38 protein-coding genes and 1 pseudogene are annotated in these 42,171 nt (G+C 44.4%); 22 read left to right on the top strand and 17 right to left on the bottom strand.

Annotated features, from left to right (window positions below):
- The 4 genes from napA to A136_RS03420 all read left to right on the top strand — a co-directional run.
- A partial coding sequence (gene napA / locus A136_RS03435) for a periplasmic nitrate reductase subunit alpha (protein WP_017064496.1) occupies nt 1-2,456 on the top strand: 2,456 nt, incomplete at its 5' end.
- A gap of 125 nt (nt 2,457-2,581) precedes the next feature.
- Nucleotides 2,582-3,043, top strand: coding sequence for a nitrate reductase cytochrome c-type subunit (locus A136_RS03430; protein WP_017062614.1), 462 nt, complete (start codon nt 2,582-2,584; stop codon nt 3,041-3,043).
- A gap of 29 nt (nt 3,044-3,072) precedes the next feature.
- Nucleotides 3,073-3,654: a NapC/NirT family cytochrome c gene (locus tag A136_RS03425; RefSeq protein ID WP_017064495.1), complete on the top strand. Its 582-nt coding sequence runs from the start codon at nt 3,073-3,075 to the stop codon at nt 3,652-3,654.
- Nucleotides 3,655-3,665: 11 nt separating this feature from the next.
- The gene (locus A136_RS03420) at nt 3,666-3,803 is read left to right on the top strand and encodes a TIGR02808 family protein (protein ID WP_010430103.1); all 138 of its coding nucleotides are present in this window, start codon (nt 3,666-3,668) and stop codon (nt 3,801-3,803) included.
- Nucleotides 3,804-3,930: 127 nt separating this feature from the next.
- On the opposite strand, the gene phaC is transcribed toward A136_RS03420, so the two are convergent.
- The 5 genes from phaC to A136_RS03395 all read right to left on the bottom strand — a co-directional run bounded on the left by phaC (nt 3,931) and on the right by A136_RS03395 (nt 9,502).
- Nucleotides 3,931-5,757, bottom strand: a complete 1,827-nt coding sequence (phaC, locus tag A136_RS03415; RefSeq protein WP_017064494.1) for a class I poly(R)-hydroxyalkanoic acid synthase — start codon at nt 5,755-5,757, stop codon at nt 3,931-3,933.
- A gap of 75 nt (nt 5,758-5,832) precedes the next feature.
- Nucleotides 5,833-6,180: a phasin family protein gene (locus A136_RS03410; RefSeq protein WP_017062616.1), complete on the bottom strand. Its 348-nt coding sequence runs from the start codon at nt 6,178-6,180 to the stop codon at nt 5,833-5,835.
- Between the two features lie 130 nt (nt 6,181-6,310).
- Nucleotides 6,311-7,522 (bottom strand): acetyl-CoA C-acetyltransferase, encoded by a 1,212-nt coding sequence (locus A136_RS03405; protein WP_017064493.1) that lies wholly within the window; start codon nt 7,520-7,522, stop codon nt 6,311-6,313.
- 26 nt (nt 7,523-7,548) lie between these two features.
- Nucleotides 7,549-8,289 (bottom strand): SDR family oxidoreductase, encoded by a 741-nt coding sequence (locus tag A136_RS03400; RefSeq protein ID WP_017062618.1) that lies wholly within the window; start codon nt 8,287-8,289, stop codon nt 7,549-7,551.
- A 529-nt stretch (nt 8,290-8,818) separates the two neighbouring features.
- Nucleotides 8,819-9,502, bottom strand: a complete 684-nt coding sequence (locus A136_RS03395; protein WP_017064492.1) for an SH3 domain-containing protein — start codon at nt 9,500-9,502, stop codon at nt 8,819-8,821.
- A 96-nt stretch (nt 9,503-9,598) separates the two neighbouring features.
- Between A136_RS03395 and A136_RS03390 the strand changes: the two genes are divergently transcribed.
- Nucleotides 9,599-10,174, top strand: a complete 576-nt coding sequence (locus tag A136_RS03390; RefSeq protein WP_017064491.1) for a hypothetical protein — start codon at nt 9,599-9,601, stop codon at nt 10,172-10,174.
- 269 nt (nt 10,175-10,443) lie between these two features.
- A complete protein-coding gene (locus A136_RS03385; RefSeq protein ID WP_017062621.1) occupies nt 10,444-10,686 on the top strand; it encodes a hypothetical protein in 243 nt (80 codons plus the stop codon).
- Nucleotides 10,687-10,855: 169 nt separating this feature from the next.
- Here A136_RS03385 and A136_RS03380 read toward each other — a convergent pair whose 3' ends face one another.
- Entirely contained in the window at nt 10,856-11,314 is a 459-nt protein-coding gene (locus A136_RS03380; RefSeq protein WP_017062622.1) for an Lrp/AsnC family transcriptional regulator, read from the bottom strand.
- Nucleotides 11,315-11,463: 149 nt separating this feature from the next.
- Here A136_RS03380 and A136_RS03375 point away from each other — a divergent pair, with 149 nt between their 5' ends.
- Together A136_RS03375 and A136_RS03370 are read left to right on the top strand one after the other, a co-directional pair.
- Nucleotides 11,464-12,393 (top strand): DMT family transporter, encoded by a 930-nt coding sequence (locus A136_RS03375; protein WP_017064490.1) that lies wholly within the window; start codon nt 11,464-11,466, stop codon nt 12,391-12,393.
- A 158-nt stretch (nt 12,394-12,551) separates the two neighbouring features.
- Nucleotides 12,552-13,016 (top strand): hypothetical protein, encoded by a 465-nt coding sequence (locus A136_RS03370; protein ID WP_017064489.1) that lies wholly within the window; start codon nt 12,552-12,554, stop codon nt 13,014-13,016.
- A gap of 49 nt (nt 13,017-13,065) precedes the next feature.
- Here A136_RS03370 and A136_RS03365 read toward each other — a convergent pair.
- Nucleotides 13,066-13,821: pseudogene (locus tag A136_RS03365) on the bottom strand (sensor histidine kinase); the annotation flags it as partial.
- Nucleotides 13,822-13,911: 90 nt separating this feature from the next.
- Here A136_RS03365 and A136_RS03360 point away from each other — a divergent pair.
- Nucleotides 13,912-14,673, top strand: coding sequence for an IS5 family transposase (locus tag A136_RS03360; RefSeq protein WP_026028612.1), 762 nt, complete (start codon nt 13,912-13,914; stop codon nt 14,671-14,673).
- Between the two features lie 229 nt (nt 14,674-14,902).
- On the opposite strand, the gene A136_RS03355 is transcribed toward A136_RS03360, so the two are convergent.
- Nucleotides 14,903-15,244 (bottom strand): YggL family protein, encoded by a 342-nt coding sequence (locus tag A136_RS03355; RefSeq protein WP_017062629.1) that lies wholly within the window; start codon nt 15,242-15,244, stop codon nt 14,903-14,905.
- Nucleotides 15,245-15,498: 254 nt separating this feature from the next.
- On the opposite strand from A136_RS03355, the gene A136_RS03350 reads away from it, so the two are divergent.
- The gene (locus A136_RS03350) at nt 15,499-17,526 is read left to right on the top strand and encodes a PhoX family protein (RefSeq protein ID WP_017064487.1); all 2,028 of its coding nucleotides are present in this window, start codon (nt 15,499-15,501) and stop codon (nt 17,524-17,526) included.
- 256 nt (nt 17,527-17,782) lie between these two features.
- On the opposite strand, the gene A136_RS03345 is transcribed toward A136_RS03350, so the two are convergent.
- From A136_RS03345 to A136_RS03335, 3 genes are all read right to left on the bottom strand, one after another.
- Complete coding sequence (locus A136_RS03345) at nt 17,783-18,403, bottom strand: LysE family translocator (protein WP_017064486.1); 621 nt, start codon at nt 18,401-18,403, stop codon at nt 17,783-17,785.
- Between the two features lie 164 nt (nt 18,404-18,567).
- On the bottom strand, nt 18,568-19,854 hold the full coding sequence (locus tag A136_RS03340) for a DEAD/DEAH box helicase (RefSeq protein ID WP_017062632.1): 1,287 nt from the start codon (nt 19,852-19,854) through the stop codon (nt 18,568-18,570).
- Nucleotides 19,855-20,036: 182 nt separating this feature from the next.
- Nucleotides 20,037-21,020 carry a CobW family GTP-binding protein gene (locus A136_RS03335; RefSeq protein WP_017064485.1) on the bottom strand — a complete coding sequence of 328 codons (984 nt, stop codon included), beginning with the start codon at nt 21,018-21,020 and terminating at the stop codon, nt 20,037-20,039.
- 542 nt (nt 21,021-21,562) lie between these two features.
- Here A136_RS03335 and clcA point away from each other — a divergent pair.
- Both clcA and A136_RS03325 read left to right on the top strand, forming a co-directional pair.
- Nucleotides 21,563-22,969 carry a H(+)/Cl(-) exchange transporter ClcA gene (gene clcA / locus A136_RS03330; RefSeq protein WP_017064484.1) on the top strand — a complete coding sequence of 469 codons (1,407 nt, stop codon included), beginning with the start codon at nt 21,563-21,565 and terminating at the stop codon, nt 22,967-22,969.
- 206 nt (nt 22,970-23,175) lie between these two features.
- On the top strand, nt 23,176-24,156 hold the full coding sequence (locus tag A136_RS03325) for a TDT family transporter (protein WP_017064483.1): 981 nt from the start codon (nt 23,176-23,178) through the stop codon (nt 24,154-24,156).
- 158 nt (nt 24,157-24,314) lie between these two features.
- Here the strand turns inward: A136_RS03325 and hmpA are convergent, their stop codons facing one another.
- Nucleotides 24,315-25,511 carry an NO-inducible flavohemoprotein gene (gene hmpA, locus A136_RS03320; RefSeq protein ID WP_017062636.1) on the bottom strand — a complete coding sequence of 399 codons (1,197 nt, stop codon included), beginning with the start codon at nt 25,509-25,511 and terminating at the stop codon, nt 24,315-24,317.
- Nucleotides 25,512-25,879: 368 nt separating this feature from the next.
- Here hmpA and norR point away from each other — a divergent pair, with 368 nt between their 5' ends.
- A complete protein-coding gene (norR, locus tag A136_RS03315; protein ID WP_017064482.1) occupies nt 25,880-27,472 on the top strand; it encodes a nitric oxide reductase transcriptional regulator NorR in 1,593 nt (530 codons plus the stop codon).
- A gap of 89 nt (nt 27,473-27,561) precedes the next feature.
- Nucleotides 27,562-27,921, top strand: coding sequence for a glutaredoxin family protein (locus A136_RS03310; RefSeq protein ID WP_017062638.1), 360 nt, complete (start codon nt 27,562-27,564; stop codon nt 27,919-27,921).
- 109 nt (nt 27,922-28,030) lie between these two features.
- On the opposite strand, the gene A136_RS03305 is transcribed toward A136_RS03310, so the two are convergent.
- A complete protein-coding gene (locus tag A136_RS03305) occupies nt 28,031-28,666 on the bottom strand; it encodes an OmpA family protein (protein WP_029235219.1) in 636 nt (211 codons plus the stop codon).
- A 258-nt stretch (nt 28,667-28,924) separates the two neighbouring features.
- Here A136_RS03305 and A136_RS03295 point away from each other — a divergent pair, with 258 nt between their 5' ends.
- From A136_RS03295 to A136_RS03270, 6 genes are all read left to right on the top strand, one after another.
- Nucleotides 28,925-29,551: a thioredoxin domain-containing protein gene (locus A136_RS03295; protein WP_017062641.1), complete on the top strand. Its 627-nt coding sequence runs from the start codon at nt 28,925-28,927 to the stop codon at nt 29,549-29,551.
- Nucleotides 29,552-29,627: 76 nt separating this feature from the next.
- On the top strand, nt 29,628-30,101 hold the full coding sequence (locus tag A136_RS03290; protein ID WP_017062642.1) for an FKBP-type peptidyl-prolyl cis-trans isomerase: 474 nt from the start codon (nt 29,628-29,630) through the stop codon (nt 30,099-30,101).
- A gap of 172 nt (nt 30,102-30,273) precedes the next feature.
- Complete coding sequence (locus tag A136_RS03285; RefSeq protein ID WP_017062643.1) at nt 30,274-30,864, top strand: TetR/AcrR family transcriptional regulator; 591 nt, start codon at nt 30,274-30,276, stop codon at nt 30,862-30,864.
- Between the two features lie 143 nt (nt 30,865-31,007).
- On the top strand, nt 31,008-32,039 hold the full coding sequence (locus A136_RS03280; RefSeq protein ID WP_017064480.1) for an NADP-dependent oxidoreductase: 1,032 nt from the start codon (nt 31,008-31,010) through the stop codon (nt 32,037-32,039).
- A gap of 35 nt (nt 32,040-32,074) precedes the next feature.
- Nucleotides 32,075-32,695 (top strand): glutathione S-transferase family protein, encoded by a 621-nt coding sequence (locus A136_RS03275; RefSeq protein WP_017064479.1) that lies wholly within the window; start codon nt 32,075-32,077, stop codon nt 32,693-32,695.
- Nucleotides 32,696-32,845: 150 nt separating this feature from the next.
- Nucleotides 32,846-34,522: an RluA family pseudouridine synthase gene (locus A136_RS03270; RefSeq protein ID WP_017064477.1), complete on the top strand. Its 1,677-nt coding sequence runs from the start codon at nt 32,846-32,848 to the stop codon at nt 34,520-34,522.
- 166 nt (nt 34,523-34,688) lie between these two features.
- Here the strand turns inward: A136_RS03270 and A136_RS03265 are convergent, their stop codons facing one another.
- The 3 genes from A136_RS03265 to A136_RS03255 all read right to left on the bottom strand — a co-directional run bounded on the left by A136_RS03265 (nt 34,689) and on the right by A136_RS03255 (nt 37,108).
- Nucleotides 34,689-34,982, bottom strand: coding sequence for a YkgJ family cysteine cluster protein (locus tag A136_RS03265; protein WP_080582263.1), 294 nt, complete (start codon nt 34,980-34,982; stop codon nt 34,689-34,691).
- Between the two features lie 175 nt (nt 34,983-35,157).
- Nucleotides 35,158-36,342 carry a D-alanyl-D-alanine carboxypeptidase family protein gene (locus tag A136_RS03260; protein WP_017064476.1) on the bottom strand — a complete coding sequence of 395 codons (1,185 nt, stop codon included), beginning with the start codon at nt 36,340-36,342 and terminating at the stop codon, nt 35,158-35,160.
- Between the two features lie 178 nt (nt 36,343-36,520).
- Nucleotides 36,521-37,108 carry a DUF4136 domain-containing protein gene (locus A136_RS03255; RefSeq protein ID WP_017064475.1) on the bottom strand — a complete coding sequence of 196 codons (588 nt, stop codon included), beginning with the start codon at nt 37,106-37,108 and terminating at the stop codon, nt 36,521-36,523.
- A 268-nt stretch (nt 37,109-37,376) separates the two neighbouring features.
- On the opposite strand from A136_RS03255, the gene A136_RS03250 reads away from it, so the two are divergent.
- Nucleotides 37,377-37,631 carry a YgjV family protein gene (locus A136_RS03250; RefSeq protein WP_017068159.1) on the top strand — a complete coding sequence of 85 codons (255 nt, stop codon included), beginning with the start codon at nt 37,377-37,379 and terminating at the stop codon, nt 37,629-37,631.
- 256 nt (nt 37,632-37,887) lie between these two features.
- Here A136_RS03250 and A136_RS03245 read toward each other — a convergent pair whose 3' ends face one another.
- Complete coding sequence (locus tag A136_RS03245) at nt 37,888-41,046, bottom strand: chitinase C-terminal domain-containing protein (protein ID WP_029235218.1); 3,159 nt, start codon at nt 41,044-41,046, stop codon at nt 37,888-37,890.
- Nucleotides 41,047-41,522: 476 nt separating this feature from the next.
- Between A136_RS03245 and A136_RS03240 the strand changes: the two genes are divergently transcribed.
- Nucleotides 41,523-42,171 (top strand): BCCT family transporter (locus tag A136_RS03240; RefSeq protein WP_017064473.1); only part of this gene is annotated, 649 nt, incomplete at its 3' end.

Raw genomic sequence — 42,171 nt, 5'->3', positions numbered from 1 at the left:
ACGCAGCTGCATCAGCGGCAGCCGTTGCAGGTGTAACTCTACCGGCAACAGCAACCAACCTGATTGCTAGCTCTGATCAAACAAAAATCACGTGGGATAAAGCGCCTTGTCGTTTTTGTGGTACGGGCTGTTCAGTACTAGTAGGTACTCAAAACGGTAAAGTGGTTGCGACTCAAGGCGATCCAGAAGCTCCTGTAAACAAAGGCCTTAACTGTATTAAAGGCTACTTCCTTTCAAAAATCATGTACGGTAAAGACCGTCTTGAGACTCCTCTACTTCGCATGAAAGACGGTGAGTTCCATAAAGATGGTGATTTCGCACCCGTATCTTGGGACAAAGCGTTCGACGTGATGGCTGAGAAATGGAAAGCTTCACTGAAGAAGAACGGTCCAACAGGTGTTGGTATGTTCGGTTCAGGCCAATGGACAGTAATGGAAGGCTACGCAGCCGTTAAGATGATGAAAGCGGGTTTCCGTTCAAACAACATAGATCCAAACGCTCGTCACTGTATGGCTTCTGCTGTAGTAGGCTTCATGCGCACTTTCGGTATTGATGAGCCAATGGGTTGTTACGATGACTTTGAACACGCAGACGCATTCGTACTGTGGGGGTCAAACATGGCAGAAATGCACCCAGTACTATGGACTCGTATTACAGACCGTCGTCTAAGCCATCCACACGTTAAAGTAAACGTACTGTCTACTTACTACCACCGTTCTTTCGAGCTTGCAGACACGGGTTACATCTTCGAACCTCAATCAGATCTAGCAATTGCTAACTTCATTGCTAACTACATCATTCAAAACGATGCCGTTAACTGGGACTTCGTGAACAAGCACACGAACTTCAAGCAAGCAACGACAGACATCGGTTACGGTCTGCGTGACGATGATCCACTACAGAAAGCAGCCGCAAACCCTAACTCAGGCGAAATGACTGCTATCTCTTTCGAAGACTACAAAGCGTCTGTTGCTGAATACACAGTTGAGAAAGCGTCTGAAATGTCAGGTGTATCTCAAGAAGACCTTATCAAGCTGGCTAAGCAATATGCCGATCCAAACATCAAAGTAATGTCACTTTGGACTATGGGTATGAACCAACATACTCGTGGCGTATGGATGAACAGCCTTGTATACAATATCCACCTTCTTACAGGTAAGATTTCTACTCCAGGTAACAGCCCATTCTCACTAACTGGCCAACCGTCAGCGTGTGGTACAGCGCGTGAAGTTGGTACATTCGCTCACCGTTTACCTGCCGATATGGTGGTTGCTAACCCTAAACACCGTAAAATTGCAGAAGATATCTGGAAACTTCCAGAAGGCACCATTCCACCGGTACCCGGCGCTCACGCTGTTCTTCAAGACCGTATGTTGAAAGACGGTAAAATCAACGCTTACTGGGTAATGTGTAACAACAACATGCAAGCGGGTCCAAACATCAACACTGAACGTCTGCCAGGTTACCGTAACCCAGATAACTTCATTGTATGTTCTGACCCGTACCCAACGGCAACAGCTCAAGCGGCTGACCTCATCCTTCCAACAGCAATGTGGATTGAGAAAGAAGGCGCTTACGGTAACGCAGAGCGTCGTACACAAGCATGGTACCAACAAGTGAAAACTGTAGGTGAAGCTAAGTCTGACCTATGGCAAATCATGGAATTCTCTAAGCGCTTCACTATTGAAGAAGTTTGGGGTGAAGAACTGGTTGCGAAAATGCCTGAGTACCGTGGCAAAACCATGTACGACGTGCTTTACAAAAACGGCAACGTTGATGCATTCCCACTGTCTGAAGCTCAAGAGCTTAACGACGATGCACAAGCTCAAGGTTTCTACGTTCAAAAAGGTCTATTCGAAGAATACGCAGCCTTTGGTCGCGGCCACGGTCACGATTTAGCACCATACGATCGCTACCACCAAGTTCGTGGTCTACGTTGGCCTGTTGTTGACGGTAAAGAGACACTATGGCGCTTTAAAGAAGGTTCAGATCCATATGCTAAGAAAGGTTCTGATTGGGACTTCTACGGCAAACCAGATGGTAAAGCACTGATCATCAATGCACCATACGAAGCGCCACCTGAAGTACCAAACGATGAATACGATATGTGGCTATGTACAGGTCGTGTTCTTGAGCACTGGCACACAGGTACTATGACTCGTCGTGTACCAGAACTTTACAAAGCAGTACCGGATGCACTTTGTTACATCCACCCTGCTGATGCTAAAGCTCGTGGTCTTCGCCGTGGTGATGAAGTTCTTATCGAAAACAAACGTGGTGAAGTACGCGTTCGTGTTGAAACTCGTGGTCGTAACCGTCCACCACAAGGCTTGGTATTCGTACCATTCTTTGATGCAAGAATTCTGATCAACAAGTTGATCTTGGATGCAACGGATCCTCTGTCTAAACAGACGGATTACAAGAAGTGTCCAGTTAAGATCACTAAGGTCGCTTAAGGACAATATGTTCTTACCACTTAGCTCGTAGATCTGACGTTTTTAATATTGCGACTGCTTTTTTCGTTACTTTTTGAAAGAAGTAGTCCACTCAAAGAATTAGCCTTTAGGCGGAGAAATTAACCATGAAAAAACTGATTACTGCCCTACTATCAGCTGGTCTTTTGCTAGCTGGTGCAGTTCAAGCTGAAGCTGAACTGGATAACCCAGGCGGCATTGGTGGCGTAGAATCTCTACGTGGTGCAAGTGAACTTGAAGCAACTCGCGCAGCAGATGACTTCAAAAAGTTCCCTCGTGACCAAGTACTTGAGAGTGACTACGTATACCAACCACCTCTAGTGCCTCATACTATTCGTAGCTATGAAGTTTCTCTTAACGCTAACAAGTGTCTTTCTTGCCACAGCTGGAAAAACGCAAAAGAAATGGGTGCTACTAAAGTGAGTGTAACTCACTACATGAACCGTGAAGATGCGGTACTTGCAGACGTATCACCTCGTCGTTACTTCTGTCTACAGTGTCACGTACCTCAAGCTAATGCTAAGCCACTAGTTGAGAACGAGTTCAAACCTGTAGATTCACTGCGTTAATCGTAGCCGGACTGTAAGAGAGGCTATATATGATAAAATTACTTAAAGCGTTTTGGAAAAGACTTGCGACACCAAGCAAAGCAGCCGTAGGCGTTGTTTTGTTCTTGGGTTTCTCGGGTGGTCTTTTGTTCTGGGGTGCATTCAACACGGGTATGGAGGCAACCAACACGGAAGAATTCTGTTCTGGCTGTCACGCACCTATCGTTGCTGAAATCCAAGAGACAATTCACTACTCTAACCGTTCTGGTGTTCGTGCTATCTGTTCAGACTGTCACGTTCCTCATGAATGGACAGATAAAATTGTTCGTAAGGTTCAAGCATCTAAAGAGCTATACGCACACTTTATTGCGAAAACCATCAATACTGAAGAAAAGTTCAAAGCACGTCGTGCTCACCTAGCGGAACGCGAATGGGCTCGATTGAAGAAGAACGATTCACTTGAGTGTCGTAACTGTCACCAGTTCGATTACATGGACTTCTCAGAGCAGAGCCCCCGTAGTGCGAAACAACACTCGACTGCGCTAGCTTCTGGTGATAAAACGTGTGTAGACTGTCACAAAGGTATTGCACACAAACTACCAGACATGCACGGCGTTGAAGGCTGGCAATAAGGAGCGATTGAATGAGTACTTTAGAAAGCGTAATTTGGCACATCCTAGGTTACAGCGCTATGCCAGTTATCATTCTTGGTGGCTTTGCAGGTGTTGCAGCCGTATCTCTTTGGATTTTATCTATGGGTAAAGACAAAGAAATCGATTAACAATCGAGATTCCATCAACTTCTACCAGATAATTCTGATATGAGTTGATACGAAAAAGCCACTGATTTCAGTGGCTTTTTTATTATCTGACGTTGTGTATCTTTATAATTGAATGTGACTTAACGCCCTAAGCTTCGTTTTCTGGCGCTTCTTTCTCTGCGGTCTCTTTATCAACCTGCTCTTGATCGACAATCGGCAGCACCTGTTTTACATAGTTGCCTGGCGCTTTGCCAATCACAGGATTAAGCTCTGAGCCTTGATTGAAAGGTTCGATTTTTTCGTCAGTTTCAAAACCTTGTAGCCACTGATTCCAGTGTGTCCACCAAGACCCCTCATTATGAGTCGCATTAGTTAGCCACTCATCCGCCGAGTCGTCTAGGTTGTTATTCAGCCAGAACCCGTACTTCTTCTTATCTGGATGGTTAACAATACCCGCGATATGACCAGATTCACCAAGCACGAACGTCTTGTTGCCACCGGTATTCAAGGCACCACGGTAAGTCCCCTGCCAAAGCGCGATATGATCTTCTTTCGCTGAAATGAAGTAGCTTGGTATTTTTATCTTATTGAGATCAATCCAGACACCGCCTACTTTCACGCCTTTGTCTTGAACAAGTTTATTCTCAAGGTAAAGCTCACGCAGCAAGAAATTATGGCATTTAGCTGCAACGTTAGTGCTGTCACTGTTCCAGTACAACAGATCAAACTCCATTGGGCTGCTGCCTTTTAGGTAGTTATCAATGTAGTAGTTCCAGTACAGGCTGTTTTCACGAAGCAAACTGAATGTCACGCTTAATGAACGACCATCCATGAATCCTTTAGCATCGTTCTGTTTCTCAATGGCGTTAATGATCGTTTCATTGATATATGCGCCAACCTCTCCCGGCTGAGAGAAGTCTAATAGAGTCGTAAAAAAGGTCGCAGTTTTAATGCGTTTCTTCATTCTTTTAGCAGCATAGTAAGCGACCGTTGAAGCGAGAACAGTACCACCAATGCAGTAACCTGCAGCATTGATTTGCTCTTTACCCGTGATATCTTCAATTGCCGTCACGGCTTTCGCTGCGCCTTCCGTGACATAGTCACCGAACTCTAAGTCTTTTTGCGCTTCACCTGGGTTGCGCCAAGACATCATGAAGACGCTGTGCCCTTGCTCAAGCAACCAACGAACCATTGAGTTCTTTTCACGAAGGTCGAGAATGTAGTACTTATTGATGAATGGAGGAACGATCAACAAAGGCGTGGCGTTCACCTGAGGTGTTTTTGGGTAGTATTGAATAAGCTCGAACAGATCATTTTGAAAAACGACATCACCTTCCGTGTTCGCAACATCAACACCTAATCGGAAGGCATTATTGTTGGTCATACGGATCTTGAGGATATCCGCGCTCGCTTCAACGTCAGCTTGTAGCTGCTCTAGCCCATCTAGCAAGTTCTCACCATTGCGCTCAAGCGTTAGCTTCATCAACTCTGGGTTAGTCGCAATGAAGTTACTAGGAGAAAGAGCATTGATAGCCTGACGTGAAAAGAACGCCACACGTTCCTTGGTTTTCTCGTCTATGCCTTCGATTGAATTAATGGTGTCTATATAGCTTTTGCTGAATAACAAATAAGACTGCTTGATAAAGCTGTAAAACGGGTCATTTTTCCACGCTTCATCAATAAAGCGTTTATCACTGCGCTCTTCAGTAATGACGCTTTCGGTATTACCCATCAGTGCGGCATTTTGCCAAATCTTAAGTTGCTGTTCCCACCACTGGGATTGTAACTGAAGGAGAACGGCGGGTTGGTTAGCGGCTTGCTCGAAGATTTTTGACGCATCATCAAAATTCAACTCTTGCATCGCTTGATTTAGGGGAGATTGCGCGGCTTCCTTGTTTTGTTCAAAGTTTTCCCACCATTGCTGGTTTGTTTGTTGAAGTTTAACAAGGTAGTCCGAAAAGAAGTGTTGAAACATAACATGACTCCAATAATCGGAAAATCGCCACCGAGCCTCACAGTAAACACTGTGCTGACTCGATGGCGATTTTATTTATGCAGGTGTAACTGTTTTCAAGTTTTCAGTTGTTAGTGTTTCAACATCTTCTTTGAACTCTTTTGCAGCAGCTTGCATTTTTGAGCTATCACTCATCATCTGTTGAGACAATTGAGTTAGCGCTGCTAGTTGCTGGCTGTTGAACGCCGTTAGGCTAGTCACGTCTTTGATTTCAGTCACTGCTTTCATTTGCGCAAGACCCATGTTCGTGTAAGTCTGCATTGCATTCATTTGCAGTTCTGTCATCGTTTGGACGTTCTTTGCAACCAACTTGTTGAACTTTAAGTACGGTTCAAATTGCTTTTCAGTTTGGTCAGTAATTGTTTTGAAAATATCCGTGTACATAAGTAACTCCTGATGAATACATAGTTTAATAAATTTGTGTCACTATCGTTTCAGCCAACGCTCATCGATTAACTCGCGATGCTTTGAAAAGCTGATCCGATATTTAAGCTTGCTACCGATATATCAGGCTCTAACCTTCAATACCTTTTAGCAAAACAGCGGTTCCCATTCCCCCACCCACACAGAGTGAAGCAACGCCATAAGTCGTTTTCTGTTCAAGCATTTCATGGATGAGTGAAACAATAATTCGATTGCCTGAAGCACCTAAAGGATGGCCAAGCGCGATTGCACCACCATTCACATTGACCTTTGGCTTGAACTCATCAAGCGGTAAGTCATGCTGCTCTGACAATTGGTACATTACGCCAAGAGCTTGTGCTGCAAACGCTTCATTCAATTCAAACAAATCTACTTCTTCTAGAGTGAGATTCGCCTTATCAAGCGTTTTAGAAACGGCTTCTACTGGGCCTAAACCCATAATCTTTGGATCTAATCCAGACTGTGCGTAGCTCGTTAGCTCTACCAGTGGTGTCAGTCCGTATTTCGCTACTGCACTCTCTGAGGCTAAGATGATTGCACTCGCGCCATCATTGATGCCCGAAGCGTTACCTGCCGTAACAGACCCTTCACGGTCAAAAGCTGGACGAAGCTTTTGCAGACCTTCGAATGTCGCGTCTGACTTCGGATACTCATCGGTATCAAAAGTGACGGTTTGTCTGCGCTGCTTAACTTCTACAGGCACGATTTGCTCGTTAAACTTACCCGCCTCAATCGCAGCAACGGCTTTTTGTTGGCTTTCTAAGGCATAGTTATCTTGAGCTAGGCGCGAAATATTCAACGTGTTCGCGATATTTTCAGCGGTCATGCCCATGTGGTAGTGATTAAACGCATCGGTTAAGCCATCACCAACCAGTAAGTCTTTCATTGAGATGTCACCCATTTTGTGACCATTACGAACGCTCGCTGGTACCACAAAAGGAATTTGTGACATCACTTCAACGCCAGCAGCAATAACCACTTCAGCATCTTGTGCTTTGATGTGCGCCGCTGCGTCCATCACTGATTTCATTCCGCTGCCGCAAATCATGTTCACGCCGTATGCTGGTGTTTCCTCAGGAAGCCCTGCATAGATGGAAGCCTGACGAGCAACCCCCATGCCTTGACATGCCGAAATCACGTTGCCGACGATTACTTCATCAATCGCATCTAACGAAAGATCGACAGACTCAAGTGCACCTTTGATCGCAACGCCAGCCAGTTCACCCGCAGATACGTTTTTTAGCGACCCGGTAAATGCACCAATAGGAGTGCGCTTAGCCGCAACAATAAATACTTTTTCCATCATTCCAACCCCTTCAGTTTCGCCAATTACTGCATGTACAAACCGCCATTCACAGACAATGTTTCGCCTGTAATGTACGCGCCAGATTCACTCGCTAAAAAGCCCACTGCGTCTGCAATTTCAACAGGTGTTGCTAAGCGTTTCATCGGAATTTGGTTCTTGATTGAATCCAGTACTTCAGGCTTCATTTGCTCAACCATAGGAGTTGCTGTGTAGCCAGGGGCAATCACGTTCACGGTTACGCCGCTACGAGCGCCTTCTGCAGCCAAAGCTTTAGAAAAACCAATCATTCCAGCTTTCGCTGCTGAGTAGTTAGTCTGTCCAAATTGACCTTTAAGACCATTGACGGAAGAGATGTTGATGACACGGCAGTTACCTTTCTCACACATAGGAGCGAACAAAGGTTGAGTCACGTTGAACAGACTGTTTAGGTTTGTTTCAATCACGTCTTTCCACGCTTCGGCATCCATCTTTTTAAAGACGCTATCACGTGTAATACCTGCGTTATTGACTAGTACATCCACCGTGCCTTCTTCTTCTAACAACTTGCTTAAGCTCAGCGCACATTCCGCAGTATTGGTAACATCTAATTCAAACAATCTCACTTGATCTTCGGTGAATTGTTTTTCGTTAAACCAATCCAAGGCACATTGGTAATTTCCAGTAAAATAAGTCGCGATAACACGATAGCCGTCTGCAACTAATTTAGAGGAAATTGCTGAGCCGATACCGCCTTTTGACCCTGTAATTAAAGCAAGCTTTTTCATTAATGGTTCCATCCCTTACAAGCAATTAAATAACAATGATGTTAATAAGATAATGTCTTAGCTGATAATTAAACTTTACGTTTTGCTTTAATTAAACCCTACAACTCAAAATCAAAAAGTATTATTACAAATATAAAATATTTTCGTATTATGATTAAAAACTAGACTTGCATCCCAAAATTAATGAAATGTTACGAACATGTAAATTAACGCAAAGCTCTGATATTAATAAGGTTTATTTAATCTTACTTTTATCAACAAGCAGATAAGCCTTTGTTAATACGAGATAAATCTATATCTCCCAGCTTGTTTCAAGAATAATGCAATGTGGGAATTTGAAATGATTGATCACGAGAATAATAATAAAACTATTATTAGAAATTAATAAATGGTTCCTAATAATTCTATATGAGCTTCAATATAATTAACGTTCTAAATGGGGACGATGAGCATTATGAATAGACAAAAAAGCCCACTCAATCTATGAGTGGGCTTAAGTAAATAGCATTAATAAATTGAGCGTGGGATCTTACTTCGTAAATATTTCATTTGTATTTACATCAAGATAAATTTTGTTTTCAAGGGACAACCCACCACAATAAATAAAATAGACATCTCGATTGCTGTACTTAACAGATTTCACCCATCCGCCTAATTCTTCAAAATCACTTGGGGCACACTCCCCCTCAGAGATCAGTTTAGCCACCGAATTACGGAATTTTTCTTGATGGATCTTGAGGTCATCAGACTTAACCAAATAGGAATCCAATATCTCTTTGCTTTCTTTTTCCGAAATAATGACTTCATCATTCGATAAGCCTGACATAGAGACCCATTCCGCCGTCTGTGGGCCGCCTTCTTTAAGGACTATATAGTCTGAGATACGTGCCCATTCGCCTTGTTTCTCGAGTACCACCACCTTTTCCCCTTTATAGAGGTAATCTGTTATCAAGCCATCAATTTCAGGTTGCTCGACCACTTCAAGCTTTCTCTCCAAAACGTAAAATTCCGTCTGCTCGGGTTCAGGCTGAAGATCCATGATGGGTACAAGCTCAGATTCAGATTGCTCGGTAGCTTCTAACGCCGGCTCTTCCGTTTTCTCTTGTGGGATTGGGTCTTTATTCATGACCAAGAAGTAGTATGCCGCTCCTCCCCCTCCGCCCAATATCAACAACACAAGTAAAGCGATCAGCGCTTTTTTCATCAAATCCACCAGCTCTTCCGTTATAGGTATGTCTCAAGTGTACATCAACTCATGCTGCTGCTCATCTATACTCTCAATAGAGCGCACGGTAAGTAGAGGAAAGTCATGAGTTTTTGGGGGAAGGTTATCATTGTAAGCATGACTTTGAGTGCCAATGTCGCTCTAGCGAATCATTGTGACCGTGAAAACTGGCAAACACTGTTGGATCGGCAGCTCTCTTTTGAAGGTCGCTATAATCAGTACACCAAAGAGTTCAACCAAGTTCTCTCAACCTATGAGTCACAGACATTGTTATCTAAACACTTTAATGAAAAGCAGATCATTGAGCTTTGGGCAAAGTACGAAGAAAGGTTTAATGTGCAGCTCAATAGTCATATGAATACTGCGTATGACGTCTCTGAGGTTTTGTTGCAACAGGCGTATGTTGTGTCTAGTGAACTTGAAGGCGCTGACTCTCTAGTGTATTCATGGCAAGCCGTCGCCAAACACTGCACCAAAGCAAAACTCCCGCGCCAGGCAGAAAGCGCAAAGGTGCACGTACAAAGCTCACAATCACTCTCCCGAGATCTCCATACACTCAGTGAAAAATTCCGTCAGCTGTCTTCAAAATACCGCAGAGAAGCGACGATGATTGATGAAGCGCGCCACATAAACCAACCAGTAAACGATGCGTCAAACTGAAATCACCATTAGATTCTCTCACTCGTTCGACTGGACTTTTCCGATAAATATGCTCAATCCCATTCATAATATTCTAAGAACTCGTTAATCAAAGCTTTATCAATAGGTTGTAAAAGTAATGTGCTATCTATCAACAATGAAGTTCAATTTCCGACCAATGCAAGCGAGTATGTGAGATATCCATCACAAAATAGATTTACAAACGCCAGAAAATTGTTATCATGAATCTTCATATAACTTAATAACAAGAAACATTTTGGCTAGGTAATATGCAAAAGACTATGGCTTTCAACTGCTTGAGTAACACGGAATGGACTGCAGAGATAAGAGGTAAACTTTTATCTGTAGCTAAACACATGGAAGAGTTCGGTTCAGTAAGTGAGCTAGAGCTATGTAAGATATTTGGAGAGACAATTTGGAATGACGGCGTGGATTATCATTCACATGCTTTTTCATTCAGAATTAATGCACAAACTGGGGATTGTTCAATCTCTAACTTTAAGTATCACTAAGTTTTGCACCTATCATATACGGAGTACCTTTCACGAGGTGCTCCGTTTTTTATTGCCTGAAGCCTGACACTTAATGGATGATTTTTGATATTGACCGCGCTTCTACTTCAGGAGTAAACCATTTCGTTTTCAGCTCATTCTGCCTTCGTGTTACTGCTCAGAGTTTGGCTTAATCGGTATAAATTGGCAGTGGTGCATTGCCTTTTACTTGTCTTATCGCAAGGTGGGTATGAATATCTTTCACGTTAGAGAGCCTTTGAAGTTTTCTTGTAAATGCCTCGTAGGCCATCAAGTTCGGGCTAACCACTTCTAGCAAATAGTCATAAGCCCCAGATACAACGTGGCAACTGATCACCTCTTCCATCTCTACAACAGCCGCCTCAAACTTATCTATCGACACTTCTTGGTGGTTGTTTAGGCTCACCTCAACAAACACACTCATTGCGATGCCGACTTGTTCTCGTGACAAGCTCACACGATAACCGTCAATAATGCCCTTTTCTTCTAGCCTTTTGACTCGTCTTGCACAAGGCGAAGGTGATAAACCCACTTCATCAGCAAGTTCAGCCGTGGTTAACCTGCCATCTTTTTGTAGCAGTTCGAGAAGATGTCTATCAATTCTATCCATAGTAAATGCCAAACATTAGTTAAATCCGTTAATTATTTGGTGAATATTAGCAGAAATCATCAACGATAGTTCAAGTTAGGCCAAAACTTGCCAACCTGTGGCACAACAACTGTTCCATAATGAGTCATCACCCACTCTCCTTCAATATTATGAATCTTGGCTACTTATCTATTACTGTCACCCTACTCATTTGGGCGAGCTTTTTCCTGTCTCTTAAAGGCGGCGCAAATTCAGATTTAACACCTGCAGATATCGCCCTCACAAGATTTCTCATACCGGCTTTGGTGTTATTGCCTTTGATGTGGAAAGCACGCAGCGCAATTGCCGTCGTCCCTAAACGGTATCTAACGGGTATGTTCGTAGGTAGCGGATTACCTTATCTGCTTGTTGCCGGAACGGCCATGCAGTTTGTTCCGGTATCTCATGGCAGTGCTCTTGTTCCGGGCACGCTTCCTCTGTTCGTTACAGGAATTGCGGTACTCTTTTTTAAGCAGCCACTCAGCCGACATCGTGTTGTTGGTTTAGGTTTGGTTTTGCTCGGCATACTGTTGTTTTTAGGGAGTAGCTTAAGCAGCTTCAACTTCGAATACACCAAAGGTCATTTGTTGTTTTTATGCGGAAGCTTAATGTGGGCGATGTTCACCATCTCAGCCCGTGTCGCTAATCTTAATGCGTTAGTCAGTGCCGGTTTTATTTCTCTCTGTTCTACTTTGCTTTTACTCGTCCTAATCCTGACTGGAACCCTCCCAAGCCACCTAATGGACACACCAATCGCTAATTGGCCCTTCACGGAGCTTGCCGTTCATTCAACAGTGCAAGGCGTTGGGGCGGGTTTAATCGCTGCGTTCACTTACCTTTATGCGGTTAATACCTTAGGGGCTGAACGCTCTGCCGCTTTTGGCAGTGCAACACCCGCAGTGGCGACCTTGTTGGCGATCCCACTATTCAACGAGATTCCTGATGCGATGACTTGGCTCGCCCTTGGTTCTATTTGCATCGGCAGTTTGGTCGCGAGCAACATATTCATGAGAAACGACCAGTCGATGCAGTACCAACCGCCAAGCCATAGCAAAGCCTGATACTGCGTTCAAACCTAAATACAGTTCCCCTAAGCATCGATTTTAGGGCTTGTAGTACACTGATAAGCCTGCCAACGCAGGCTTATCTAAAATCTGCTTTTTCTAAACTCGCTTCTCCATTAAACTGTCCGACCTTTTTGCAGATCCAAGAGAACACCATGCAACGCGACTACACCTTAAATTGCTTAATCACCATGCCTCGCCATGAACTAGAAGAATTTAGTTTAAGAATGATTCATCGCCTTGTTCCTGAAGATGCAATGACAGAATTGTTTACGTTCGAGCAAGAAGAAGTCACCAGCGAAGAGCGCATGCAATCAGCAAAATTTGACGCAATGCTTCGAATGACCGCTATCGCGCTTGGTGAAGTGAACCTCGCCTTCTCAGAGTCGGATAACTCGCAACAGAACATCGAGCGAATGACTCGCCTACTGCTTTGGCACTTCTACTCAATTTCTTTCAACCTTGAAGAAGCAATCGCAATCGAAGTGCACTGTGAGAAAGTAGAAAAGATCTTAAAGAACGCACCTAAAGATGCGTTTGGCTGGGTTAAAGAATTAACCGAGCTGCTTCACTTCTACGCGAAAGTGAACGAAGGTAACGAAGACAGAAAAGACGCTTAACGTTACTTCTACGTAAGTACACATCAAGCTAAATCGAAGGCAGATAGAGCTATACCGAAGGCAAGTAAAAGCTTTGCTGAAAGGAGTTCTCTGCCTTTGTTGTTTCTAGCACACTGTGATGCAACATCAGTATCGACTGCGCGATCTTGGTTCCTATTCCCAAAGAACCATTCGGCGCTTCCAGTTCAACCTCATTATGAATCACCACCTTCACCCGTTTGGAATCCGCTTCAAAACCAACATCTAACGACACCACAGTGCCACTTGGGCTATGCCTCAATGCATTATCTAACAGATTCAAAATCAACCTCTCAAGCAGATCACTGTCACCCACAGCCTTGATTCCAATAGGCATATTAATGTTCAACTCAACATTTTTATGGCGATATTGGCTTTGTATCGTTTCTAAGCATTCGCTCATCAGCCCATTGAAATCGATTGAAGCGTATTGATATGTGGGTACCGGGTTATCATTCTTGGCGCTATCTAACAGCGAATGGAGCTGTTCAGATAACTTGTTGCCATTGCGATATGCCACATCTATGAGTGGTTCCGAATGTGGGTTTTGAATCCTCCAAGTTTCTAGATACCCCAATACACTCGACAATGGCGTTTTCAAATCATGACTGAGCTGTAATAAGCTTTGTCTTCGATGTGACGACTGATATTCAAGTTGCAAAAATTGCTGTTGAATGTGCTTCGCCATCAACTGATACGAGCGTGCAATCGGCACCAATTCTGGTACTTGATGAATGAAGTTCGGGTCCAATCGAAAATCTTGCTCTGCTTGTTGTTGCAACTTGTTAGGGCGTGTTGATCTTTCGTGAGTGTTTTTTGAACAGCATGGTAAAGAGTTATAATTTGCTTCGCCAAAAGTAAAACCATAACCAATACCATGCCAAGAACAATGCTAACTGATATTCGCTGGGAACTGCTACTCCAAGTTATGAAAAGTACAGGTCGTATTTACGATAAAACTGAACATCGAATGACATTTGAAGGAATACTTTATCGAATGAGAACAGGTATTCCTTGGCGAGATCTACCCTCTGAGTTCGGAGAGTGGAGTACCGTTTACAGACGATTTAATCTTTGGTCAAAGAAAGGGATTTTAGATAATCTTTTCAAAAGTTTATCTAACATGGCTGATTTTGAATGGGTATTTCTTGATGGCTCTATAGTTAGAGCACATCAGCATAGTACAGGTGCAGCTACTGAAAGTTCAGAGCAAATAGGAAAAAGTCGCGGGGGCAACTCAACCAAAATTCACTTAGCCGTAGATAGTGGTGGCCTGCCGATTTGCTTTGATTTATCAGAGGGACAACGCCACGATATAGTGCATGCCGAAAGCTTAGTTGAGCAACTCGATGAAGTTAATACCATCGTTTGTGATAAAGGATATGACAGCGAACCTTTCCGTACTTTTGTTAAGGAACGTGGCGGAGAAACGGTAATTGCTAAACGCAATTACGGACAAGATATAGACAAAGACAGTATGGATTGGTGTTTATACAAGTATCGTCACTTGGTCGAAAATGCCTTTGGGAGAATTAAGCATTATCGAGCTATTTCAAGTAGATATGACAAGCTAGAAAGGAATTATGCCAGCATGTTATCGCTGGCATTCATGTTAATGTGGCTACCGATGTATTGTTGAACGCGAAATGTACAGCAAAGATCAACACGCCCTAATATTTAATCGAAAAATATCAATTTATCATTTACGTCAGAAGGGATAGAAAAGAAGATAAAGAATAGAAATGGAACGAATAAAACGCAAAAAGGCCGAATCGATTTAACGATTCGGCCTTTATTCTAGCGTACTGTTGTTACTCTTTCCTAAGCCGTATTTGGCCTTTCAATCGAGCTAACAACACAACATCAAATTAGAACGCGTAGTTTGCGTCAATCAGTTCGCTAACTTCCACTTTGCTTACTTCAGCACGAGCTTCAAGCCATTGAGCAACTTGCAGTTGTTCTGCTTCTGTTACTGAACGGTAGCGCTCAATTGAGCATAAGAAACCTTCAAACAGCTCAAGGCCGCCGCCACCAAAGCACAGACCGATGCTGTCGATGAAATCAATGAACTCATCAATGAACACATCGTATTGATCAAAATCAGTAATCGATGTCTTGCAGCTTACTTCAAAACCCAGAATCGCGAATTCACCTAGGTATAGCTTTTTGCGTAGGCGACGATTTTTGTTTTCGATTTTATCTAATTTCATAACTGCCTCTCTTTTCGTTTGATAAAGCATTTATACACAGTTCCACATCAATCCCCAAGAGTTTTGTATTACACAAGGGTGTTAATGGCAAAAATCGTGCTACAGAAACAAAACCTTAATCAAATCTATAAAAATCTGTCACTTAACTGCTTCACGATTAGTCACACATTGACCCAACTTATTAACCAATTAGTTAGTAGGTGGGTAAGTCATGAATAACGAATAATAAAATCAGCCAATAGGAAGCAGTAAAGATGAGCAAGGAAACATTTGATAGCACTCGTTTTAATAAGAGCAAAAACAAACCCTTCGAAGAAGTTTTAGATGCGAACCTTTCAAGAAGAAATGTTCTCAAAGGCGGTTTAGGCATCAGTGCAATGACGGCGTTTGGTGCTTTTGGTTTAGCAGGCCACAGCACAGCGCACGCGGCGACAGCATCATCTAGCGCACCGCAAAAAAGCACTGCTACACTTGCATTCGAATCGGTTAAAGGCTCATTGACAGACAGTGTCGTTGTGCCAAAAGGCTATACAGCACAAGTATTGGTTCCTTGGGGTACTCCACTTAACAAGCAAGGCAATGCTTGGTTAAAAGATGGAACCAACAACGCACAAGATCAAGCAAACTCACTGGGCATGCACCACGACGGCATGCACTTCTTCCCGCTTAATGGCAACAGCAACGACGGTTTGTTGGTGATTAATCACGAATACATCGACCAAAAAGCACTGCACGCTAATGGTCCTACATACGATGAAGGCAACCGCCCTAGCCTTGATGAAGTACGTAAAGAGATCAACGCACACGGCGTGAGTGTGGTTCGTGTAAAACTTGAAGGCAACCAATGGGTGATGGTCGATAACGATCCTCTGAACCGCCGCTACACAGGCGCGACCGTAATGGATCTGTCTGGTCCTGTTGCACACAGTGAATTTACCAAAACCAAGTTCTCACAAGACGGCAGCCAAGCTCGTGGCACGTTGAACAACTGTGGTAATGGCTACACACCATGGGGCACTTACCTAACGTGTGAAGAAAACTGGCCGGGTTATTTCGTTAACAAAGGCGAGACAACACCAGCGCAAGAACGTATTGGTATCGCTACCGACAAAACACGTTACGGTTGGGACACGCTTTCTGGTGACAAACAAGAACGCCTAGACGAATTTGCTCGCTTTGACGTAACACCAACAGGTGAGTCAGCAATGGACGATTACCGTAACGAAGCACACGGTCACGGCTACATTGTTGAAATCGACCCATACACAGCAAACTCTCGCGCTAAGAAACGTTCTGCACTGGGTTGTTTCCGTCACGAAGGCTGTACGTTTGGTAAGTTGACCGAAGGCGAGCCGATCGTATTCTACTCTGGTCACGATTCTCGTTTTGAATACCTATACAAATTCGTTTCTGAAGAGAAATGGGACCCGCGTGACGCAGAGCCGAGTAATCGCCTAAGTGCGGGTGACAAGTACATGGATAAAGGCACGCTGTATGTGGCTAAGTTCAACGATGACGGTTCAGGTACGTGGCTACCACTAACGTTGGGCAGCAAGACTACAAACGGCGGCAAGCTAGGTGATTCATTTGACTCTCAAGCAGCGCTTATCATCAATACAGCGGGCGCTGCCGACCTTGTTGGTGCAACGCCAATGGATCGCCCTGAATGGTGCTCTGTTGACCCAATGACGGGTACGGCTTACCTAACGCTGACTAATAACAACAAGCGTAAAGAAGCGAACTCTGCGAACCCTCGCGTAGACAACAAGTTCGGTCATGTTATCCGTTGGGATGAAGGCAAAACGGCAGGCGAGTTCGATTGGGATATCTTCGTATTTGGTTCACCAGCAGTGGAAGACAAGTCTATTAACCGCTCTGGTCTAACAGACATGAACCAGTTCGCGAGCCCTGACGGCTTAGCGTTTGATGCTCGTGGCATCTTGTGGATTCAGACAGATAACGGCGCAGACGAAGTAACTGGCTACACCAATGACCAAATGCTGGCAGTGGTTCCATCTCAGTTAACGGATGACAACGGCAACAGTGCGGTGATTGATGCAAACAACCAAGCACAGCTTAAACGCTTCTTTGTGGGTCCAAACGGTTGTGAAGTGACTGGCTTTACCATCAGCCCAGATTTCAAGTCACTGTTTGTGAACATTCAACACCCGGCAAACTGGCCATCGTCTGAAGATGCAACCGCACAAACTCAAGGCAAAGTCCGCCCAAGAGCATCTACGGTTGTGATTCGTCGAGAAGACGGCGGTGAAATCGCGGTTTAAATATACAACGCAGGCTAAGATCAGAAACATTTCTGTTATCTAGTCTCTGTTCGCTAGCTAAGTAAAATCAAAAAGAGCGATAAGGCCAAATGCCCTATCGCTCTTTTTATATTCTATGTATTCTTCGGTTTAAGTAAGAATCCGAATTTTCAAAACTCACCGTAATCCTAAGTCGTCATCATCCCACGTACGCGTCACCCTCGAGAAGGAGGAACGACTGAGTCGGGGATCTCTGCTCGTTGTAGGCTAACCAGAATTAGCTCACGAACAACCAAACACCAACGCCCATCATCAACGTACCTGCAATGCGGTTCATCAACTTAACATTGTCGGCTTTGCCCAGCATATGCTTTAAGCTCTTTCCGCCTGTCGCGTATAAGGTCATGCAAACAAACTCAGAAACCAGAATGATTGACACGAGAATGAACAACTGCGGTGCTAAGTCTTTATTGCTGTTAATAAAAGGAGGCAGCAAAGAAATCATAAACGCCCAGCCTTTTGGGTTCGCAATTGCAGTGACAAAACCTTGAACCACCAAGTCCCAATCATTGCTGACTTTTGTTGTTTGGTTGTCAGTACTGATCGCCAGTTTGCCTCTCGAACGCCACATCTGAACGCCTAAATAAAACAGGTAACCCGCACCAACAAATTTAAAGCCCGTAAATAGCCATGGGTAATTCAACATGATCGAAGCGATACCCAATACCGCGGCAATAGAAACCACAGCGACACCAGCCAGTTCACCGATCATCATCCATAATGTACGCTTGTATCCAACACTCATTCCAAGTGTCAACGCCAAAGTCATACACATACCGGGCGTGATTGACACGAAGAAAAACGTGGGAATAAAAGCCCAAAGTAGTGCGCTATCCATATTATTACCTTATCGACTTGTTTTTATTTATTAGTTCTTGTTTCTTGATCGGGCTTGAAATGAAGCGAGGTTGAAACGAAGCAGTAATGACAATAAACAATATTGCGATCAATACAAACAAAAAGAGCCACATAACAGTGGCTCTTTTCAATCACCAACCGTAATTACTTACGACGGTTTTTAATTCGCTTCATCATAGTCAAACGACGTTCAGCGCTTGCTTGATCTTGTGGCTCTTCGTTCGCGTTGTTCTTACGACCCTGACGGTTTTTGTAAGCCGATTTAGTGTTCAGCTTCTCGATGTAAGCATCACGTTTCTTCGGTTCATAACCCGGTTGTTCAACACGACGAATGCGCTGTTGAATCAGTTTTTCAACTTGAACGACAGTCAGCTCTTCTTCGCGGTTAACGAAAGAGACAGCGTGACCTTGCTTACCTGCACGACCTGTACGGCCAATACGGTGAACATAGTCTTCTGCTAGGAAAGGCATGTCGTAGTTAATTACGTGTGGTAAGTCTTCGATATCAAGACCACGAGCCGCAACGTCGGTTGCTACCATTACACGCGCTTTACCTTCTTTAAAATCGTCTAGAGCACGACGACGAGCACTTTGCGCTTTATCACCGTGACACAATACTGCTTTAATGCCGTCTAGCTTAAGCTCTTTAACTACATCGTTCGCTGTTTCTTTGTAGTTAACAAAAACAAGCACTTGGCGCCAGTTTTTACGACCAATCAGCTCAGAAAGCAGTTCTGTTTTACGCTCTTGATCCACTGGGTAAACCACGTGGCCGACAGTAGCAGCCGTTGAGTTTTCGCGCTCAACACTAATACGTTTTGGTTTACGCAGAATATCAACAGACAGTTGGTTTAACTGAGTAGAAGTCGTTGCAGAGAACATCATGATTTGCGGTGATGTTTCTACATCCAACATGATCTTACGAACGGCATTGATAAAGCCCATATCAAGGATACGGTCAGCTTCATCAAATACTAGGAATTCTAGGTTAGCAATAGACACGTTACCCGCTTCTAAGTGCTCTTCTAAACGACCAGGTGTTGCAACCAAAATATCCACACCCAGTTCTAGTTGACGAACTTGTGAAGACATCTTGTTACCACCGTAAACCGCAGAAACGCTTAGATCCGTGTATTTAACGTAGTCTTTAATGTTTTGAGCGATCTGCGCAGCAAGCTCTCGAGTTGGAGCAAGAATAAGGCCGCGAGCCGTTCCTCTAGACGCTTTTTTACCGCTGTTCAAAAGGTGTTGGATAACAGGCAATGAAAATGCCGCTGTTTTACCCGTACCGGTTTGAGCAGTAGCAAAAATATCATGGCCTTTACGAGCCATTGGAATCGCTTTTTGTTGAATTGGAGTGAGTTTTTCATAACCACACTCAGTCAACGCTTTGACTAATTCAGGAGCAAAACCTTGAGAGGAAAATGACATTGTTACGGGTTCCTTAAGCAGACAGCCTACATTCTTATTTCAGCCGAGCACTATAAAGTAATTAGAGTGATTTATCTCACATTTATCGTGATATAACGCAAACTTTCTCACTTAATCTGGTGTTTACCCCACCTTAAACGAAGTAAACACCGAGATCCTTGGTTCAAACAGCAAAAACAGGGCTATTTGATACCACACAGCTTGAGTAGAATCTGCTCGAGCTCGCCCCATGGCATGAGCTGCGAGTCGATCACTTCCAATCGAGATTCAAAGCCATCAAGCGTAATTTCGTTCACAGACACGACTTGATTCGCCACATTGAATGCGTAGCAACCTTGGTCGGTGTTCACGACAGCTTTTACACGCTCGGCCGTTAGATCTGACAACATAGAGAATAGCGCATCGAAGTCGAACTTATGCTCTGCGCCAAACAACCAACCACAACTGAAATAGCCCTGTCCTTTATTCTCTTTACGGATGAAAGCTTCACCAGGAGGAAGTTGGAATTGAGGCTCTTGTTCAGCGTGATCGTGATGATGCGCTTCAATATGAGATGAAGCACTGCCGTATACTCTTTCAATGTCTAACACTTCCAATGGCACTTCACCATCGTGAATTAGCTTATGGAAGACTTTTGCTGGCGTTTGATCCGTCACCCAATCATTGAACACATCGATGTCTTCAGAATGAACAAGGTCAACCTTAGTACCAAGAATCACATCTGCACTATTTAGTTGATCATTAAAATTCTGATTCGAGGTGTACTTTTCATTAGACAGATTTCGTGGGTCAACCAAACCAAGCGTCGCTTTTAAATCGACATATGGTGTGTACTGATCGGAAGTCAGTGTCGCAATCACTTGTTTAGGATGACCAAGCCCTGTCGGCTCAATCAATAAACGGTCTGTTTTTTGGCGAAGTAAGGCATTAATACCTACCGACATAGGCACGCCCGCAGTACAACACATGCAGCCACCCGGCACTTCTTTAATCAAAGCACCTTGATCTGTCATCAATGCACCGTCAATACCGATTTCCCCGAACTCATTAACCAGAACAGCCCAGTTTTCATTCTCAGGTTTGTTTTTTAGTAGGTTCAAGATGGCTGTCGTTTTACCAACCCCCAAGAAACCCGTAATGATGTTTGTAGGAACTTTTTTAGTCATATCAGTTCTCCTTTTTAAGGGAGTATATACACAATCACGGAGAAATTGACCCCAATCGCTTGTTTATACGGAGAATGATTTAAGCCAGAAGTTGTATGGGTGTCACTAGAAAAGGGGGGAACGATGAAAATGGGATGCTCCAGACGAACTAAAGGCGTACTTACTCAGTACGCCTCACCCTCGTTACTCAATCGTGAGTTCGCGAATCAGGAAGCCTTAAATATCGACCTGAACATTTAACGAGGAACTAAAACTTTGTTTCTGAATCCATCCAAATTGTGTGTAAAACCTCACTTCTCCTTGCGGTTCGTTATGTTGCTTTACGATTTAACTATGGTTCATTTTTGGGGATATTCAAGCCGCCGCCAGAGAATCGATCAAAACTGTGACGGTGATTCCACTATTGACCATAGATTCCATTTATGTAACACGCACATTCCATAAATGAAATTCAACTTTTCATCTTTGTTGCTATAGGATATGCAGAGGAAGCGTATAATTTAATGCAACCCCGCCTTAACTCATTCAGGAAACTTATTTCTATGACCAGAAGAGAGAAAATTAAGCAGTCCTTACTAGCAAAAATGCCAAGGGATGCTATCAATCAATTTCTCTCAAGAGATAAGACCCCAGCCTCCGTTCTCTTTCTTTCTTGTATTGTGGGTGTACTTGCGGGCGTTGTGGGTACTTATTTCGAAGTTGCGGTTCATTTCATCACAGAAACTCGTACCGATTGGCTGAAAGATGAAATCGGTAGCCATTTACCATTGTGGCTTGCTGCTTTCCTTATTAGTGCGGCATTTGCCTTTATTGGTTACTTCCTCGTTCACCGCTTTGCTCCAGAGGCTGCAGGCTCAGGCATCCCCGAAATTGAAGGTGCGATGGACGGTATGCGCCCTGTTCGATGGTGGAGAGTATTGCCAGTAAAATTCTTTGGCGGTATGGGCGCATTAGGCTCTGGTATGGTTTTAGGTCGAGAAGGACCAACCGTTCAAATGGGCGGCAGTATTGGTCGCATGGTCACCGATATCTTTCGAGTCAAAGACGATGACACTCGCCACTCACTGTTGGCTTCAGGTGCCGCTGGTGGCTTAGCCGCCGCATTTAACGCACCACTGGCAGGAATCATGTTTGTGGTTGAGGAGATGAGACCACAGTTTCGCTACTCACTCATATCAATCAAAGCTGTCATCATCTCAGCAGTTTCAGCCAACATTGTATTTCGTTCTATCAATGGCCAATCTGCCGTTATCACAATGCCTCAGTACCAGCCGCCTGAACTCGACGCACTTTGGTTATTCTTATTATTAGGTGTGTTGTTCGGCCTGTTTGGTGTGATTTTCAATAAACTGATTACGCTTTCCCAAGACCTGTTTGTGGCGATCCACAAGAATGACCGTAAACGCTACTTGATGACAGGCACCCTACTTGGCGGTTGCTTTGGCTTGTTGCTCCTTTATATACCTGAATTAACTGGTGGTGGTATTGGTATCATCCCGAACATCACGAATGGCAGCTACAGCGCCAATGTGTTGTTGTTGATTTTCTTAGGCCGAGTCCTCACTACCCTGCTTTGTTTCGGCTCTGGTGCGCCAGGCGGTATCTTTGCACCAATGCTTGCGCTAGGAACACTCTTTGGTTATGCGTTCGGGCTTATCGCAGCGGCATTCTTTCCCGAACTGAATATTGAACCGGGTATGTTTGCAATTGCTGGCATGGGAGCATTATTTGCCGCCACCGTGCGAGCGCCTATCACTGGCATACTGTTGGTTATCGAAATGACCAATAACTACTACCTGATCCTGCCGTTGATCATCACCTGCTTAGGTGCGGTAATCATTGCTCAAATGTTAGGTGGGCAGCCAATTTACAGTCAACTGCTTAACCGTACGCTGAAAAACGAAAAACTAAGACAACAAGATCTCCCTCAACAAGAGGAAGTGCGTTAATTACAAATGACTCATGAAACAAAAGCACACATTCAACGTGCTTAATCTCCCGATTCCGTATCAAAATCAAAAAAGCAAACGTTAAACTTGGTATCATCCACTCAAAATTAGTTGAGTGCCCTCAAAATCTATTGATGGAAGACCTACATACTCTAACTAAGGCAAATATTCCAATATTCTGTAATTAACTAAGTCGGAGCAAGTCGTTGAACTGGAGAAGATTAACCCAAGTAAAAAATGTACCGCCATCTCAGGCGTCTTTAGCACTTGGCGTTATTGGGTTAGGACAAGCTTGGGCGTTATATATCCCGGGCATTGGTGAGATAATTCGTCCCTACCTAGCTGCATTCGGCGCGCTATTATTGCTGCCTGTTTTACTGCGCTATTTAACGAGCTTTAATACCTTCCTTAATGATATTCGCCACCCGTTAAGTGGAAGCTTGATGGCACCAATGAGCATGACTTTACTGATTCTGTGCGACTATTTAGCCGAGATATCGCCCGCCATAGCTTACCCAGTTTGGTTCTGCGCGTTATTGCTGCACTTTACCATGATGGTGTTGTTCTTCAGTTTTCAGATCATCAACTTCAAAATGTCGAACATTGTACCGAGTTGGTTTCTGTATCCGGTCGGTTTGATCAGCAGCTCCTTAGCTGGCACACAGTTCGGGCACACTGTATTTTCAGAAACACTTGCGGTCACTTGTATTGGTATCTATTTCCTTATGTTGCCAGTGGTGTTGTACCGCTTGGTGTTCGAAGGCAATCTTCCTCGCCGAGCAAGACCAACACTTGCTATCATGGCGGCTCCGGTTAACTTATCTTTAGCTGCTTACTTGGTTAACTTCGACAATCCAGACCCGATTCTAACAGGTGCATTGGCAGGCATTGCCATCACCATGACACTATTGATTTACTTGTGTTACATCCGCCTAATGCGTTTGAAGTTCCAACCTTCAATTGCTGCCGTCACCTTCCCATCCGTGATCAGCGCTATTGCCATGCATCGTCTAACCACCTTTTTCGGCGCGGAATACCCGCAATGGTATTGGCTGCACAAGTTCGGGTTCTTTGAGCTAACCATCGCCACCATTCTAGTGATTTGGGTAGCAGGCGGTTACGTGAAAATGTACTGGCCAGAGTTTTTCGATTCCGACTACATGTCTAAGAAGGTTAAACGTTCTTAGATAGAAGCGAAAAGATCTTAGCTGAACCATCGTGTTCTGCAGTAGTCGATGATGTCAGACAAAACCAACCAAACCCAAAAAGGCCTCACACTGTGAGGCCTTTGAATAGGCAAGGTATTAATAGTTCAGGCGAGTGTTACTAGAAATGCCGAGACCTATTAGAAGTTAGCGTGAGGGCCGAATACTTCGTAGTGAACGCGTGAACGGTCAACTTTCATTGCATCTAGCTGCTCTACGATGTTCTTCATGAAACCAACAGGACCACAGATGTAGAAATCGCTCTCTTCAAAGCCTTTAGTATCAGAGATAGACGCTAGATCCATTTGACCTTGATGCGTGTTTTCACATGCAGATTCATCTTTGTTCATGTACCACGTTTTCGCTTCCCAACCTTTGTCGGCAACAATATCTTTAACACGAGTCGTGAAAGAGTGTTGGCCTACGTTCTCACAAGCGTGAAGGTAAAGTACTGGCTCGTTTTTATCTTCCGTGTTTAGGAACTCAAGCATAGACTGCATTGGCGTTACACCAACACCTGCAGAGATAAGTGTTACTGGCTTGCTGCGCTCTTGATACATGAAGTCACCCGCTGGTGCGTATAGGCTAACCTCATCACCAACAGCAACCGTATCGTGTAGGTGGTTAGATACAACGCCTTGTGTCTCTTGGCCTTGTCCTTCACGTTTAACAGAAATACGGTATTGCTTGCCGTTTGGCTTATCAGACAGTGAGTATTGACGAATCTCGCTGTATTGAGAGCCTTCTGGCTTCACTTCGATACCGATGTATTGACCTGGTGTGTAATCCAGAACTTCACCGCCGTCTTTTGGCTGAAGGATAAAGCTTGTTACTAGCGCTGACTCTTCGATTTTGTCTGCAATCACAAACGCACGCGCTGCTTCCCAACCACCAACAGCTTGCTTACGCTGTAGGTAAAGTTCAGCTTCACGATCGATGAATACTTGCGCCAAGAATAGGTAAGCGGCTGTCCATGCTTCTTCCACTTCTGGAGTAAAGGCGTCAGCAGCTAGTTCACGTAATGTCTCAATCAGGTGCAAACCAACAATTTGGTAGTGCTCTGGTTGAATGTTAAAGCTTGTGTGTTTCTGAGCAATACGTTCAACGGCAGTTGTTAACGCTGCTAGATTTTCAATGTTCTTTGCATATGCCGCGATAGCTTCAAACAGTGCTACGCCTTGGCGACCTGTTCTTTGGTGAGTCATATTGAAGATATCTTTCAACTCAGGGTTATGCGTGAACATACGTTGATAAAAATGCTGAGTTAAAGCTGGGCCTGCGCTCTCAAGTAGAGGAATAGTAGATTTGATGATTTCGATATGTGCATTGTTAAGCATGAATTTACTCCGAACACTGAGCCTTATGACCTATATGTCATTTTGACTACTAAAAATTAAGAATGACTTATCGATTTTCTGAAACCTTAGTTATTTTTAGAAACTGAGTTATTTTGACTCGTTTTCATTTCAAAAAATCGCGAAACCTGATTAATGCAACCTGATTGATTGAGATCAAGAATAGTCTGTTTAATCAGCGCTATAATTGGGCTTCTCTGTATCTTCTGCACAATCAGTGCCAACTTTATCAATCCCCGTCATTACTGGTTTTCTTCTCAAAACTCATCTTATAAAAATGTCAAAAAGACCTTTTTTTTAAGTCAATAAGACTCTATTATGTAGATAAACACACACAGTTAGAGTTTTTTATGCAAGATATCTCCGCATCTACCCTCATGGAAATGACCATTGGCCTCGCAAGTGGTGTCAACGATCAAGATCGTTTCAATCGCCTGATCGATGCCATTCGCAAAACCATAACGTGTGATTGTGTCGCGCTTTTAAGCCTTCAAGGCGACACGCTAGTACCTATCGCAATGCAAGGGCTCAGCCGAGATACGTTCGGTCGTCGCTTTATCATTTCAGAACACCCACGGTTTGAAGAGATCTGCGCGTCTCGCTCTCCTGTTCGTTTCGATGCTGACAGCTCCTTACCCGATCCTTTCGATGGTTTGCTTATTGACCATGATGGCGATTTACCAATGCATGCTTGTATGGGCTTGCCTTTGCTATTTGGCGATAAGCTCTTAGGTATTCTGACTCTAGACAGCTTGAAACCTGATGTCTTCGCGAATATTCCGGCGCGTAACCTTGAAGTACTGGCAGCTATTGCAGCCTCAACCATGCAGATGGCACTGACCTTCTCGCAACTTGAGCATCAAGCAAAACAGTCAAAGCAATTACTCGAAGAATTGAACGTAGAAGCGTGGGAACGTGACGGCGGTGAGTTGATTGGTAACAGTGACACCATGGTCGCGCTTAAGAACGACATCGCTGTTGTAGCTCCATCTGAGTTTAATATCTTGATTCATGGTGACACCGGGGTTGGTAAAGAGCTTGTAGCTCGCACCCTGCACCACCAATCTCAACGTAAACGTAACCCACTCGTCTACGTAAACTGTGCTGCAATTTCTGAAAACTTAGTAGAGAGTGAACTGTTTGGTCACGTTCGTGGCGCGTTCACTGGCGCAGACAAAAACCGCTTAGGTAAATTTGCTTTAGCCGATGGTGGCACACTGTTCCTTGATGAGATTGGTGAATTGCCTTTGGCCGCTCAAAGTAAGCTCCTACGTGCGCTGCAAAACAACGAAATCCAACCGGTTGGCCAAGACAACATTCAAACCATTGATGTGCGAGTATTGGCAGCGACAAACCGAGATCTAAAACAAGAAGTTGAAGACGGTCGATTCAGAGCCGATTTGTACCACCGATTGAGTGTGTATCCTATCGCGGTGCCAGCACTGAAAGATCGTGGTGACGACATCAGCCTATTAGCGGGTTTCTTCTTAGAACAAGCGCGTCGTAAGCTTGGTATCAACCAAGTTAAGTTCCGCTCCGACGTTCTTTCTTTCCTAAACCGTTATGGTTGGCCGGGTAACGTGCGTGAACTTGAGCATGTGATCAGTCGTTCCGCATTGAAAGCGTTAGCGCGCAGCGCCAATAAAAACCTGGTGACAATCACCAAGGAAGATTGTGGTCCTCTAGACCAAGATCAGCCAATTGCGACGACTCAGGTGAAAAACACACCATTATCGACACCAACGATCGACCTTTCTGCAGGGCTACGTGGTGCAACGGACGATTTTCAACGCAGTATCATTACTGAGGTGTTGGAAGATGCCAACTTTAACTGGGCACAAGCAGGGCGAGTTCTGAAAACAGACCGAGCAAATCTGACTCGACTGTCTAAGCGTTTAGGGCTAAATGTGGCTAAGTCTCATACGATCGAACGGACAAAATAGATATTAGCGGTTTGTTGCGAGCATCTGACAAAACTTGTGTATATAATGCTGCAAATTGTAACGCTAATTTTAAATATGTAGAGAGAGTTATGAAGTTTATCCGTTGGTTCTTAGGTCGTGTCATCTTGTTATTGAATTTTGTTTTCAGCCCACGTGGTGTGAAGCGTTCTCAAGAAGAACAAAGCAAAGTAAATGAGCAAGCAAAAACGCACACGTTATACCAATTCGAAGCGTGCCCATTTTGTGTGAAGGTGCGCCGCGCGATGAAACGTCAGTCGGTTCAATTTGAACTTCGTGATGCAAAAAACAACGAGCAACACCGTGCTGAGCTTGAAGCTGGCGGCGGTCGTGTGAAAGTGCCTTGTCTACGTATCGAAAAAGACGGTAAAACTGAGTGGATGTACGAATCTTCAGATATCGTGACTTACTTAGAAAAGCAGTTTGCATAAGCAATAAAGCAACAAAAGTCAGATACAAAAAATCCCTCGAATGTGAGGGATTTTTTATGTCTGTTATTTGGCGTTAATCGCTTCAAATTGGGCGCGAAAGTTCAAACGACTACTTCGTGACAATCAGCATCAATTCAACACGGCGGTTACACGCCTTGCCTTGCGCAGAAGCGTTCGTACAAGCTGGAACATACTCACCGAAGCCACGAGTATAGATGGAACGACTTGATACGTAGTTACTCTCTAATCGAGCCTTCACTTCTTTTGCTCGCTGCTCTGAAAGCGGATCATTGATTCGATCTGTGCCCGTGTTATCGGTGTGCCCTTCAATCACCACATCAATATCTTGGCGTTGAGCAAGGTAGCTGCCTAGCGTATCTAGCCATTGATTATACGCTGGCTCAGGGAATGCTGAACCTGTTTTAAAGTTCACGTGCTGCTCAAGCTTTACCATCACATGGTTACCCGGCAACACTTCAAAATCGATGCGGTTTTGTCTTAAAAAGACTTCCAGTGGGTCGTTAGTCGAAACGCCACGTCCGTAGTTGGTCGTGATGGTTCTGTGTTGATGAGTGCTACTCTGGATAGAGTACCCACGATTGCTTGCTACATGAGTCGTTTGAACCACACCCCATTCAGGATGCATCAAGTCGTAATCGGTTTGTGGTGCAGTCTCTAGCATGTCACCGCCAAGTAAGTCAGTTGGTGACGTGGCTTCACACCCAGCCAAAGCTATGCTTAACATTATCGCTAAATATCTCATTACTTCACCAACCACTCATGCAGATAAACCATTCACTAATGTCTATATCGGCACCGAGGGAAAAACTTTAGACGAAAAGAAAGCAGAACCAAAAAAAGTGCTGTTGATCACAGTTAACCGTCTACTAGCTTGTCTTCAGCCGCTAGTTCGAACTGTTTGCATTTATTTACCTTATAATTGTTTTCCAATTCGTACTAAATAGTTAGAATCTCACGACTTCTCAACGCTAGAGCAAACATTATGTTTAAACCATTTACTAAATTCATCACAGCACTCGCTGCCGTACTCATTATCGCGGGTTGTAGTGAAACAGACGAGCCACAAAAAGGCGTTCAATACGAAGCGCTTCCTACTGCTCTAACAGAATTTAACTTGTCTCCGATCACTGAAATCTTCTCTCTTAACTGTGGTCACTGCCGTCAAATGGAAAGTGCCATTCCAGAGATTGAATCTCTAACAGACCAAACTATTGGCAAGATGCACGTGACGTTCAACGAAAGCGCTCAAATCAGCGCAATGATCTACTACACAGCAGTGATGCAGCTTGATGCGACGCCTGACCACGCATTCATGGACGACCTATTTGGTGCCGTTCAAATGGGTGCAGATGCAACACCTGAGCAGCGTCAACAAGCACTAGAGACAGCGTTTACTTCTCGTGGTTTGGTTAGCCCATACCAGCTGAATAAAGAACAGCAAGTCGCTCTTTTCGACTACGTTAAGCAAGCAGAAGAGATCTCAGTAAAAGGTCAGATCAACTCAGTACCAACCTTTATCATCAACGGTAAATACCAAGTACTAACAGCAGGTCACCAAGACGTTGCTGGCATTGCAAAAACGATCAACTACCTTTTGACTCAACCATAATCACGGCTTTAGTCAACTGATTAACACATTTTGTATTAACTACGAAATTCAGCACTCAATATAAATAGGTTTTACTATGTCTAAATTTGTCATCCCGGTCATTGTCTTTCTTTTGGCGGGTTTCATGATTTACCGTACTTGGACGAATCATAAGTCTGGCGGAGAAAACTTCGAACAAGGCCAACAATTTCTAATTGAAAACGGCACTAAAGAAGGCGTGATTACGACTGAAAGCGGTCTTCAATACCTTGTTCTTGAAGAAGGTACAGGCACAGAGCACCCAACTAAGAACAGCAAAGTAACGGTTCACTACCACGGTACGCTAATCGACGGCACTGTTTTCGACAGCTCTGTTGAGCGCGGCGAGCCAATCTCATTTGCTCTTAAGCAAGTAATTAAAGGCTGGCAAGAAGGTTTGACTTACATGGTTGAAGGCCAAAAAGTTCGTCTATTTATTCCAAGCACTCTAGCTTACGGTAAAGGCGGTTCAGGCCCTATCCCACCATCATCGACTCTGATTTTTGATGTAGAACTCATCTCTATCAAATAATCGAAGTGATTGATTTAAGCCCCAACATACGCGCTATGTCGGGGCTTTTTTATATCTGAACATTTGAAGCCTCTTTAGATATTTAGCTATTTAGCTACTGTAACAACGACCAAATATACCCTCGAAAACCGACCACTAGACGACTGGTCTAATTTAACTTATAGTACCGCCCATGAACGAAAAAACGAATGACACACGCCTGCATGTTTTAGATGTTGGCTACCAATTAATAGTGAACAACGGCTTTAACGGCGTTGGCTTATCGCAATTGCTTAAAGAAGCGGACGTGCCTAAAGGGTCGTTTTACCACTACTTTAAATCGAAAGAGCAATTTGGCGAGGCTCTGATCCAGCACTATTTTGAGACCTACATCAGCAGAGTTGAAACTATTTTGGTTCATGGTGAAGGCAACCATTACCAGAGAATTGTCAGTTATTTCACTCGATGGTCACAGATTGAAAACGGCACCTGCAATGCTCATAAATGCTTGGTCGTTAAACTCAGCGCGGAAGTTTCTGATCTTTCTGATCCTATGCGCCAAGCGCTATTAAAGGGTGCAGAAAAAGTGACGAATACCATCGAACAGTGCATTGTCGGCGGTATTGAAGATGGCTCCATAAAGGTTGAAGAGAGCCAAGAAGCAGCTCAGAACCTATACTCAATGTGGTTAGGCGCCAGCTTATTGAGCAAGCTGAGCCAAAGCTCACATAGCTTACAGTCAGCTTTGAGCCTTACCGAACGAATTTTAAAAGGTGAAAGCTAATAACGCGCAGCGCGCTTTATTGGCTTTAACTTAAAAAAATCACCCGCCCTCTTATCAATTTGATGACGGCGGGATTTTTAGACAACAAGACTAGACGACTGGTCTAATTCTAAATGTATAAAATACACAATTAAGGACATCCAATGACTCAACAAGACAATCGCCGAATCGTATTGGCTTCTCGCCCAGTTGGCGCACCGACTCAAGACAACTTCCGTTTAGAGACAATAGCTGCGCCAAGCATCAAAGACGGCGAGATGTTACTTCGCTCAGTTTACCTTTCTCTAGACCCATACATGCGTGGTCGTATGAGCGATGCTAAATCCTACGCAGATCCCGTTGCGATTGATGAAGTGATGGTAGGCGCAACCGTATGTCAGGTTGAAGAATCAAACCACGCTGATTACGAAATTGGCGAGTGGGTACTGGCTTACACAGGTTGGCAAGATCTTGGTGTGTCTAACGGTGAAGGCCTTATCAAACTAGGTAAAGAACCAACGCACCCTTCTTACGCGCTTGGCATCATGGGTATGCCTGGTTTTACTGCTTACATGGGCTTGCTTGATATCGGCCAACCTAAAGAAGGCGACACGCTAGTCGTTGCAGCAGCAACAGGTGCTGTAGGCGCAACCGTTGGACAAATCGGCAAACTAAAAGGTTGTCGTGTTATCGGCGTTGCAGGCGGTCAAGAGAAGTGCCAATACGCGAAAGAGGTTCTTGGCTTTGATGAATGTATTGACCACAAAGCTGACGACTTCGCAGAGCAACTGGCTAAAGCGTGTGACAACGGCATCGATGTTTACTTTGAAAACGTTGGGGGCAAAGTATTCGATGCAGTAATGCCTCTACTTAACACAGGTGCTCGTATTCCTGTGTGTGGTCTTATTTCTCAATACAATGCGACTTCACTGCCTGAAGGCCCAGATCGCATGTCTAGCTTGATGGGTATGTTGCTGGTTAAACGAATTAAGATGCAAGGTTTCATCATCTTTGATGACTACGCACACCGTTACAACGAATTTGCTGTTCAAATGACAGAATGGTTGTCTCAAGGCAAGATGCACTATCGTGAGCACCTGGTTGAAGGTCTAGAAAATGCGCCACAAGCATTCATGGGCCTATTGGAAGGTCAGAACTTCGGTAAGCTTGTTATCAAAACGAACGAAGCTAAATAAATTCAATAAACTGAACCCGTTAACTAGGTAAAATCATGATTACTTTGCATCACCTGAATAAGTCGCGCTCAAAGCGCATCATCTGGCTATTGGAAGAGCTTGGGGTAGATTACCAAATCAAACCCTACCAACGAGACAGTGTCACTTTTCTTGCACCACCAGAACTCAAATCCATTCACCCATTGGGTAAATCTCCTGTCATTGAAGACGATGGCGTCGTGATCACTGAATCTGGTGCTATCACGGAATACCTAATCGACAAATACGGTCAGGGTAAGTTCGCACCTACACGCGGCACCGCAAACTACGTTGAGTATTCGCAATGGCTTCACTTCGCTGAGAGTTCAGGTATTTTGCCAATGCTGCTTAAGATCTTTGTAATGAAGGACGGCTGCGAAACTAACTTCCTAGGCGGTTATGCAGACGATGAAAACCAAAAGATCTTAACTTACGTGAATAATGCACTTGAAGGTAAAACCTACTTGGTTGCAGACACACTAACAGGTGCAGATTTTATGATGTCGTTCATCGTAGAAATCGTTGGTAACTTTGGTGCAACTGCGCTTTACCCTAACATCGCTAAATACGGTGAACTTTTAAAGAGCCACCCTGCTTACCAAAAAGCTGAGCAAGTAGAGCTAGAACACTCGAACTGATCGAGTTTCACTCAAACACGTGCTTGCTAGAGTAAACACAAGAAACTAAATGAAGCCAAAGCCGATTTATCTTCTGCTTTGGCTTCTCATTTGTCTTCATTTCGACAACAATACCGAACTCTAACTGAACAGCCATAGAGTTTGATCTTAATGCCAACAAACGTCGCTCAATACACACCTCTGCACCTAGCAAACACGAATGTCGATTTAGCGCTACCGACTCGTTTTACGTTTCCGTATTACTATACCCCGCACCCTGTGTGTGAATTCGCTATGCTGCAGCTTCAGCAATCACTTGTCGACTGTGGTGTGAATGAAACCTCGCAAGGTAATCTCTACGCTGTGCTTCTTGTTCAGAATCCAACCACACAAGGGTTAGGTTACCTTTCTGCGTTTTCAGGCTTGCAGTTAGATCCGGCTTTGGTCTCTCAGTTAAACAACATTCACTTTGTTCCACCAGCCTTCGATTCAAAACAGTTTCAATCTCAAAACAGTGCGAACCTTGCTCGACAATTGCAGCTCTCGGACGACATTGAAAAGCTGCAACAGTCGCACAATCTAGACACATTATTGGCCGAGCTTGAAGGGTTAAAAATCGAATCAGCAAAAGCTATCGAAGCCTTTCAGTTAGCAATGGCCGCAAACAAAGCTCAGCGTAACGAACTCAGAGAACAAGCCAATCAAGAAAAAGCATTAGGGAATCTAGAGTCAGCGGCGAATTTGCTCAAACAACTGGGCAATCAAAGTAGCCAAGAGAAACGTGACCTAAAAGCACTTCGTATTGAGTGGAAACAGAAGATCGCAGAGCGCCAATCACAAATTGATTTGATTGAAAGCGAACTGAAAAACCGTAAGCAAGATCACCAAGCAGTTTCACAACAGTTGGAAACTCAACGCCTCTCTCACTATCGCTTTATCAATCAAGCCAAGCAATCTAAGAATTTACTCGAGTTGCTCGATGGTAAAGACGCGCTTGAAGGCTCTGGTGACTGCTGCCTACCTAAGTTGCTTAACTTTGCGTTTGAACACGGGTTCAAGCCGTTAGCATTATCTGAGTTTTGGTGGGGATTACCGCCTACAGACATCATTCGACAACACGCAAACCTCTACCCTGTTTGTCAGAGTAAAAGCTTTGAGATCCTCGAACACCAGTTAAGTGGCATAGAGCTAGAAGATAACCCGCTTATCGTGAACCCTGCGGTTGGTAAGTCTTTTAATATTGTTTATGAAGACGATGAAATCGTAGTCGTCAATAAGCCTGAAGAGTTCTTGTCGGTTCCCGGTAAGTTCATCGAAGATTCAGTTTATACCCGCATAAAAGCGCGTTACCCGGATGCGACTGGTCCTTTGATTATCCATAGGTTGGATATGTCGACGTCAGGTTTGTTGATCTTGGCGCTCACGGCGGAATCAAACAAGCATATTCAGAAGCAGTTCATTAATAGAACCGTAGAGAAACGCTACACCGCTTTGTTAGATGGCGAGATAACGGGCGAATCTGGCAATATCAGCCTTCCTTTGCGCGGCGACATCACGGACAGACCAAGACAACTGGTTTGTCACCAACACGGCCGAAATGCAGAGACCCATTGGCAAGTGGTTAGCACTCACAATGGCAAAACCAAGGTTCACTTGTACCCTAAAACAGGGCGAACCCACCAGCTGCGAGTGCACTGTGCTCATCCATTAGGGCTTGGTGTACCTATTCGTGGTGACGACTTATACGGATACAAACGCGAGCGCTTACACCTGCACGCTGGCTACTTAAAGTTGATTCACCCGACAACCGGTGAATGGATGGAGTTTGAAGTGCCTTCCGAGTTCTAAACTCTAACTTATCGAGCTAAGACTCTTATCTCACTCAATATTTGATCTCATAAAACGCATCAAGGTTCTACAACTGCTTAAGGTATAGAACCCTGATATTTAATTTTAATGTGATTATCACAGTTCATTAGCGTACTTTAGTTACTGAGTTCAATACTGCAGACGCCTAGCCCATCACATCTTTGCGCTGGTCAACACATTCGAAAGAGCCCATTTCGAACTCGCGACAGATCCATGGTCGGTTTTCGTAGATAGTACACATCAGTGTTTCTCTATCTACCGCAGAACACCAGCCGTCGTCTAAGCGCTTCATGGTTTCACCGCCCCATTCATCATAAGCGATGTGCTCTTCAGGTACGCCCGTATCTGTGATGATCATAACCTCTAAACGACAACAGCATGCCTGACAATTTGCACAGGTTACTTCGGGTTCGGTTACGTTCTTTATATCTATCGTCATAAGTGACTACACTGCTAAATTTTGCGTATAGTAATCGAAACCGCCCGCTACGGCTAATAAAGATAGTGCGGCGCGGCGTTTTCATTGATGTAGAAATAACAAAGGGCGCTGTGATTCACTCACAACACCCATAATATTTCGACTTTTCAGCGCGGCTTATCGCCACAGGCTCTATTTAGAACAGGCTCGCGAAGAACAGCTTAACGTAGTCTATTAAACGTTTGAACAAACCGCCCTGTTCAACCGCTTCAAGCGCGATCAAAGGCTGAGTTTGAACATCTTCGCCATCAACGGTGTAATGAACCACACCTAGAGTTTGACCTTCTGCAATTGGCGCTTTCAGTTCAGAGTTAAGCTCGATAGATGCAGTCAGCTTTTTACTGTCTGACTTAGGCAACGTAATGAACGTGTCTTCTGCCACACCTAATTTCAATGTGTCTTGCTCACCAAACCATACCTTCTCTTCAGCCACTTGATCGCCGCCTTTATGCGGGTTTAGTGTATCGAAGAAACGGAAACCGTAGCTCAACAGCTGTTTGCTGTCTGATTCACGGCTCTTAACGCTTGATGCGCCCATCACAACCGCGATAAGTCTCATCTCACCTTGTGTCGCTGAACTCGCCAAACTGTAGCCAGCACCAGAGGTGTAGCCCGTTTTCATGCCATCAACGGTTAAGCTTCTATCACGCAACAAGCCATTACGGTTATGTTGAGTGATGCCGTTGTAACTGAAAGAGCGTTCGCTGTATAAGCCATACACATCCGGTAAATCACGAATAATGGCACGACCGAGTAACGCGATATCGTAAGGAGTCGAATAGAGGTCGTCTGCATCCAAACCATGTGCATTGGCAAAATGGGTGTTTTCTAGCTTCAGAGAGGTAGCCCAAGAGTTCATCAGGTCAACGAATGCATCTTGTGAGCCTGCAACATGCTCTGCAATCGCAACGCTAGCATCATTACCGGATTGAATAATCAAGCCACGATAAAGATCCATCATTGCTACATCGGTGTTTACTTCGATGAACATTTTTGAAGAGTCTGGGAAGTTCTTCGCCCACGCGTTCTCACTGATTCGTACCTGATCATCAGCAGAGATGTTGCCTCGCTTCATCTCTTGACCTGCCACATAACTGGTCATCAGTTTGGTCAAGCTTGCTGGGTTTAACTTCGTATGTGCGTTTTTTTCTACCAGCACATCACCAGAATTAAAATCAATTAACACATACCCTTTTGCGCCTAGGCTAGGTGGGCTTGGTACTATAGAAGGTGCTGCGATAGCTGCATTACTTACCATCGCGGCGTTACTTACAATGAATATACTTAATAGAGGGAGAGAGTATTTGGAAAACAGTTTCATTGAATCAAACCTAAGTTAACGTTTTGAGCAGTATAGACAAATGCTAGCAAAAGAAGCGCGAACTTTACTTTGCTTTACGTATTTGTACCATTCGTTACAAATAAAAAAGTATAATCTGCGATCTGACCATATTTTCCACAACTAATATTTACTCCACGAATGCATTCAACGCCTAATGCTATCGCTCAGGCATGCGTCTAAATAACATTTCAACAAAGCCAGTAATACGCTGTTTGCTCTCGCTTGGCTCTAAATCAGGTTGGATGCCAGACTGTGCTAATGCTTGCCATTGTACGACCTCTGAGTTAGGTACGAAAAACGCAATGTACAACGACCCTTTCTCCGCGACTTTACCTTCACCATCGTAAAATGGCACACCAGTAGATAGCTTAATCGCATCGAAGATAGACTCATCGTTAAGTTCCGATTCTTCCGCTAATCCAAAGCCTACAACAACATCACCGACACCATCCTGCTTTAACTGATAACCTTTACTTGAGAGCTGTTCTTGAATCGAATCACGCACTAAATCGGTTACCACGGTTTCATCGTATTTTTGAGAAAGGTAAACCTTTTCTGACTCAGGGTGCCAGGAGTACGTCATCACGCCGTGTTTCATGAAACCAAAGTCACCGCTAGTGACCACACCATAATTGTGTGTGGGTGGTATTTCTTGCGTAGAGCATGCGGTCAGCCCAATAGCCATCAAAGCCAATAGTGCTGCTTTTTTTATGCTTTTTGTTGCACAAATGGATCGTTTTATCATTCGAGGCTTCCTTACCTATATAAGAATAACTATCAATTCAACCTCCAACATAAATAGTAATTATGTTAATAGAAAGGTCATTAAACGTTTGCGTAATCGCTAACCTTCACCTCTGTCTGTTTTGGGGGTTTAATCACAAAAACAGAGTTGGTATAGTTCTCCCCGTTAAACAAAACCAGACCATTCGAGGCACGGAGCTTCCTCAATCATCTCATGAAGAGAAGAATTGGTACCGACAAAGTATCGGCAAATTTAAGAGGGTCAAACAATGGAATTCAATATGGTTGAAATTTTAGGTTACGCTGCGTCTATTATGGTCGCAATTTCATTAACAATGAAAGATATCGTTCGTCTGCGTGTCCTTAACTTTATTGGCTGTGCACTCTTCACAGCATACGGCATCATGATTGACGCATGGCCAGTTGCAGCCACCAACGGCTTTATCGCTTGTGTAAACATCTACTTCCTTGCAAAAATGCAAAAGGAAAAAAAAACGGAAGCGATGAAAGCAGCGAAAGCTTAAATTAACGATTAGCCTTTCAAATAATTCTGAAAAAGCCCAAATAGAGCGATCTATTTGGGCTTTTTTATATCTGTTATTCCTCTACACGCTCACTACCTTCTACTTTTTCACCGTTCGGACATAGCGGGCGTAAAACATAGTAAGACCATGAATAAAAAACGCCGAACAGGATTGAGTTCGGCGTTTGACTCTACGTTAAGTGGTTTGTTTAAGGAGGTGGGGATAGAAAGCTCTCACCTCTATCAACAAATCAATACTATGAACAAACTTGAGTCCAGCTACCATCGCTACCCGGTTCAGAACTTGTCCACCAGTTTGCTTGGTAAACACTACCGTTGTGAACCACTTGGTCTCCTGTGTTTGCATGGCTTGGGTTACCTGCCCAATCTTTCTGAGGTAAGTCTGGGTAAACCGCTAAACCTGCCGTATCACATGTACCTGGATTGGTGCCACCATCGCCAGGGTTACCGCCACCTGAACTGATATCACCTAATGGTAGATCTGGCTGCTCGAAGCTAAACGCGTAATCAACGCCACCGACATTCACCGCGTAGTTAGCAGGGCCAGAAATTGGCAAGTAATACACCATGTCTAACTCATACACACCGCCAGCAGGAAGCTCTTCCCATGTCGGCAACGTAAACGCCACTCGGTGCATGGTTCCATCTAGTCCACCGATGTTATCCGCGCGAGTATGACCTGAAGCAATCACGGTCAAACCACCACCCGATTGATCTTTCGCGTTATCAGGTGCAGATACTGGGATATCGAATTGGAACTCAGTTCCACCCGGAAGAGCTTGCCCTGTGTTGTTCGTGAACGTGATCTTAGGGTTGATTGGGTAGTTTTGGTCACCGACTTTGAAGCCACCAACCGATACCGCGATATCTAGCGCTTCTGTTGGAATAGCACCCGTCGCTACTTTGTTTCCATATGGTGTTGCAGACTTAAACTTATCGTAGATAGCTTTCGTCATGGTGTTACCCATGTGGAACTCACCGTTACCGCTGTTACACGCTTGCTCAGTCGTATCGATAGAGCTTCGGTTGCCATTCGCATCGAGAACATAACAGTTATAATCCCCTGCTAGTTCCCAGAACATAATGCCGCCGATCTCTTTGTCGATAACGTAGTCCGCTTTCACGTCGATAGACTGTTTATCTTCTGTTGAAAGGAATACGCCCTTCTCTGCGTTCCACAACCAAGGGGCAACCGCCACACTGTCGTAGTTTCTCGTGTAAGTGCCCGTTAGAACATCTGAAGGATCATTCACAGGATCAAGCTTGTAAGCTTCAGCGTAAGAGCCCCAAATACCCTTCTCTAGGTTCTTCGCGTGCCACATAGGGTTAGAACCTGCGCCCATTTCGTTACCTTTTGGATCGGTATCGTGCCACATGTTGTCGATACCAATAGCGCCATGGCCACAGTTGTTTTTCTCGCCTTCACCCGTACCCGCTGAACATTCAGATTGGTTTGGCAGTGCTGCTCGGCCCCAAAGACCATTCTCACCACCCGTTACGCCTTGCCAACCACGAGTGTAGTAAGGCACACCGATGTTAATACGGCCTGCTGGCATAGAACCACGGAAGTAATGGTAAGCCCAATCCGTGTTCAGATAACCAATACCACCGTAAGCCGCCGTGTCGTATACGTTCCACTGCGCTAGCTCTGAATCTTTACCCGTATCAAACAAGGCTGCGTTATGACCTACGTGATCGTTCCACGCACCGTGAAGGTCGTAAGACATGATGTTTACGTAATCGAGGTACTTGGTTACATCGAATGTTTCCATACCGCGTAATAGGTAACCAGAAGAAGGCGCTGCGATCGTTAACATGTAGTGATTGCCATCTTGCGCAGACGCCGCATCGAGCTTCTCACGTAGCACTTTCATCAACACTTGGTACGACGCCCACAGGTATTGACGACGCGGCTCCATGAAGTCTTTGTCGTATGGGTTACCTGCGCCAGCCATAGAAGTTGGGTATTCGTAATCGATATCTAGACCATCGAACTGGTACTTACGCAGCATTTCGACCGCTGAAGTCGCGAATGTTTCGATACCTTGATGGTTGATAGAACCATCAGCATTGGTCGTCATGGTGTAGAAACCACCATCAGCCACGCGGCTGCCATCAGTCGCGAAGTGACCACCTGTTTCAGCCCAACCACCGATTGAGATTAACGTTTTCACGCCGTGTTTTTTCTTCGCTGTCGCTAATGCACCGAAGTGACCTTTGAAGCCTAATGCCGGATCAACTTCCACACCCGGCCACTCTTTACCAACCGCTGCGTTATTTGGATCGTTTACATCACCGACGTTTACTTTGCCATCTGAACCGATGCTCACGAAAGCGTAGTTAATGTGTGTGAGTTGTTCCCAAGGAATATCATTTACTAGGTAAGCAGCTTGTGGGTCATCCCCTGCACGCCAACTTGTGAAGTAACCAATGACACGACGGGGATGGTCTGCGCCCATTTTCTCACGGCCTTCATCATCGTAAATTGTACAGTAAGGAACATCGACACCTTGAGTTTGATATAAGCCATCAGGGCGACATGTGCTCACTGTTGGAGCGCCGTTCACGGTCAAAGATGCCAACGCAGAATCTGCAGTCGCACCTTGGTCGTCTGTTGCTTTCGCGTAAACCGCTAAAGAACCCGCTTGAGTTGTTGTGTAATCTAACGTGTAAGGGCTCGTTGCAGCAGTGCCCACAAGAGCACCCGCTACGTAGAAATCAACCTTATCAACCGTGCCATCGCTATCTGCTGCCGTTGCTGTCAGTGTGACTACACCACCAACATCAACAGATGTCACTGAAAGTGCAACTGAAACTGTCGGTGCTTCATTCCCTGGTTGTGCTGAATCAACAGAAACAGAAACCGCACTTGCAACACTTGCTGCGCCTTCATTATCCGTTGCAACAACAGAAACCTGATGATTACCCGACGTTGCAGCCCAAGTCGCTTCGAAAGGTGCCGCTGTGACTACCGCAACAGATGCGCCATCAACAAAGAACTCAACCGAAGCCACACTGCCATCAGAATCTAGTGCTGTTGCACTCAATACAACATTATCGCCTTCAGTAATCACGTCAGAAGCAGAGGGTGCCGTTAATGAAGCCGTTGGTACTTCATTTGGCGTACCGCCACCACTACACACATCAATCTTTTTCCATTGTGCATAGTCACCCTCAAATTGGCTCGGGTTGTTATTTTGATTCCAGTAATTCGCTGAGTACGCGCTGCCGTCATGTGAAACCTGATCACCACCGGTGTACACCGTGGCGGAATCCCACGCTTCTAACGTTGAACAATCCACAGCCGCGTAGCTGTTGAACGCCATTAAGCATGACGCGGTGAGAGTACTGAGTGTAAAAACCTTCTTGGCCACTCTTCCTTGGTTTAGGTGCATGTTAGCTGTCCCTTAAGTTATTGTTTCAAGATGCTTAATTTAAGTGTCATATTTCTCATCACTTAAATCTCTTCGCAAAACAACTGTAGGTAACAGTGCCAATTTAACACCTAAAATATTCGATATTTATAAAATGACTCGCATTAATTTGTTTATAGCATGCAATGAGTCGACACTTATTTTGCACGAACAACTAATATTAAATTTATTTCGGTACGCTAAAAAATATCGCCTAATTCGTATCCTTAATTACAAAACTCTATTCATATCTGCTTTATTTGTTCGTTCTGAAATTTCGTTTTAAAACTAACCAAAAGGGATTGATTTCGCCGTAGAACTGATTTCTTTTCTAAATTTGCCCACTTTTTCTTAACAATTGTGGTAGTATCGCGGATTTTTTTGACGAACCTCACATTTCCAATGCAAGTGTGGGAGAAATACATAGGCTCGAAAGAGCCAAATATAGCGAAGAAATAATGTCCAACTTGACGCAAGTCGCCAACGAAAACATCAACGCAGAATCTACTTCTATCGATTTCAATAAAGCTCAATCTTTGGGTGAAAAACTGGAACTCGGAAACCCAGTCTTTTGGCTTAGTGGCAGTTTTTTAACCCTCTTTGTCATCCTAGCCTTCACCAACACCTCCGTGTTGTCCGAACTTGTAAACATCGGCTTTAGTTATTCAACTAAGTGGTTCGGTGCTTTCTGGCAAGTCCTACTACTTCTCAACTTCATTATCGGTTTAGTGCTTGCACTAGGTCGCACCGGCCACGTTCGCTTAGGAACGCTTGCCCTACCTGAAATGACCACCTTTAAATGGATGTCTATCGTCCTATGTACGCTGCTAGCCGGCGGTGGTGTGTTCTGGGCAGCCGCAGAGCCTATCGCTCACTTTGTTTCAGCTCCGCCACTGTATGGCAACGCAGATCCTCAAGCGATGGCGTTCAATGCTCTATCACAATCTTTCATGCACTGGGGTTTCCTTGCATGGGCAATCTTAGGTGGTTTGTCTTCCATCGTGTTAATGCACTTGCATTACGACAAAGGCCTTCCTCTTAAGCCTCGCACTCTGCTTTACCCAGTACTTGGCGACAAAGCGATTAACAGTTGGGTTGGTAACGTTG

It is taken from the genome of Vibrio crassostreae 9ZC13, from assembly GCF_000272045.2.
GTDB classification, from domain to species: domain Bacteria; phylum Pseudomonadota; class Gammaproteobacteria; order Enterobacterales; family Vibrionaceae; genus Vibrio; species Vibrio crassostreae_C.
The sequence above is the reverse complement of the archived record's forward strand: the minus strand, read 5'-3'. Positions and strand labels throughout refer to the sequence as shown.

Excerpts from the sequence above, each read along its gene's own strand:
- A136_RS03430 (WP_017062614.1), top strand. The coding sequence starts at position 2,582 with ATGAAAAAACTGATTACTGCCCTACTATCAGCTGGTCTTTTGCTAGCT.
- A136_RS03425 (WP_017064495.1), top strand. The coding sequence starts at position 3,073 with ATGATAAAATTACTTAAAGCGTTTTGGAAAAGACTTGCGACACCAAGC.
- A136_RS03420 (WP_010430103.1), top strand. The coding sequence starts at position 3,666 with ATGAGTACTTTAGAAAGCGTAATTTGGCACATCCTAGGTTACAGCGCT.
- phaC (WP_017064494.1), bottom strand. The coding sequence starts at position 5,757 with ATGTTTCAACACTTCTTTTCGGACTACCTTGTTAAACTTCAACAAACA.
- A136_RS03410 (WP_017062616.1), bottom strand. The coding sequence starts at position 6,180 with ATGTACACGGATATTTTCAAAACAATTACTGACCAAACTGAAAAGCAA.
- A136_RS03405 (WP_017064493.1), bottom strand. The coding sequence starts at position 7,522 with ATGGAAAAAGTATTTATTGTTGCGGCTAAGCGCACTCCTATTGGTGCA.
- A136_RS03400 (WP_017062618.1), bottom strand. The coding sequence starts at position 8,289 with ATGAAAAAGCTTGCTTTAATTACAGGGTCAAAAGGCGGTATCGGCTCA.
- A136_RS03390 (WP_017064491.1), top strand. The coding sequence starts at position 9,599 with ATGAGTTTTTGGGGGAAGGTTATCATTGTAAGCATGACTTTGAGTGCC.
- A136_RS03385 (WP_017062621.1), top strand. The coding sequence starts at position 10,444 with ATGCAAAAGACTATGGCTTTCAACTGCTTGAGTAACACGGAATGGACT.
- A136_RS03380 (WP_017062622.1), bottom strand. The coding sequence starts at position 11,314 with ATGGATAGAATTGATAGACATCTTCTCGAACTGCTACAAAAAGATGGC.
- A136_RS03375 (WP_017064490.1), top strand. The coding sequence starts at position 11,464 with ATGAATCTTGGCTACTTATCTATTACTGTCACCCTACTCATTTGGGCG.
- A136_RS03370 (WP_017064489.1), top strand. The coding sequence starts at position 12,552 with ATGCAACGCGACTACACCTTAAATTGCTTAATCACCATGCCTCGCCAT.
- A136_RS03360 (WP_026028612.1), top strand. The coding sequence starts at position 13,912 with ATGCCAAGAACAATGCTAACTGATATTCGCTGGGAACTGCTACTCCAA.
- A136_RS03355 (WP_017062629.1), bottom strand. The coding sequence starts at position 15,244 with ATGAAATTAGATAAAATCGAAAACAAAAATCGTCGCCTACGCAAAAAG.
- A136_RS03350 (WP_017064487.1), top strand. The coding sequence starts at position 15,499 with ATGAGCAAGGAAACATTTGATAGCACTCGTTTTAATAAGAGCAAAAAC.
- A136_RS03345 (WP_017064486.1), bottom strand. The coding sequence starts at position 18,403 with ATGGATAGCGCACTACTTTGGGCTTTTATTCCCACGTTTTTCTTCGTG.
- A136_RS03340 (WP_017062632.1), bottom strand. The coding sequence starts at position 19,854 with ATGTCATTTTCCTCTCAAGGTTTTGCTCCTGAATTAGTCAAAGCGTTG.
- A136_RS03335 (WP_017064485.1), bottom strand. The coding sequence starts at position 21,020 with ATGACTAAAAAAGTTCCTACAAACATCATTACGGGTTTCTTGGGGGTT.
- clcA (WP_017064484.1), top strand. The coding sequence starts at position 21,563 with ATGACCAGAAGAGAGAAAATTAAGCAGTCCTTACTAGCAAAAATGCCA.
- hmpA (WP_017062636.1), bottom strand. The coding sequence starts at position 25,511 with ATGCTTAACAATGCACATATCGAAATCATCAAATCTACTATTCCTCTA.
- norR (WP_017064482.1), top strand. The coding sequence starts at position 25,880 with ATGCAAGATATCTCCGCATCTACCCTCATGGAAATGACCATTGGCCTC.
- A136_RS03310 (WP_017062638.1), top strand. The coding sequence starts at position 27,562 with ATGAAGTTTATCCGTTGGTTCTTAGGTCGTGTCATCTTGTTATTGAAT.
- A136_RS03305 (WP_029235219.1), bottom strand. The coding sequence starts at position 28,666 with ATGTTAAGCATAGCTTTGGCTGGGTGTGAAGCCACGTCACCAACTGAC.
- A136_RS03295 (WP_017062641.1), top strand. The coding sequence starts at position 28,925 with ATGTTTAAACCATTTACTAAATTCATCACAGCACTCGCTGCCGTACTC.
- A136_RS03290 (WP_017062642.1), top strand. The coding sequence starts at position 29,628 with ATGTCTAAATTTGTCATCCCGGTCATTGTCTTTCTTTTGGCGGGTTTC.
- A136_RS03285 (WP_017062643.1), top strand. The coding sequence starts at position 30,274 with ATGAACGAAAAAACGAATGACACACGCCTGCATGTTTTAGATGTTGGC.
- A136_RS03280 (WP_017064480.1), top strand. The coding sequence starts at position 31,008 with ATGACTCAACAAGACAATCGCCGAATCGTATTGGCTTCTCGCCCAGTT.
- A136_RS03275 (WP_017064479.1), top strand. The coding sequence starts at position 32,075 with ATGATTACTTTGCATCACCTGAATAAGTCGCGCTCAAAGCGCATCATC.
- A136_RS03270 (WP_017064477.1), top strand. The coding sequence starts at position 32,846 with ATGCCAACAAACGTCGCTCAATACACACCTCTGCACCTAGCAAACACG.
- A136_RS03265 (WP_080582263.1), bottom strand. The coding sequence starts at position 34,982 with ATGACGATAGATATAAAGAACGTAACCGAACCCGAAGTAACCTGTGCA.
- A136_RS03260 (WP_017064476.1), bottom strand. The coding sequence starts at position 36,342 with ATGAAACTGTTTTCCAAATACTCTCTCCCTCTATTAAGTATATTCATT.
- A136_RS03255 (WP_017064475.1), bottom strand. The coding sequence starts at position 37,108 with ATGATAAAACGATCCATTTGTGCAACAAAAAGCATAAAAAAAGCAGCA.
- A136_RS03250 (WP_017068159.1), top strand. The coding sequence starts at position 37,377 with ATGGAATTCAATATGGTTGAAATTTTAGGTTACGCTGCGTCTATTATG.
- A136_RS03245 (WP_029235218.1), bottom strand. The coding sequence starts at position 41,046 with ATGCACCTAAACCAAGGAAGAGTGGCCAAGAAGGTTTTTACACTCAGT.